The organism is Serratia ureilytica, from assembly GCF_017309605.1.
Classification (GTDB): domain Bacteria; phylum Pseudomonadota; class Gammaproteobacteria; order Enterobacterales; family Enterobacteriaceae; genus Serratia; species Serratia ureilytica.
Genome location: NZ_CP071320.1, coordinates 114,888 through 172,558 on the forward strand (window position 1 = coordinate 114,888; position 57,671 = coordinate 172,558).

Here is a 57,671-nt window from a genome sequence, read left to right on the forward strand (position 1 = left end):
CCCGGTAGCTAAGTGCGGAAAAGATAAGCGCTGAAAGCATCTAAGCGCGAAACTTGCCTCAAGATGAGTCTTCCCTGGGCCTTTAAGGCCCCTGAAGGAACGTTTAAGACTAAGACGTTGATAGGCTGGGTGTGTAAGTGCAGCGATGCATTGAGCTAACCAGTACTAATGATCCGTGAGGCTTAACCTTACAACACCGAAGGTGTTTTTAGAGAGATTTTCAGCGACGTTCCAAGATTGGTTCTGATGGCTTCACGGAAGTGAAGCGGTTGGAATGAAACAGAATTTGCCTGGCGGCAATAGCGCGGTGGTCCCACCTGACCCCATGCCGAACTCAGAAGTGAAACGCCGTAGCGCCGATGGTAGTGTGGGGTCTCCCCATGCGAGAGTAGGACACTGCCAGGCATCAAATAAACGTTATCAGTGTGACGACTGGTAATGCGCAAGTCGCAAAGCGCGATATTGCCGGTATCGAAAGATACAACGTAAAAGAATCGGTGGAGCGGTAGTTCAGTTGGTTAGAATACCTGCCTGTCACGCAGGGGGTCGCGGGTTCGAGCCCCGTCCGTTCCGCCACTTATTTAATTATGCCTGCTTTTTTAGCAGGCATAATGTTAAGCGAGATTTAGGGGCGTAGCTCAGTTGGTAGAGCACCGGTCTCCAAAACCGGGTGTCGCGAGTTCGAGTCTCTCCGCCCCTGCCATATTAAGAACCCTTTGCGAAAGCAAAGGGTTTTTTTTTACCTATTATCCCTTCCCTTGGAGCATTCCCGCTTTGGAAAAGAGCGTATTGGCTGCTCTATGCTGATGTCTATCTGATCCGAGTTGCCTTATGATCTTTCGATCTTTACCCCCGCAGACCTCCTGATTCTCCTACCGTTTTGCATTTTCTTCTCTCAGAAGGCGATGGGCGGTTTTTGGTATGATAGACAGCCATGACCACGGCGGCGGCTTTTAAGGCCGCCATAGCGCTTTAGGCTGCGGTATTTAAAGGTATTTTAAGTAATTGCCGAATCAAAGGCTGTTGATCGCTGTTTTGCAACCAGACGGCATACAGTGGGCGGACAATCGGCGGGATCTCGGCGGCGGCAAGCAACTGCGGATACTCTTTTTCCCACTGGCTGGGCAGGAAAGCGCATCCGCCTGTGGTTTCCAGCAACTGACGCGTCAGGTGTGCCGAGGTGGTCGTGAGTACCGGCACGTTATCACCTTCCAACATGCGGTTTTCCTGTTGGTGGAAGTCGGCCCCCCATTCCAGCTTGATGTAAGGCATGGGGGATTGTTTGTCACGACGCGCGGATGAGAACAGGCGTAATGAGAAATTGCCCAGCTGCTGGCTGGCCAGTTCGTCCATCTTTGGCGGCTCAGTGGTGATCAGTAAATCGAGCTGCCTTTCATGCAGTTGCTTTACCAAAGAGTGCCTTAAGGCCACCCTGGCTTCGAGCTGCAGCGCCTCTCTTTGTTGATAGAGAGATTGCAACCAGGGGGTCAAATAAGCCTCCCACAACGAGGCAGTCGCGCCGATCGACAGCTCGGTATGTTGCAGTGAACGCACGACCTCTTTCTTCGCCAACTGCCAGGTGTTCATCAGGCTTTCGGCATAGGGCAGAAGCCGCTCGCCGGCAGGCGTCAGGCGGATGTTATTGCGATGACGGGTAAATAAATTTGCGCCCAACTGGTTTTCTAACTGACGGATGCGGAAACTGACCGCGGACTGCGTTAAGTACAAAGATTCTGCGGCTCTGCCAAAGTGACGCGTTCTACTGACCTCCAAAAAGGTTTTCAGTAATTCGGTATCCACACCTATCTCCAAAAAAATTTGTCGTTAAGATTTAAATGTTTTGTTTTACACGCTGTCAAGCCTATCTAATACTCCGCGCCATAAACAGCACGGCCATAAGAGAATTAGGAGCGTGTCAGATGGCGGATAGCTTCACCACGACCAATCGTTTTTTTGATAATAAACATTACCCTCGCGGGTTCTCCCGTCACGGCGATTTCACCATTAAAGAGGCGCAATTGCTAGAGCGCTTCGGCTACGCGTTTAACGAGCTGGACTCGGGCAAACGCCAGCCGGCCACTGAAGAAGAACAGCTGTTCGTCGCAGTGTGCCGCGGTGAGCGCGAAGCGGCTACCGAGCAGGAAAAAGTATGGGCTAAATATCTGGCGCGCACACGTCGCCCGAAGAAATTCCATACGCTGTCCGGCGGTAAGCCGCAGGCTGACGCAGTAGAAGATTACAGCGACAGCGAAGACTAAAGACGATGGGGCCTTCGGGCCCCATTTTCTATTCCAGACTACGATGCAGTTGTAACAGCAGACGGTCCATACTGCGATAGCTCAGCGCTTCGCTGAGGTGGCGCCTGCCGATCTCGGCATCCCCCGCCAAATCCGCCAGCGTGCGCGCCACTTTCAAGATGCGCTGCCAGGCGCGGACCGATAACCCCAACGCGTTTAATGTCACTTCCAAAAACTCGGCGTCTGCCGCCTGCAACACGCAATCCCGTTCCACTTCACGGTTGTTTAACAGCGCGTTGATTTTACCGGCGCGTTCGAGCTGCCGGGTGCGTGCCTGTCGCACTCTTTCCCGCACCTGCTCGCTGCTTTCTCCCTGAGTTTGCCGCTTACTGAGCGTACCTGGAGGTAACAGCGGCACTTCGATAGACAGATCGAAACGATCGAGAAAAGGCCCTGACAGCCGGGCCAGGTAGCGCAGCACCTGCTGCGGCGAGGCGCGATTATGCATGCCCTGGTAATGCCCGGTTGGGCTGGGATTCATCGCCGCGATCAATTGCACCTTGGCCGGGAAGCAGACCTTGGCGTTGGCGCGTGAAATCACGATCTCGCCGGATTCCAGCGGTTCACGCAGCGCATCCAGTACCTTACGCTCGAATTCCGGCAGCGCATCCAGTACCTTACGCTCGAATTCCGGCAGCTCATCCAGAAACAGCACGCCGTTATGCGCCATAGATATCTCACCCGGGCGCGGCAGTGAGCCGCCGCCGACCAACGCCGCCATCGATGCGCTGTGATGCGGTGCGCGAAATGGCCTCTGGCGCCATGGCAAAGCGGTGAGAACAGGATGCTGCAAGCTGGCGACCGCCAGGCTTTCCAGCGCCTCAGGTTCCGTCAGCGGCGGCAGTAAGCCCGTCAGTCGGCTGGCCAGCATGGTTTTACCGGTGCCCGGCGGCCCAATCAGCAGCAGGTTATGCCCGCCGGCGGCGGCGATCTCTAATGCCCGCTTGGCCTGCTCTTGGCCGATGATGTCGCGCAGATCGGCGTTTTCATGCGGGTTGTCTGCCGCGGGAGGCGTGATGGCTACCGGCAGCTCGCCCTGACCGAGCAAAAAGGCACAGACCTCCAACAGGTGTTGGGCTGTATGGGATTGTGACTGCGCAATCAGGCCGACCTCGGCGGCGTTGTCCGTCGAGAGGACCAATTGTCGCCCGGCGTCAGCCGCCGCCAGCGCCGCCGGGATGGCGCCTCTGACCGCGCGCAGCGCGCCGGACAGCGCCAGTTCGCCAAGAAACTCGTAGCGTGCCAACGGGGCGAGGGGCAGTTGCTCGGAGGCGGCGAGGATCGCCAGCGCAATCGGCAGATCGTAGCGCCCGCCTTCTTTCGGCAGATCGGCCGGTGCCAAATTGACGGTGATGCGGCGGGCGGGAAAGGTGAAACCGTTGTTGATCAGGGCGCTGCGCACCCGATCGCGCGCCTCTTTTACCGTGGTTTCCGGCAGGCCAACCAGCGTCAGGCCGGGCAGGCCATTGCTGATATGCACCTCTACCGTTACGGAAGGGGCCTGAACGCCGATGATGGCGCGGCTATAGATTACCGCCAGTGACATATCGCTCTCCTTGCTGAGGGCGGCATGATGCGCGATTTATCCAGGTGCCGCGCGGCGTTCTTGGCATTTTTTCCATGAAACTCGCAGCATAATCACTGATTTTCATCGAATTGAAAAAGATTGTGCGAACCGCCTCGCAGCCTGTGGCAATACCCATTAACAATTCGCTGAAGCCTGCAACACATTAGCGGCCTGTACGCATTGCAGCCATAGGCTTGATGGGTGTATTTAACAATTGATTAAAAGAAAAATCACTTCTTTAACACACTCCGACCGCCGCGGCAGTCTGCCCGGCAGCCGCTAAATCTCCTGACTTCGTACTCTACGGTAGGGATAACACTATGTTTGGTTGGACCCCGCTGCAACGCAATGCGGCAATCGCCAGTTTTTCAAGCTGGACGCTCGACGCTTTCGATTTTTTCGTACTGGTATTCTTACTCAGCGACATCGCACAATCCTTTCACGTCGGCCTGGAACAGGTCACGTTGGCGATTCTGCTCACGCTGGCGGTGCGGCCGATCGGCGCGCTGATCTTCGGGCGCGCTGCGGAAAAATATGGCCGCAAACCGATCCTGATGCTGAATATCGTCTTCTTCTCGGTGTTTGAGCTGCTCTCCGCCGCCGCGCCCTCGCTGACGGTCTTCTTGCTGTTACGAGTGTTGTACGGCGTTGCGATGGGCGGTATCTGGGGCGTGGCGTCATCATTGGCGATGGAAACCATACCGGACCGCTCGCGCGGCTTGATGTCGGGCATTTTCCAGGCCGGCTATCCGTTCGGTTATCTGCTGGCGGCGGTGGTGTACGGCCTGCTGTTCGAAACGGTCGGCTGGCGCGGCATGTTCGTCATCGGCGCGGCGCCGATCCTGCTGCTGCCGTTTATTTATTATTGCGTGCAGGAGTCGCCGGTGTGGCTGGCGGCGCGTGCACGTAAAGAAAGCAGCGCCTTGCTGCCGGTGTTGAAGAGCCACTGGAAGCTGTGCTGCTATCTGGTGCTGCTGATGGCGGCGTTCAATTTCTTCTCTCACGGCACGCAGGATCTGTATCCGGTATTTCTGAAAGTTCAGCACGGTTTCGATCCGAAAACCGTCAGTATCATCGCCATTAGCTACAATATCGCGTCAATTATCGGCGGCGTTTTCTTCGGTTCGTTATCGGAAAAAATCGGCCGCAAAAAAGCGATTATCATCGCCGCATTGTTGGCGTTACCGGTGATCCCGCTGTGGGCGTTTTCCAGCGGTTCGCTGATGCTCGGGATCGGCGCTTTCCTGATGCAATTCATGGTGCAGGGCGCCTGGGGCGTGGTGCCGACCTACCTGACCGAGCTGGTACCGGCCAACACCCGCGCGGTGCTGCCGGGGTTCGTGTATCAGCTGGGCAACCTGATCGCTTCGGTCAACGCCACGCTGCAAGCCACCCTCGCCGAGCATCATGGGCATAATTACGGCCTGGCGATGGCCATGGTTGCCGGGACGGTGGCGGTGGCGATCGCTCTGTTGGTGTTCTTCGGCAAGGATACACGCGGCAAGGCCATCACCGGCGCGGTGAAAAATCCAGGTATGCGCGCCAACGTGTGAAATCCGGGCGATTCGCGTGAGGTATGACCAGATTGCGCCGAATAATAACGCAAAAAAAGTGTTGTCATGTCGCGCGCGGCTGTGGTACCTCTGTAAGCATTAGTTCTGAATGAGCACAGTGAACAAACCCATTATGAAAGCCTTTGCCCAAGTGATTAGCCTAGTCGTGATTAGCGTGGTGGTGATTATTATCCCACCGTGCGGGGCTGCACTTGGACGAAGAAAGGCTTAGCAAACAAGCCGGAATCGCAAGAGAACCCCCGCACCGTCAGGTCCGGGGGTTTTTTATTGGCAAGAGAAAAGTGGAGCAAGGGGCAGAGCATGAAAAACAGAACAAAATCCTGCGGTTGTCGAAGTAAGGCGGGGAAATAACTATGAATGGCGCTCAGTGGGTAGTTCAAGCGTTGCGTGCGCAGGGTGTGGATACCGTATTCGGCTATCCGGGCGGGGCAATCATGCCGGTGTACGATGCGCTGTACGACGGCGGCGTGGAACACCTGCTGTGCCGCCATGAACAGGGCGCCGCCATGGCCGCCATCGGTTACGCCCGCGCCACCGGCAAAGTCGGTGTCTGTATCGCCACTTCCGGTCCCGGCGCCACCAACCTGATCACCGGGCTGGCGGATGCGCTGCTCGATTCCGTTCCCGTTGTCGCCATCACCGGTCAGGTGGGATCCGCGCTGATCGGCACCGATGCCTTTCAGGAGATCGATGTTCTCGGCCTGTCTCTGGCCTGCACCAAGCACAGCTTCCTGGTGGAATCGCTGGATGCCTTGCCGGGCATCATGGCGGAAGCTTTCGCCATCGCCGCCGGCGGCCGTCCTGGCCCGGTGCTGATCGATATCCCGAAAGACATCCAGCTGGCGCAAGGCGACCTGCATCCGCATTTGATGCCGGTCGATGAAGCGCCGGCATTACCGACGGCGGCGTTGGCCGAGGCGGCTGAGCTGCTGGCGCAGGCGCATAAACCGATGCTGTACGTCGGCGGCGGCGTGGGCATGGCGCAGGCGGTGCCGGCGCTGCGCGAGTTCATCGCCGTGACCCGCATGCCGAACGTCGCCACCCTAAAGGGGCTGGGCGCGCCGGATGCGCAAGATCCGCTGTACCTTGGCATGTTGGGCATGCACGGCACCAAGGCCGCTAACCTGGCAGTACAGGAGTGCGATCTGCTGATCGCCGTCGGCGCGCGTTTCGATGACCGCGTGACCGGCAAGCTGAATGCCTTCGCGCCGCACGCCAAAGTGATCCACATGGATATCGACCCGGCGGAGATGAGCAAGCTGCGCCAGGCGCATGTGGCCCTGCAGGGCGATCTGAAAGCGTTGCTGCCGGCGTTGCAGCGCCCGCTGAACATCGCCGCCTGGCGGCAACGGGTGACGGCGCTGAAAGCCGATCACGCCTGCCGCTACGATCATCCCGGCCAGCCGATTTACGCGCCGCTGTTCTTGCGCCAGCTGTCCGCCCGCAAGCCGGCCAACAGCGTGGTGACCACCGACGTCGGCCAGCACCAGATGTGGAGCGCGCAGCACATGACGTTCGAGCGCCCGGAGAATTTCATCACCTCCAGTGGCCTCGGCACCATGGGGTTCGGCGTGCCGGCGGCGGTCGGGGCCCAGATCGCGCGTCCGCAAGATACGGTGATCTGCGTCTCGGGCGATGGTTCCTTCATGATGAACGTGCAGGAACTGGGCACCATTAAGCGCAAACAGCTGCCGCTGAAGATCGTGCTGCTGGACAACCAGCGCCTCGGAATGGTGCGCCAATGGCAGCAGCTGTTCTTCGACGGCCGCTACAGCGAAACCAACCTGTCCGATAACCCCGACTTCCTGATGCTGGCCGCCGCCTTCGGCATTCCCGGCCAGCGCATCAGCCGCAAGGATCAGGTGGAGGGCGCGCTCGAGGCGCTGTTCAACACCGAAGGCCCTTATCTGCTGCAGGTCTCTATCGACGAACTCGAAAACGTCTGGCCGCTGGTGCCGCCGGGCGCCGGCAACGAAACCATGTTGGAGGAAATATCATGATGCAGCATCAACTCTCGATCCAGGCGCGTTTTCGCCCCGAAATGTTAGAGCGCGTATTGCGGGTCGTGCGTCATCGCGGCTTTCAGGTTTGTGCTATGAATATGGTTTCCCCGGCCAACGCCGACAGCATCAATATCGAATTGACCGTTGCCAGCCCGCGTCCGGTCGCCCTGTTGTCATCTCAATTAAGCAAACTGATGGACGTCTCCTGCGTCGAGATCCAGCAGCCAACATCACAACAAATACGCGCCTGAGGCGCCGAGAAGGATAAATAACAATGACAAAGAAAGCCGATTACATTTGGTTCAATGGTGAGATGGTTCCTTGGGCCGAGGCCAAAGTGCACGTGATGTCGCACGCGTTGCATTACGGCACGTCGGTGTTTGAAGGCGTACGCTGCTATGACTCGCACTTGGGGCCGGTGGTATTCCGTCATCGCGAGCATATGCAGCGCCTGCACGATTCGGCGAAAATCTACCGCATGCCGGTGTCGCAAAGCGTCGACGAGCTGATGGAAGCCTGCCGCGCTACGCTGCGCAAGAACAACCTGGTCAGCGCGTACATTCGTCCGCTGGTGTTCGTCGGCGATGTCGGCATGGGCGTCAACCCGCCGGCCGGTTATAAAACGGACGTGATTATCGCGGCGTTTCCTTGGGGCGCTTATTTGGGTGAAGAAGCGCTGGATCAAGGCATCGATGCGATGGTCTCCTCCTGGCACCGCGTCGCACCAAACACGATCCCCACTGCGGCCAAGGCCGGCGGCAACTATCTTTCCTCCCTGCTGGTGGGCAGCGAAGCGCGCCGCCACGGCTATCAGGAAGGCATCGCGCTCGACGTGCACGGCTACATTTCCGAAGGGGCGGGCGAGAACCTGTTTGAAGTGAAAGACGGCGTGCTCTATACCCCGCCGTTCACCTCGTCGGCGCTGCCGGGCATCACCCGCGACGCGATCATTAAGCTGGCGAAAGACATGGGCTTCGACGTGCGCGAGCAGGTGCTGTCGCGCGAATCGCTGTACCTGGCCGACGAAGTGTTCATGTCCGGCACCGCGGCGGAAATCACGCCGGTGCGCAGCGTGGACGGCATTCAGGTCGGCATCGGCAAATGCGGCCCGGTGACCAAACAGATCCAACAGGCGTTCTTCGGCCTGTTCAGCGGCAAGACCGAAGACAAATACGGGTGGCTGGATCCGGTAAACCCGTAACGACAAGGCTCGCCGCGCAGCGTGGCGGACGACAAGACAGACAAGATAAGAAATATCCAGGCGGTTCGTTCGCCGCCTGCCATAAATACATTTGGAGTGAAAAGAGCATGCCTAAGTACCGTTCCGCCACCACCACCCACGGCCGCAATATGGCGGGTGCCCGCGCATTGTGGCGCGCGACCGGGATGACCGACGCCGATTTCGGCAAGCCGATCATCGCCGTGGTCAACTCCTTTACCCAGTTCGTGCCGGGCCACGTGCATCTGCGCGATCTGGGCAAACTGGTCGCCGAACAGATCGAAGCTTCAGGCGGCGTGGCCAAAGAGTTCAACACCATCGCGGTGGATGACGGCATCGCCATGGGCCACGGCGGCATGCTCTATTCCCTGCCGTCGCGCGAGCTGATCGCCGACTCGGTCGAATACATGGTGAACGCCCACTGCGCCGACGCGATGGTGTGCATCTCCAACTGCGACAAAATCACCCCGGGCATGCTGATGGCGGCGTTGCGCCTGAACATTCCGGTGATCTTCGTTTCCGGCGGCCCGATGGAAGCCGGCAAAACCAAACTCTCCAACCAGATCATCAAGCTGGATCTGGTGGACGCGATGATCCAGGGCGCGAACCCGAACGTCAGCGACGCCGACAGCGAGCAGATCGAGCGTTCCGCCTGCCCGACCTGCGGCTCTTGCTCCGGCATGTTCACCGCCAACTCGATGAACTGCCTGACCGAAGCGCTGGGCCTGTCGCAGCCGGGCAACGGTTCGCTGCTGGCCACCCACGCCGATCGCAAGGAACTGTTCCTCAACGCCGGCAAGCGCATCGTCGAGCTGACCAAACGCTATTACGAGCAGGACGACGAGAGCGCGCTGCCGCGCAATATCGCCAACAAGGCGGCATTTGAAAACGCCATGACGCTGGACATCGCCATGGGCGGCTCGACCAACACCGTGCTGCACCTGCTGGCTTCGGCGCAGGAAGGCGAGGTGGACTTCACCATGGAAGACATCGATCGCCTGTCGCGCAAAGTGCCGCACCTGTGCAAGGTGGCGCCGAGCACGCAGAAATATCACATGGAAGACGTGCACCGCGCCGGTGGCGTGATCGGTATCCTCGGCGAGCTGGATCGCGCCGGCTTGCTGAACCGCGAGGTGAACAACGTATTGGGGCTGACCCTGCCGCAGACGCTGGAAGCCTACGACGTGATGCTGACCCGCGACGAAAGCGTCAAGAAAATGTACTCCGCCGGGCCGGCCGGTATCCGCACCACGCAGGCATTCTCCCAGGATTGCCGCTGGGATTCGCTGGACACCGACCGCAAGGAAGGTTGCATCCGCACCCGTGAGCACGCTTACAGTCAGGACGGCGGGTTGGCGGTGCTGTACGGCAACCTGGCGGAAAACGGTTGCATCGTCAAAACCGCCGGCGTCGACAAGGAAATCCTCACCTTCCGCGGCCCGGCCAAAGTGTATGAAAGCCAGGACGACGCGGTAGAAGCGATCCTCGGCGGCAAAGTCGTGGCGGGCGACGTAGTGGTGATTCGCTACGAAGGGCCGAAAGGCGGGCCGGGCATGCAGGAAATGCTTTACCCAACCACCTACCTGAAATCGATGGGGCTGGGCAAGGCGTGCGCGCTGATCACCGACGGGCGTTTCTCCGGCGGCACCTCCGGGTTGTCCATCGGCCACGCTTCGCCGGAAGCGGCTAACGGCGGCCTGATCGCCCTGGTGCAGGACGGCGACATGATCGCGATCGACATTCCTCATCGCGGCATCCAGCTGGATGTCAGCGAGCAGGAGTTGGCGGCGCGGCATGAGGCGGAACTGGCGCGCGGCGACGCGGCCTGGACGCCGAAAAATCGTGAACGTCAGGTGTCCTTCGCGCTGCGCGCCTACGCCTCGTTGGCCACCAGCGCCGACAAAGGCGCGGTGCGCGACAAGAGCAAACTGGGGGGATAAGCAGCATGGCGGTCTCTCAACCCCTACCCAGCGCCCCCTGCGGCGCGGAATATCTGCGAGCGGTACTGCGCTCGCCGGTTTACGAGGTGGCGCAAGTCACCCCGTTGCAGGCCATGAGCAAAATCTCTTCGCGCCTCGGCAACACCATTTTGGTGAAGCGCGAAGATCGCCAGCCGGTGCACAGCTTCAAGCTGCGCGGGGCCTATGCGATGATCGCCGGGCTGGACGAAGAGCAGAAGGCGCGCGGCGTCGTGACGGCTTCGGCCGGCAACCACGCGCAGGGCGTCGCCTTCTCCGGTAAACGGCTGGGCATCAAAACGCTGATCGTGATGCCGGTGTCCACCGCGGACATCAAGGTGGATGCGGTGCGCGGCTTCGGCGGCGAAGTGTTGCTGCACGGCGCCAATTTCGACGAGGCAAAAGCAAAGGCGATCGAGCTTTCCCAACAGCAGGGCATGACCTTTGTGCCGCCGTTCGATCACCCGACGGTGATCGCCGGGCAGGGCACGCTGGCGATGGAGCTGCTGCAGCAAGACGCGCATCTGGATCGGGTTTTCGTGCCGGTCGGCGGCGGCGGCCTGGCCGCCGGGGTGGCGGTGCTGATCAAACAGCTGATGCCGCAGATCAAAGTGATCGGCGTCGAAGCGGAAGACTCCGCCTGCCTGCGCGCGGCGCTGGATGCCGGCCATCCGGTGGATCTGGCGCGCGTCGGGCTGTTCGCCGAAGGCGTGGCGGTGAAGCGCATCGGCGACGAAACCTTCCGCCTGTGCCGTGAGTATCTGGACGACGTGATCACCGTGGACAGCGACGCCATCTGCGCGGCGGTCAAAGATCTGTTCGAGGACGTGCGCGCCATTGCCGAACCTTCCGGCGCGCTGGCTTTGGCGGGGCTGAAAAAGTACGTCCAGCAGCACAACATTCAGGGTGAGCGTCTCGCGCACGTGCTGTCCGGCGCCAATCTCAACTTCCACGGGCTGCGCTATGTTTCCGAGCGTTGCGAACTGGGCGAACAGCGCGAAGCGCTGCTGGCGGTGACCATTCCGGAACAGCAGGGCAGCTTCCTCAAGTTCTGCCAACTGCTGGGCGGGCGCTCGGTGACCGAATTCAACTACCGCTACGCCGATGCCGACAACGCCTGCATTTTCGTCGGCGTGCGGCTGACGCGCGGCCACGCCGAACGGCGGGAGATCATCGACGAACTCAACGCCGACGGTTATCAGGTGGTGGATCTGTCGGACGACGAGATGGCTAAACTGCACGTGCGCTACATGGTGGGCGGGCGTCCGTCGAAGCCGCTGCGCGAACGGCTGTACAGCTTTGAGTTTCCGGAGTCGCCGGGCGCGCTGCTGAAGTTCCTGCAGACGCTGGGCACGCACTGGAACATCTCGCTGTTCCACTATCGCAGCCACGGCACCGACTTCGGCCGGGTGCTGGCGGCCTTCGAACTGGCGCAAAGCGAGCCGGAATTCGAGCGGCACCTGCAGGCGCTGGGCTACGATTGCCACGACGAAACCGACAACCCGGCGTTCCGCTTCTTTTTGCAGGGGTGAGTCGGATTGATAAGTAACCGTGACGCATTAGTCAGTTTATGGGTTGCGCGGTTGTGATTTTGTCGTGCATTTTTATACTGCCAAGACTTCTGACGTATAGGGATGCACGACAATGAAAACTGCTTTTTCTACGCCGTTCGGTTCTCCCGAAGACGATTTGACCAACGCCGAGTTTGCCCGCCTGTTGGGCAATACCGGCGTACAAGAATTCTATCGCGATATTAATCTGCAAGCCCTGCAGGACTCTCTGGACTGCAGCCTCGCCTTTCATGGCGTGGGGATTATTTTTTCCGACGGGCAAAACTCATTTTTAGTTCGTCCGACGCAGCACACCGGTTATTCGAACGCTTCGCAGGTCACTCATGTGGTCATCAGCAAAACGGTGGCTCATACTTCGCGCGTTGCCGCAACCAATACGCTGTCGGAAGCGCTGAGCAAACCCAGCGTCAGCAAAGAGTTGGCCTCGGCCGCGCTGTCGTGCGGAACGCTGCTGGTATCGGTATTTTTACTGGCGTCGGGCAGCGTCGCCGTGCCGTTTACCGGCGGCACCAGCTCAGCGGTGGCTTATCTGGGCTATGCCGGCATGGCCGCCAGCGCGCTGCAGTGCGGCAATGGGCTGTACCGCGTCAACAAGCTTTATGACGGGAAAGGGGATGAATTGGCTCAGCTCGATTCAGAGCAGTGGTATATCGCCACCAGTACCGTGCTCGATGTGATCTCGCTGGCCAGCGCCGGGGCCGCCCTGAAGGAAGCGACGATGACCTATCGCGCCATGCGCCGCATTTCGGCGCGCAAGGCGACGGAATGGCTGAAAAGCATGCCCCGCAGCGAAAGGAAGCGGCTGACCGAAAACATCATTCGGGCGGAAAACCCGGGGATTTCCAATAACGTCTTGAAAGAGATGGTGAAGAACGGTTTATACCCGAAGCGCTATCCGACGGAAGCGATCCAAAACGGGTTGCGTCAGCAATTGCATTCGGCGCTCAATAACTCATTGACGTTCGTGGGCAGCGGCATCAGCGGCACCCTGTCTGCACCGGTGAATGTGAAAACCACCGGGCAGTATTTTGTGGGCATTATGCAGAAATTGCCGCAGATGGTGAGGTAATGGCGGACTGGATGATTAAACGCCTGATCGTGCAGGGCCGGGAGATGGAAAGCCAAATCGCGGCGCGCGATCGTGCGCTTTTCGCCGGCGTGGATGCGCAGCTCGAGCAGCATTTCATGACGCCGGGCCAGCGGCTGTCACCGCCGGGCGTCGGCAACGTCATGCTGCTGATGGTGTGCCTGATGCTGGGCCTGGCGGGCGTGATGGGTCTGGTCACGGATGTGGCGGCCGCCTGGAGCGGCAAGACCTCCGCCGCCGTGTTGATGGGCAGCGGCGCGATCGTGGCGGTGTGGATGACGCTGATCCTGTTCCAACTGGTGCAGGGTAAAAACAGCGGGGTGGTATTGCTGCAATATTACCTTGGCATGCTCGGTCTGTGTTGCCTCGGCGCCGCGGCGGCGTGGGCGGCGGGCATGACCGGCATCGCCACCGGCGCCCTGCTGCTGGGGGGCGCGGTTGGCGGGGCGCTGTTCAGCAACCGGGCGGCGTTCTACCTGTATGTCGCCTATTTCCGCACGCGTCGGCGCGTGTTTATCAAACGCCGTTGGCAGAGGGAAGATCTGCGCAATACCCGATAAACCGTCAGAACGGAAAAACTTATGACGCAACCTTTCTCCGGCTTTAGCCAGCAGGGCCTGAATTTCCTGCAGCAGGTGCGGATCGAGAACGATAAGGCGTGGTTCGACGGCAACCGCGACATCTACGATCGCGAGCTGCTGGCGCCGTTTCGCGCGCTGGTGGAGCAGCTTGCTCCCGGCATGCTGGCGATCGATCCGCAGTTCGAGACCCGCCCGGCGATCGGCAAAACGCTGTCGCGCATTCATCGCGATACGCGGTTTTCTCACGACAAGTCGCGCTACCGCAGCCGCATGTGGCTCACGTTCAAGCGCCCGAGCAAAGACTGGAAAGATGCGCCGGTCTACTTTTTCGAACTGGGGCCGGACATGCTGCGCTATGGGCTCGGTTACTACAGCGCCAACAAGCCGACCATGGATCTGTTCCGCCATACGCTGAAACAGCGGCCGCAGCTTTTCCTGGAGGTGGCCGCCTGTTGCCGGCCGCCGTTCGAGCTGGTGGGCGAGAGCTACAAGCGTCCGCTGGTCAAGGAGCAGGCGGCGGAGATCGCCACCTGGTACAACCGCAAATCGTTCGCGGTGATGGTGACGGACAGCGAAGTGGAAAAGCTGTTCAACGCCGATCTGGCGCCGCTGCTGGCCGGGGCATTTTTGCAGCTTGAGCCGCTCTATCACTGGCTGATGCAGGTGGAGGCGATGAAGCAGGTCGATCCGGCCGACCTGTAAAAACCCCGCGTCAGCGGGGATGCAGCAATCGCCAAAAGGCGTCGATCAGCGGATCGCTGAGGCGTTTTTTCTGGACGCAGACCCCCAACTCGAACGGTTCGACCATCGAGATGTTATCCAACTGCGAGATGCGGTTGCGCACCGGTTCCGGGCTGTTGTCCACCACTACGCTCGGGATCAGCGCGATGCCGCAGCCCAGGGCCACCATCGACACGATGGCTTCGTGGCCGCCGACGGTGGCGTAAATCAGCGGATTGCTGATGCGGTGACGGCGGAACCACAGTTCGATGCGTTTTCGCGAAGGGCCGTGCTCCGGCAAGATGAAGGGGATCTCGGCCCAGTCGGGCTTGTCGGCGAACGCCTGGCTGCGCACCGCGCAGGGCAGCGCCGGCGCGATCAGCACCAGCGGAATTTCGCCGATTTTGGTGAACGCCACGCTGGCGGGCAGCGTTTCCGGCCGGCCGGCGATGCCGAGATCGGCCTCGTTGGACTGCACCTTGTCGACCGCGTCGGCGGCGTCGCCGGTGGTCAGCTTGATCTCTACCAGCGGGTGCTGTGCGCGGAAGCGATCGAGGATCGGCGGCAGGTGGCTGTACGCGGCAGTCACCGAGCAGAACAGCCGCAGTTCGCCGCTCAGCGAAGGGCCGTGCTGGCCGAGCGAGTGCTTGAGCTGCTGATATTGCAGCAGCGTTTGCTGGGCGAATTCTTTCAGCTGTTCGCCGGCGTCGGTGAGCTGCACGGTGCGGTTATCGCGCAGGAACAGCGGCTGCCCGAGGATCTCTTCCAGCCGCTGGATCTGGCGGGAGAGCGTCGACGGGCTGACGTGCATCGCCTTGGCGGTGCGCCCGAAGTGATGGCTTTCGGCCAGATGCAGGAACAGCTTTAAATCACGTAAATCCATATCGATACGCTCGCAGTGAGAGTGTTGCAAAAATTGCAATATCACGTTCTCAATATATCAATTTAAGCAACGCATTTCCTGTTATACATTGAGTTTAACGAATCTCCGCACAGACAGGGCGGGGAATGAAAATAACAATGCAAGACAACATCAAACCGGAGTACCACCATGGCTAACTATTTCAACACATTGAACCTGCGTCAGCAGTTGGCGCAATTGGGTAAATGCCGCTTTATGGCGCGCGACGAATTTGCTGACGAAGCCGGCTACCTGAAAGGTAAAAAAGTGGTGATTGTCGGCTGTGGCGCCCAGGGGCTGAACCAGGGTCTGAACATGCGCGATTCCGGTCTGGATGTCGCCTATGCCCTGCGCAAAGAAGCGATCGACGAGAAGCGCGCTTCCTGGCGCAAGGCGACCGAAAATGGCTTCAAGGTCGGCACCTACGAAGACCTGATCCCGCAGGCAGATCTGGTGGTCAACCTGACGCCGGACAAGCAGCACTCTTCCGTAGTGCGCGCGGTGCAGCCGCTGATGAAAGACGGCGCGGCGCTGGGTTACTCCCACGGCTTCAACATCGTTGAAGTGGGTGAGCAGGTGCGTAAAGACATCACCGTGGTGATGGTCGCGCCGAAATGCCCGGGCACCGAAGTGCGTGAAGAGTACAAGCGCGGCTTCGGCGTGCCGACCCTGATTGCGGTTCACCCGGAAAACGATCCGAAAGGCGAAGGCATGGCGATCGCCAAGGCCTGGGCGGCGGCGACCGGCGGCCACCGCGCCGGCGTGCTGGAGTCTTCCTTCGTTGCCGAAGTGAAATCCGATTTGATGGGCGAGCAGACCATTCTGTGCGGCATGCTGCAGGCGGGTTCGCTGCTGTGCTTCGACAAGCTGGTTGCTGAGGGCACCGATCCGGCTTACGCCGAGAAACTGATTCAGTTCGGCTGGGAAACCATCACCGAAGCGCTGAAGCAGGGCGGCATCACCCTGATGATGGATCGCCTGTCCAACCCGGCCAAGCTGCGTGCCTATGCGCTGTCCGAACAGCTGAAAACCATCATGGCGCCGCTGTTCCAGAAGCACATGGACGACATCATTTCCGGCGCGTTCTCCAGCGGCATGATGGCCGACTGGGCGGAAGACGACGTGAAACTGCTGACCTGGCGCGAAGAGACCGGCAAAACCGCATTCGAGAATGCGCCGCAGTTTGAAGGCAAGATCAGCGAGCAAGAGTACTTCGATCACGGCGTGCTGATGGTGGCGATGGTGAAAGCGGGCGTTGAGCTGGCGTTCGAAACCATGGTCGATGCCGGCATCATCGAAGAGTCGGCTTACTATGAGTCGCTGCACGAGCTGCCGCTGATCGCCAACACCATTGCGCGTAAGCGTCTGTATGAAATGAACGTGGTTATCTCCGATACCGCAGAGTACGGCAACTACCTGTTCGCCAACGCGGCGGTGCCGCTGCTGAAGGACTTCATGACCACCCTGCAGGCGGGCGATTTGGGCAAAGCCGTGGCGGGTACGGCGGTGGACAATGCGCAGCTGCGCGACGTGAACGAAGCGGTGCGCAGCCACCCTATCGAAACCGTCGGCCGTAAACTGCGCGGCTACATGACCGATATGAAACGCATCGCCGTCGCGGGCTGATTTTCCGCAAGGCAAAGCACAAAGAGAAAGAGCCGGCAGCGATGCCGGCTTTTTTTATGCCTCCGGCATCATTGCGGCGGGAATGATGGCGCCGCGATGCTGGATCACCGTAGCGGCCAGCAGATGGCCGCGCTGCGCCGCCCGTTGGGCGCTGCCGCCGTTCAGGCGGGCCGCCAGGTAACCGGCGCTGAAAGAATCGCCCGCTGCGGTGGTGTCGACGACACGCTCTGGCGGCAGCGCGATCGCCGGCACCTCAAGTTTCTCCCCTGCCATACTGAACACCAGGCAGGCGTGCGCGCCGCGTTTGATGACGATCTCGCCGACGCCGAGCGCCTGCGTGCGAGCTACCGCCTGTTCGATAGGCTGCGCTCCCCACAGCAACTCTTCGTCATCCAGCGTCAGAAAAGCGATGTCGGTACAGGCCAGCACCTCGCGGTAGGCCTGCTGCGTTTCCTCACGGCTTTGCCACAGGCGCGGACGGTAATTGTTGTCGAAGATCACCTTGCCGCCGTTGGCGCGACAGCGGCGCAGCAGCGCCAGCAGTTTCATGCGATCGGCAGGCGCGAGGATCGCCAGGCTAATGCCGCTGAGGTACAAGTAATCGAACTGCGCCAGCCGTTCGCACAGTGCGTCGGCCTGCGGTCCCGCAAGCCAATACCGGGCGGCGGCGTCATTGCGCCAGTAGTAGAAAGTACGTTCGCCGGCGGCGTCGGTTTCGATGAGGTACAGGCCCGGCAGCTTGTTGTCGAATTGCTGAATCAACCCGGTCTCGATCTTCTCCTGCCGCCAGGCCTGCAGCATGTCGCCGCTGAAACTGTCGGTGCCGAGTGCGGTGACATAATGCACCCGTAGCGTCTGTTCCGGCATTTGGCGGGCGAGGTAGACGGCGGTGTTGAGGGTATCGCCGCCAAAGCCGCGCGTCAGCTGTGCGCCCTGCTGCGACAGCTCGATCATGCATTCGCCGATCACGGCGAGATTTCGGATAGTCATCGTCAATAAGCCCTGGCTAAAGAAGAAGCAATAGCTGTCAGTCTCCACGCAAGGCGGTCAGGGAGTCAATAAATTAAAACGGCGTTTTAATTTTTTATGATCGCGATCGGCGAACGCGGGCAGGACGGAGGCGAAACGGGCGGCAATTCGGCTTAAAGTTTTACGCTGCGTTGCCGATAAGCTGGGTAAAGAAACAGCGGCAGCGCTCTCATTTCCCCGCCACGGCGATAGTACCGATGATAACCAATCTGATCTCTGGTCTGCTGGCGCCTTGTTTTGCCCTCTATGCCTGCGCCAAATCGCGGCGCTACTGGCGGCAATGCCGGCGCTTGTATACCTTCCAGCCGATTTATCGCACCAGCGGCGCGCTGCTGGCGGTGGAACTGCTGACGGCGGTGTATCACCCGAATGAGCCGGACAAGCGGCAATCCCCGGAGCATTATTTTTCCGCGCTCGGCGTCGCCCAGCGCTTGCGGGTGATCCAGGAACAGCTGGCGCTGTTGCAGCGCTGGCAGGCGTTGTTCATTCGTCACGCGGTGATGGTGTCGGTCAATATCGACGGCATCGCGCTGCAAGCGTTGCAGCGCCATAGCGCGTTGCAACGGCAGATCGCCGAGATGCCTTATCTGCGCTTCGAGCTGGTGGAGCACGCCGAAACGGCGTCAAACCGCCCGCTGCAGCAGATCGTCGGCGGCGAGCGGCTGTGGCTGGACGATTTCGGCAGCGGGCTGGCCAACTTCTCCGCCGTCGGCGCCTGGCGTTATCAATACATCAAGGTGGCGCGCGAATTGTTTACCTTGCTCAAACAGTCGGAAGAGGGTGTCCAGCTGCTCGGCACCCTGATCAAGATGATGAACCAGCACAGCGACGGGGTGATCGTCGAGGGCGTGGAAACCGAACAAGAGTGGCGGCTGGTGCAGCGTTCCGGCGCGTTGGCCGCTCAGGGCTACTACCTTTCCCGCCCGGCGTGCTTTGAAACTCTGCACAGCGTGCCGACGCTGTTCGCCGCGCCCGGCACGCCGGCGTGAACTCCGGCCTATCCTCAGCTAGGCTTAAACGGGGCTGCTAACTCCTTTTCCTTTCATTCGGCAGCCCGATTTATGCGCTGAGGGAGCCGCTATGACAAGAACAGGAAAGGTTTTCAGCTGGCTGGGCGGCATTGTGCTGCTACTGATCGTCGCGCTGGCGATCTTCATTGCTACCTTCGACTGGAATCGACTCAAGCCTACCATCAACGACAAAGTGTCGGCCGAACTGCGGCGACCGTTCGCCATTCGCGGCGATCTGGGCGTCGACTGGTCGCGCAATCCGGATGAGGGCGGCTGGCGCGCCTGGGTGCCCTGGCCGCATATTCACGCCGAAGACGTGTGGCTGGGTAACCCGAAAAACATGCCCGGCGACAGCATGGTGACGCTGCAGCGCGTCGACGCCAGCATTGCGCCGCTGGCGCTGCTGGGTAAAGAGCTGCTGATCCCGCGCATCTGGCTGAAGCAGCCGAATGCTTCGTTGCAACGTCTGGCCAACGGCGACAACAACTGGACGTTTGACCTGGCCGCCGGCCAAGATCCCAAGCAGCCGCCTTCCGACTGGTCGTTCACCGTTCACGACATCGTATTCGACAAGGGGCAGATCGCCTTTAAAGACGCCACGCTGAAGGCGGATTTCCGCGCCGTCATCGATCCGCTCGGCAAGCCGTTGCCGTTCAGTGAAGTGACCGGCAAACAGGGCGGCGACAAGACCGCGACCCCCGATTACGTTTTCGGCTGGCAGGTGAAGGGCAAATATAACGGCGAACCGTTGAGCGGCAGCGGCAAGATTGGCGGCATGCTGTCGCTGCAGAGCGCCGATTTGCCGTTCCCGCTGCAGGCCGATGTGCGCTCCGGCAGCACCCGGGTGGTGGTCGCGGGCACCTTGTCCGATCCGCTGAACCTCGGCGGCCTGGATGTACAGCTGAAATTTTCCGGTGAAAGCCTGAGCAACCTCTATGGCCTGACCGGCGTGTTGTTGCCGAATACCCCGCCGTATGCGACCGATGGTCATCTGACCGCCCGTCTGCATCAGCCGGGCGGCGCGGTGTTTGAGTACCAGAAATTCGACGGAAAAATCGGCGACAGCGACATTCACGGCAGCTTGAAGTACGTTGCCGGTAAACCGCGGCCCACGCTGAGCGGCGCGGTGAACTCCCGGCAGCTGAGGTTGGCGGATCTGGCGCCGCTGATCGGCGCCGACTCCAACGCCGCCAAAGCCGGGCGCGGCGAGAAAAGCCGTCAGCCTGCGGATAAGGTGCTGCCGGTCGAACAGTTCGATACGCAAAGCTGGAGCAAGATGGATGCGGACGTGAAGTTTGCCGCCGCGCGCATTGAACGCGGCAGCGATTTGCCGCTGAGCGATCTGGCCACGCACCTGAAGCTGAACAATGGCGAACTGCGCCTGGATCCGCTGCGCTTCGGCATGGCGGGCGGCAGCCTGAACGCCGTCGTGCGCCTCGACGGCGGCAAAAAGCCGATGCGCGGGCAGGTGGATATGCATGCACGCAAACTTCAGCTTAAACAGCTGTTGCCGAATGTGGAGGCGATGAAGCGCAGCCTCGGGCAGATGAACGGCGACGCCAGGCTGACGGGCAGCGGCAATTCGGTGGCCGAGCTGCTGGCGACCAGCAACGGCGATCTGCGCCTGCTGATCAATAACGGGGTGATCAGCCGTAGCTTGATGGAGATCCTCGGTCTGAACGTCGGTAACTATCTGGTGGCGCAGCTGTTCGGTGACGACGTGGTGGGCATCAACTGCGCGGCGGCGGACGTCGGCATCCGCAGCGGCGTCGCCGCACCGCGACTGTTCGTGTTCGACACCGAAAACGCGGTGATCAACATCACCGGCAACACCAACCTCGCCACCGAACGGCTGGATTTATCCATCGATCCGGAAAGCAAGGGCATGCGCGTGCTGACCCTGCGATCGCCGCTGTACGTGAAAGGCACCTTCAAGCATCCGGACGCCGGGGTCAAAGCCGGGCCGCTGATCGCGCGCGGCGCGGCGGCGGTGGCGTTGGGGGCGGTGCTGACGCCGGCGGCGGCGCTGCTGGCGCTGGTCTCGCCCAGTGAAGGCGGCGAGGAGAACCAGTGCGGGCAGATCCTGCGGGAGATGAAAGGCAAAAAATAATCAGGTGCGCGGCGGCGGCGTGAGCAGCCGGCAGTCGTGATCCTGGATCTCTTCCGCCGAGGCCAGGGTGAACGGCAGCAGGCTGCGCTCGGTTGCCAGCAGCAGGAAATCCCCGTCCGGCAGCGCGGTCATCGCCAGGCCGAAGCTGCCCATGCGCCCGTCGGCGCGCGGCAGGCCGGAGGCCAGCAGGCGGAAGGCGCCCTGTTGTTCCAGTTCGGCGGGGGTCACCCGCCGCCCCAGATAGTCATGCCCCAACAGGCCGCCGGGCAGCGGTTGCCATTGCTCGATGAAATGGGGGCCGATCTGCGCCAGCCGCTGTTTTACCGCCGGCAGCAGGCAGGAGATATGAATGTGCAGCTGGTTTTGCGTGCGGCCATATTCCGAATTGATCGCCAGTGAAATATCGCCGTCGTCGATCGGTTTGCCATAGCGTTCCGCCATCACGTGGCGCGCGCGCCAGGCCTGGGCGAAGAAATTCGGCGTGGCGGCGTCCAGCACCGCCGGGCTTTCGATACCGGTGATTTTGGCGCTGGGCATCAGCAGGTATTGCAGCGGCCCGTTGCGATCTTTAAACACCACGAAACCGGCCTGCACATCCACCTGCGCGCAGGGCGCCGGGTTGTCATGCGCCTGCTGATTGGGCAGACATTGCTGGCTGACGATGCGCCACAGCGCATCGGGATGGTCGGGTTTCAACCCGTAATAGAGCGCGATGGCGAGAGCCGCCAGCAGCGCCACGCAGACAAATACCCCACGACGCAGAGACATCGGCCGATCCTGTTACCGAGAGAAACGTCCAGCATAGCCCGGTTTTATGACAGGAAACGAACAACGCGTGCGGCCCCCCGCAGTGAGGGGGCCGCAGAGGATCACAGCGACTGGTGGCGGGTTTCTTTCATCAGCAGGAGGGCCAGCAGCGTCAGCCCGGCCATCGCCGCCAGGTACATGCCGACGTAAAACAGCCCGTAGTGGGCCGCCAGCCAGGTGGCGATGTAAGGCGCCACGGACGCGCCGAGAATCGACGCGACGTTGTAGGAGAACGATGCGCCGGTATAGCGCACTTCGGTGGGGAACAGCTCCGGCAGCAGCGCGCCCATCGGGCCAAAGGTCAGCCCCATGATGCTCAGGCCGCACAGCAGGAAGCCCATCACCAGCGCCTGGTTGCCGGAACCCAGCAGGGTCGGGAACAGGAACGCGAAGCCGATCATCAGCAGGGTAATGGCGATCATGGTCTTGCGACGGCCGAACGCGTCCGCCAGCAGGCCGGCGATGGGCACCATCACGCCGAAACCGATCACCGCCACCATCAGCATCCACAGGAAGCTGTTGCGGGAGTAACCGAGCCCCAGCGGCTGCGGCGCAGTGCCGTAGGTCATCGAATAGACCGTCATCAGATAAAACAGCGTGTAGGTCGCCAGCATGATGAAGGTGCCGAGGATGGTGGCTTTCAGATGCTTGCTCAGCAGCGTGCCGAGCGGCACTTTCACCTGTTTGCCGGCCTTGGCCGCTTTGGCGAACACCGGCGTTTCATGCAATGACACCCGGACGTACAGGCCAATCAGCACCAATGCGGCGGAGAGGATGAACGGCACGCGCCAGCCCCATTCCATAAATTGCTGGTCGCTCAGCAGCCACGAGAGCAGCAGGAAGGTGCCGTTGGCGAAGAAGAAGCCGATCGGGGCGCCCAACTGGGGGAAGGAGCCGTACAGCGCACGTTTTTTGGCCGGCGCGTTCTCCGTCGCCAGCAAGGCGGCGCCGCCCCATTCGCCGCCCAGCCCCAGCCCCTGGCCAAAGCGCGCCAGCGCCAGCAGGATAGGGGCGAAGATGCCGATGGTTTCATAGCTCGGCAGCAGGCCGATCAGCACGGTGGAAATCCCCATGGTCAGCAGCGAGGCGACCAGCGTCACCTTGCGCCCCACGCGATCGCCGAAGTGGCCGAACAGCGCAGAGCCGATAGGGCGCGCGACAAAGGCGACGGCGAAGGTGGCCAGCGACTGCAGCGTCGCGGTGGTCGGGTCGCCCTGCGGGAAGAAGATGTGCGGGAACACGATCACCGCGGCGGTGGCGTAGATGTAAAAGTCGAAGAACTCGATGGCGGTGCCGACCAGCGAGGCGACGATGACTTTCCCGCGGGAATTCACCGGTGTAGACGCGTCGTCGGCGTCGAGTGGGGGTGCGATGGTGGCTTGCATATCTATTTCTTATTGTTGGAGGGGGTAAAAATCCATCTTAGTGACAGCATTCCGCCTTTTCAACGCTGGAACTCTGGGCAGCGCCGCCGCTAACCGGTTAAAAAGACTAATGTTTTACCTGACTTCTTTTCTGTAGCGTTAAACGTTGAGAAATGGGGTTCATACAGTGTGAATGGCTGTAAAAACGGGAAAGAAAAGTGACTGGGTAGTTTGTTATGCTGGTTTTTCGAATGCCATGCCGCATGATTTAGAGAGATTGACTGGTTTTTTGCTTGTTAACCAGAGGAAAGTGCCGGCGCGTGCGATAACACCGGCACGATTGCATGGCTTCAGCGTGCCGGCGGCTCGCGTTCCGGCAAGGCTTTGTCGCCTTTGTAGTCGGCCGTTGCGATCCAGGCGGCGCAAAACAGCGTCAGGCGGGCGAAGAAGTAGAAGAACGCCATCAGCCCGATCACCGAGCCGAAGGCCGCGCCGGAGGGCGATTTCGCCACCTGCGGCAGCGTCATCGTCATCACGAACTTGATCACCTCAAAGCCGATAGCCGCAAGCAAGGTGCCGCGCAGCAGCGCTTTTTTCTTCGGTTTGTGGCGCGGCAGCATCCAGAAAATCCACAGGAACAGCAGATAGTTGGCGAAAATCGAGATCGACAGCGCGATCGTCGTCAGCGCCGGCCGCAGCCATTCGATGCCGTCCAGCCCCAGTGCGTTGACGATCGCCGCCTGCGCCGAGCCGGCGACCGAGGTCAGCGACAGCGTGATAATCAGTGCGACCACCAGGCCGGTCAGCGAGATGAAGTCGCGGGTGTACTTGAAATAGATTTTCTCCTGATCCTGCGGATTGCGCTCCCAGACGTCACGCGATTGCGCGCGGATCGCTTCGCGCAGGTTGCCCATCCAACTGATGCCGGAATAGAGCGCCAGCGCCAGGCCGGTCAATCCCACGGTGGTGCGCTGCTGAATGGCGGTGTTGACGGTGTTCTTCAGCGTGCTGGCCAGCGTCGGATCGCTGATGCTGCCGACGATCCGGTTGATCAAACGGGCCAGCAGATCCGGATTGGAAGCCAGCACGAAACCGGCGGCGGCGAACGACACCATCAGGATCGGGATCAGCGAGAGGAATGAAAAATAGGTGATGGCGGCGCCGAACTGGCTGCCCAGCCGATCGTTAAAGCGTTCGGCGGCGCGCAGCAGGTGCGCAACGCTCGGCCAGGCTTTGATGCGTTCAATCAGACGTGAAAAACCGCTGATGCGGCGGTCGAGCGTTTCATGGCCGGTCTTGATGGCGATAAGCGGCTTCGGCGGCGTGTCTTGTGCGGGCTGGCGGCGTTCCTGGTCTGGTCCTGTAGGCATTACTTCACGATTTCCTTAACGTTAAACGGCATGTATCCGCGTTGATTATAGCCAAAGCCCCGCGGCGTTTTGAGCGCCGGGGCGGCAAACGGTCATTTTCCGAGCTTAACGCGTTAGCGCCCGGCATGAAATGCCAGGAGGCGGCCGATAGGTAAAATTCCTATGAAAACCCCGCCGCGCCTCGGTTTTTTTCACTTCCCTACCTCCAATTTTTATCTGTTTCGTCGGCGAGAAAGCGTTTACTCATGATGTGGCGCCACGCGTTGCCGAGCGCCGCTCCGCTGCAGCCGTAGGGGCTGGAACGGTCTCACCCGTCATCAACAGAAAAACTGGAAGGTCTTATGAAATTGCTTAATCACCCCACCTGCCGTCCGTTTACCGAAGCGGGCAATCTGTCGCAGCTTTCCGCCTACTATGAAGAGGAGAGGCATATCATGTGGATGCTGCTGCGCGCTGCGCCGCGTCCTTGCTTTAATCAGGCGCTGATCGAAGACATCATGACGCTGGCGCAGGCGGCGAAAGAGTCTTCGCTGCGGTTCGATTTCTGGGTCACCGGCTCGCTGGTGCCGAACATGTTTAACGTCGGCGGCGATCTGCAGTTCTTCGCCGAAGCCATCAAGAACCGCAAACGCGAGGCGATGATGGCCTACGCGCGTGCCTGCATCGACTGCGTGCATGCGGCGGCGCGCGGTTTCGATACCGGCGCGGTCAGCATTGCGATGATCGAAGGCAGCGCGCTGGGCGGCGGCTTTGAAGCGGCGCTGGCGCACCATTTCGTGTTGGCGCAGAACAATGCGCGCATGGGGTTCCCGGAGATTGCGTTCAACCTGTTTCCCGGCATGGGCGGTTACTCGCTGGTGGCGCGCAAGGCGGGCATGCGCTTGGCCGAAGAACTGATTTGGGGCGGCGAGTCGCACACCGCAGAGTGGTTCGAGAGCCGTGGGCTGGTGGATCAGCTGTTCCAGCCCGGCGACGCCTACATGGCGACGCGCACTTTCATCGATACCATCCGGCCGAAGCTCAACGGCATGCGCGCCATGTTACGGGCGCGTCAGCGCGTGCTGCAGCTGACGCGTTCCGAGCTGATGGACATTACCGAGGATTGGGTGCACTCGGCCTTCACCATTGAGGAAAAAGATCGCGCCTACATCGAGCGGCTGGTGATGTTGCAGGATCGCCACACCCTGAACCTGCGTCGTGCCGGCTAACGTTAACGCGCCCGCCTCACGCGGAAGGTGAGCGCGGGCGATAGGACTGCAGCCAATGCTCCAGCTGTTCCGGGAGCATTGGCCGTGCAAACAGAAAGCCCTGCTTTTCGTCCACGCCGACCTCGTCGAGGAACTGATTTTCGCTCTCGGTCTCCACCCCTTCGGCGATCACGCGGAAGGCCAGCGCCTCCGCCGCCGCGACGATCGCGCGCACCAGCGATTGCGAAACCGGGTTGAAATTCACCCCGCGCACGAAGCTTTTATCCAGCTTGATGGCGTCCAGCGGAATACGCGCCAGCTGCGCCAGCGACGAATAGCCGGTGCCGAAGTCGTCGAGATGCACCTGCGCGCCCAGCTCGCGTAGCCGGGTGATCAGCACGCGCGCGCGGTTTTCGTCTTCAATCAGGCTGCTTTCAGTCAACTCGAAGTCCAGCAGACAAGGGGCCATGCGGTGACGGCGCAGCACCCCGAGCAGATCGTTGACGATGCCGTCGTCTGCCAGCTGCCGGGCGGAGAGGTTGACCGCCACCCGCAGATTCAATCCCCGCTCTCGCCACTGCGCCGCCTGGCAGGCGGCGGTCTGCAACACCCATTGGCCCAGCGGGCCGATCAGGCCGGACTCCTCGGCATAGGAGATGAACTGCAGCGGCGGGATCAGGCCGCGCTCCGGCGAATCCCAGCGCACCAGCGCTTCCACGCTGTGCACTTCACCGCTGCGCGCGTCGATTTTAGGCTGGTAATACAATACCAGCTGATTTTGCTCCAGCCCTTTACGCAGGTTGGTGTCCAGCCACATGTATTCGGCGACGCGCTTGTTCATCTCCGGCGAGAAGACGGTATAGGTGCGCTTGCCGTGCTCCTTGGCGACGTACATGGCGGTATCGGCGCTGCGGATCAGGCTGTCGAGATCGTTGCCGTGCTCCGGGCACAGCGCGATGCCGATCGAACAGCCGGTATACACTTCGATCAGGCCGATGCGGAAAGGGGTCTTCAGCCGATCGATGATGCGCTGCGCCAGCGTTTGCAAACGTTCGCGATCGGTCTGAGGCGCCAGCACCAAAAATTCGTCGCCGCCGAGGCGGGCGAGCACCTGATCCGGGCTCAGGCAGCCGAGGATCGCCAGCGAGACCTCAACCAGCAGCCGATCGCCGAACATATGGCCGTAGGCGTCGTTGACCTTTTTGAAGTTGTCGAGATCGAGGTACACCAGGCCGAAACTCTCTTCGCCGCGCGTGGCGATGGCGTGGTTGATCTTGTCCTGGATGGCGTTACGGTTCGGCAGGCCGGTGATGATATCGGTGTTGGCCAGCACCCGCAGCCGTTCCTGCGCGCGACGCTCTTCGGTGATGTCGGTTCCTGAGCAGATCAGAAACACCTCGTTCTTACCGCTGCCGCTGTGCACGAACTTATTGCGAAACAGGAACAGTCGCTCGCCCTTGACCGTCTTTACCCAGCGTTCCACCTCATACGAAGAACCGTTGCGGAAGAAGCCGGCGATGTTGCGCCGCGAGGCGGCGGCTTCTTCCGGGCTCATAAACAGCTGGAAAACGTTCTTGCCGATCACCTCGTGTTCGTGCAGCCCGGTGTACTCCTCGCTCAGCCGATTGAAGCGCTGGATGCGGCCGTGCTGGTCGACGATCACGATCACCGAGTTGGCTTCGGACACCACCTGCTCGGCGAAGGAGAGCCCATGCACCAGATCGCGCGCCACGGATTGGGTATCGCTGAACGCGGACGCGGTGCCCGCCCATTCGAGGTTATTGACGCGGCGCCCGACCAGATGCAGATGCAGCGGTTCGCCGGCCAGCGTAATGGTGAGTTCAAGGCTGGCGGTCACGCCGGTCAAACGGCGAATTTTCGCCGCGTCCATGGCGCTCAGCGCCACCGCGACGTGGGCTTTGCCCTTAACGGCGGACAGCTCCAGGGCATTGCTGTCAAACGCCAGCCGCCAGTGGGGGCTCTGGGTGCCGAAGTGGGCGTTAAGAAGCTCAGGGCCTTGGTCTGCGGACATGATGATTCCTCAAAAGAGCACGGGCGGCCGGTCAGCACGAAGAACCGCTGGCGGCCTGTGGGCCCGAAAGTGGTCGCCGTGCGCGTCTGTGCATCATATAACAGGTTTTTACAGGCGGGGCGGGTAATGGAAACTATTCTATAAGCAATGATTAGTTTTGCGGTGTACGCGCCACCCGGCGACCGGTTGCCTTAAAGTGTAGGAGGAGAACATCGGGTCGTGCGAAGTTTGTACCGGCTTCCCCGCTAACGAAAAACGGTTGATGCAAGGTTGCCTTGTGGGCGAGTAAATTATAGCGGTGAGAGGGCGGCTGAAAAATAACCCTGTCGGGGAGATTTTTGCCGGGAAATTAAAATTTCCATCAAATAAACGCCTTCTTCATAGTTTTCTCATAATTGGTGAATAAACCCGTGACGGGTTTTAAAAAGTTTACACACCCTCGCATTACTTGAATTTTATCAGCCTATTATTATCTTCGACGAACGAATGAGCCTGTTAACGTACAGCGCTCCTGATGAAGAAAAATTTTTAAGGAAATGATTATGCGTAAATTGACGGCTTTATTTATTGCTTCCACGCTGGCTCTGGGTTCTGCTTCTGCGGCGTTCGCCGCTGATACGACGGCGGCCCCGGCTGCGGATGCCGCGCCGATGAAAATGATGCATCACAAGGGTGAAGGTAAAGGCGGCCCGTTCGCCGGGCTGAACCTGACCGAGCAGCAGCGCCAGCAAATGCGCGATATCATGAAAGAGTCGCACTCGAAACGCGGTCCGGGCATGAAAGAGGAACGCCAGGCGCTGCATAATCTGGTGGCTTCCGACAGCTTCGATGAAGCGAAGGCGAAGGCGCAAATTGACGCGATCGGCAAAGCGCAATCCGAACGCATGCTGGAACGTGCCAAGGCGGAAAATAAAATGTATAACCTGCTGACCCCTGAGCAGAAAAAACAATACAATGAGAATTATCAGAAACGTGAGCAAAAGATGATGGACCATATGAATAAAATGAAGGAGCAGATGTCCTCCGGTCAGTAATATACGCTCGCGGTAAATAAAAAAGGGCCAGACTATTTGTCTGGCTTTTTTTTCGGCGTTATCTCCGGCAGGCCCGGCAGCGAGTGATTATCATTCCCCACCGGCAATATGTCGGAACTGTTCGGCAACGGCCTGCGCAAAGCGCGGATCGTTAATATGGTAAGGCGTTTTTATTAACCGGCGCTTATGGGTGGCGTGCACCGTCTCCTCCAGCGTTTGCGTAAAGGCGGCCAGCGCTGCTGGATCCCAGAACGGTTGCCCAGGGGCATCCAGCGCCGACACGCCGCCCGCCGGGATCACGAAGCGCACTTCGCCCGCGCAGGCGTTGATTTTCTCGCCAATCCAATGTCCGATTAGCGCATTTTCCCGCGGGCTGGTGCGCACCAGCGTCACTTGCGGATTGTGATGATGGCGCAGGCGGTTCGCGTAGCGAGCCGGCACCGTATTCAGCGCGCCGAAGTTGATCATGTCGATCGCGCCGCAGGAGAGTACGCACGGGATGCCGGTACGCGCGATAGCACCGAAACGATCTGCATTGCAGGGCAGCACACCGCCAAACAGGTAATCGGTCACTTCGGTGGTGGTCAAATCGATGGCGCCGTGCAGTTGCCGGCTATCGATCAGTTTTTCCAGCGCTCTGCCACCGCTGCCGGTCGCGTGAAACGTCAGGCAGTCCCATTGCGGCTCAAGATCGGCAACCAGCGCCTGAATGCAGGGGGTGGTGACGCCAAACATCGTCAGGCCGATTGCGGGCTTGTCGTCGTGATGATCGACAGCGGCGAAGCGGACTGCGCCGGCTATCTGGCGCGCCGCATTGCCCAGCACCCGGCGCGAGATACGGTTCAGGCCGGCGAGATCGGTGACCGAATACAACATGCTGATATCACTGGCGCCGACATAGGCGGAAACGTCTCCCGCCGCCATGCTCGAGACCATCAATTTCGGCAGGCCAATCGGCAACTGCTGCATTGCCGGCGTGATGATGGCGGTGCCGCCGGAGCCGCCCAGGCCAAGCAGGCCGGCGATATCGCGGCGCGTCAGGATAAAACGTTCGAAAGCGGTCGCCATGGCGGCGATTGCCTGGCCGCGGCTGGCTAGAAAGACCGCGCCTGCGCCCGCCGGATGGTGGCGAGCGACCTCTTCTGGGCCGATATCGGCCGGGGAGTCAAACGGCAAGCTTCGGGTGGAGAGATCGACGGTTCGCGTGGGTAAATTCAGGCTGGCAATCAGCCGCCGCACATACTCCAACTCTTGTCCTTTCGTATCTGCTGTGGTAGCAATATAGACAAAATTTGAAGTATCTTTCATGGATTTTTCCGGGGTGTTTCTAATTTTTATTTAAAAATTAATGTATTATGTTTTTTTAGGTGCCCTGGTGTTGGCATTTAAATTAAATTGGTTAATGTATTTATATAATGAGACGGCAGTATCATTTTTGCAAGGGCAGCTCAGTGCAAAATGGGACTCCTGTCTCATTTTTGAGCTTTTTGCGCGGCCAACCCTTTGTCGTCAACCTGTCGGCAGTGGCGTCTCGCCTGTCGCGCAAGCGTGTACAGATGTATGAGGTTTAAGTGCCGATAAATGCTTTTCCCACCCCGTCCGACCTTTCTCTGACCTCCGCCCGGGCGAAAACACATCGTTTGTTGCTGGCCAGCGCAATGACGCTGTATGGCGAGGGCGCGTTTCCATCGATCACCGATCTGGCGGCGCATGCGCAGGTATCGCGCGCGACCGCCTACCGCTATTTCCCGACCCAAAGCGCATTAATTACTGCGGTGGTGGCGGAAAGTCTGGGGCCTATTCTGGCGTGGCGCCCGCAGGACGACGATGCCCTGAAGCGCATCCAGCAGTTGCTGACGTTGGCCTATCCTCAGATGGAGCGACACGAAGGGGCGCTGCGCGCCGCATTGCAGCTCTCTTTGCAGCAGTGGGCGCACGCCACGCCGGGCGAAAAGTTCGTGCGCGGCAACCGCAAGCGGCTGCTGGCGCTGGCGGTAGAGCCGTTGCAGGGTAAACTGCCGCCAGATTCTTTACAGAGAGTGATTCATGCTTTCTCGCTGATTTACGGTTCTGAGGTGTTCCTGGTGCTGAAAGATATCTGGGGGCTGGAGCTTGAGGGTATCCAGGATGTCACGCAATGGATGGCCAAAGCCATCCTGCGTCAGGCGGAAGAGGATGCGATGAACAGCAAAAAAACATCAGCAGGATAATCCAATTTTTGCCGCTGCCTGAGTGAAAAATCAGCATAATTCACTGAGTAAATATTGGCAAAAGTTATAATTAAAAGTGATAAAAAGCGCCTGTTAAGCACTTTTCAGGCGACGCTTTCTTTGGTTGTCTTTTAATTAAATATCATTATTTATCATTGTATTAATTTAATTATCCCCCGCGAATAAATGCCGCCTCAGCGCTGAGCGAGATCATTCTCTTTCCTTATCGTCCCCCGTCTGATTCATCCCTGAAACGTTCTCTCCGCCCACCGAACTGCCGAGTGACACATTAAGCGCACTTGAGATTGTTGTGCTTTATTTATTTGGTGTTACCAAACTGTTACACAAAAAATCTTATAAAACATTTGCAAACAACAACGGACGGTATCTGGGATGGAGAAGAAACTTAGAGGAGTTAAATCCGCTCGGGCGGCCTTCGGCTGGCCTGAAATCGGAGTTCATCGCGCACAATGGAGCGCGATGCTGATCTGCCTGACGGCGATCGGCGGCGCGCAGGCCTCCAGCTATATAGAGAACGGCAAATCGGGCGATCCGGCCAGCTGGCGCAGCAGTGAGTTCAACGCGGAATGGGGGCTGGGGGCGATCCACGCCGACCAGGCCTACGCCGCCGGTTATACCGGAAAAGGCATCAAACTTGGCATTTTCGATCAGCCGGTCTACGCCAAGCACCCGGAGTTTGCCGGTGAGAATAAGGTGATCAATCTGGTTACCGAAGGCATCCGCGAATACACCGATCCCTATATTCCGGTGAAAAAAGGCGACACTTTCCGCTATGACGGTACGCCGAGCGTGGACTCCGATGGCACGCTCGGTTCGCACGGTACCCACGTGGGCGGCATCGCCGCCGGCAGCCGCGACGGCGGCGCCATGCACGGCGTGGCGTTCAATGCGCAGATCATCAGTGCCGAAAACGGCGATCCCGGCCCGGAGGACGGCATCATCCTCGGCAACGACGGCGCGGTGTACCAGGCCGGTTGGGATGCGCTGGTGGCCAGCGGCGCGCGCATCATCAACAACAGCTGGGGCATCGGCATTACCGAAAAGTTTGATGAGGGGGGTTATGACCCGGCTTATCCGCATTTCACAGTAAACGATGCGCAAAAGCAGTTCGATCAGATCAAAACGATCCTGGGCACCAAGCCCGGCGGCGCCTATCAGGGCGCGATCGACGCGGCGCGCAGCGGCGTGGTCACCATCTTCGCCGCGGGTAACGACGGCAATCTGAATAACCCCGATGCCATGGCCGGCCTGGCCTATTTCGTGCCGGAGATTGCACCGAACTGGCTGTCGGTCGCCAGCTTGCAGGATCCCACCAATACCGGCGACTACAGCATCAGCACCTTCTCTTCCCGCTGCGGCTACACCGCCAGCTTCTGCGTTTCGGCGCCGGGCACCCGGGTATACAGCTCGGTGATTGAAGGCACCAGCGTGGAGAATCTGACGACCGGCTACGCCAAATACAGCGGCACCTCGATGGCGGCGCCGCACGTGGCCGGCAGCGTTGCGGTGCTGATGGAGCGTTTCCCGTATCTGAGCGGCGCACAGGTGGCGGAAGTGCTGAAAACCACCGCCACCGACATGGGCGCGCCGGGCATCGACGCGCTCTACGGCTGGGGGATGATCAACCTGGGCAAGGCTATCAACGGGCCAGGCATGTTGGTGACCGCCGAGGATATTCCGGCGGAGTTCCGTATTCCGGATCCGACGGGCGTGGCTTACGGCCCGACCCAATTCGTGGTGGATCTGCCGGGCGTCGGCGCGGTGCTGGACAAGGGCAAACCGACCGAGCGCGTCTGCAGCGATGTGCTGTGCGGGCTGGACGTCTGGAGCAACGATATCTCCGGCCACGGCGGCCTGACCAAGCAGGGTATCGGCACCCTGGTGCTGACCGGTAACAACACTTATTCCGGCCCGACGCTGGTCAATCAGGGGCGGCTGGCGATCAACGGCTCGGTCACCTCGGACGTCAGCGTGCAGAGCGGCGGCATCGTCGGCGGCAGCGGCACGGTCGGTTCGCTGACCGCCCGCCGCGGCGGCACCGTGGCGCCGGGCAACTCGATCGGCACCTTGAACGTGGCGGGCAACGTCAGCTTCGAGCCGGGTTCGCGCTACGCGGTGGAAGTGGGGCCGAACGGCCAGAGCGATCGGATCCAGAGCAGCGGATCGGCGACGATCGGCGGCGGCGAGGTGGCGGTGACGCTGGAGAACAGCGCCAACCTGCTGACGCAAAGCGAGGTGCGCAGCCTGCTGGGCCAGCAGTACACCATCCTGAGCGCGCAGCAGGGGGTGAGCGGGCAGTTTGACGCGGTGGCGCCGAACTACCTGTTCCTCGGCACCGGGCTGAGCTACCAGCCGGCCGGGGTGACGCTGAGCGTCGGGCGCAACGGCACGAGCTTCGCCAGCGTGGCGCAGACGCCGAACGAGCGGGCGGTGGCGGCGGCGGCGGATGCGCTGGCGGCGGGCAACCCGGTGTACGAAAGCGTTCTTAACAGCGGTACGGCGGGCGAGGCGCGGCAGGCGTTCCGTCAGCTGTCGGGGCAAATCCATGCGGATATCGCGTCGGCGCTGGTGAACGACAGCCGCTACCTGCGTGAGGCGCTGAACGGGCGGCTGCGTCAGGCGGAAGGGCTGGCGAGCTCGTCGGCCATCAAGGCGGACGAGGACGGCGCCTGGGCGCAGCTGCTGGGGGCGTGGGACCACGCGTCGGGCGACGCCAACGCCACCGGCTATCAGGCCTCGACCTACGGGGTACTGGTGGGGCTGGACTCGGCGGCGGCGGCCGACTGGCGGCTGGGGGTGGCGACCGGCTACACCCGCACCTCGCTGCACGGCGGCTACGGGTCGAAGGCGGACAGCGACAACTACCACCTGGCGGCGTACGGCGACAAGCAGTTCGGGGCGCTGGCGCTGCGTGGCGGGGCGGGCTACACCTGGCACCGCATCGACACCAAACGGTCGGTGAACTACGGGATGCAGTCGGACCGTGACACGGCGAAGTACAGCGCGCGTACCGAACAGCTGTTCGCGGAAGCGGGCTACAGCGTGCGGGGCGAGTGGCTGAACCTGGAGCCGTTCGTCAACCTGGCGTACGTGAACTTCGAAAACAACGGCATCGCGGAAAGCGGCGGCGCGGCGGCACTGCGCGGCGACAAGCAGCACACGGACGCGACGGTGTCGACGCTGGGACTGCGTGCGGACACCGCGTGGCAGGTGACCCCGGGCACGACGGTGGCGCTGCGTAGCGAGCTGGGATGGCAACACCAGTACGGCGGGCTGGCGCGTGGCACCGGGCTGCGGTTCAACGGCGGCAACGCGCCGTTCGTGGTGGACAGCGTGCCGGTGTCGCGTGACGGCATGGTGCTGAAGGCGGGGGCGGAAGTGGCGGTGAACGAAAACGCCTCGCTGTCGCTGGGCTACGGCGGGCTGCTGTCGCAGCACCATCAGGACAACAGCGTCAACGCCGGCTTCACCTGGCGTTTCTAAGCAACATCGACTCAATCCTTGTACGGGAACCGCCTGCGGGTGGTTCCTTTTTCACATCCTGCTAATGAGAACCCGGCGCACCTGGGGCGTCGGCCAATAACAAGCAAAAGGTAAGGAAATGACAACAACAATGGGTTTTGATAGCAAAGGAAACGTTCGTCGCTCGCCGTGGCGGCTGAATGCGCTGGTCTGCTGCATGGCGCTGGCAGGGTATGCGCAGGCGGCGCCGCACGAGGTGAATGGCCAACCCGGCGATCCGGCCAGCTGGCGCAGCGCTGAATTCAACGCCAACTGGGGGTTGGGGGCGATCCACGCCGATGAGGCCTACGCCGCCGGCTACACCGGCAAAGGGCAAAAGGTGGGCATTTTCGACACTCCGGTTAACCGCCATCCCGAATTCGCCGGCGACGGCAAACTGATCAACGTCGTCACCGAAGGCTACCGCGCCTATACCGATCCGCACCGGCCGGGAATTAACGCCGGCGATCGCTTTTACTTCGACGGCACCTTCCACTTCTACAGCGGTTCGCAGGGCATGCTGAGCAATCACGGGGTGCACGTCGCGGGGATCAGCGCGGCGAATCGCGACGGCGTCGGCATGCACGGCGTGGCCTTCGATTCGCAGGTGATCAGCGTCGATAATGACAACGACGGCCCGGCGTACGGCGAATTCCTCGGCCTGGACGGCGCCGTCACCAATGCCGGCTGGCAGGCGATGATCAAGAGCGGCGTGCGGGTGATTAACAACAGCTGGGGCGTCAGCATTCCCGATTTCCTGTCCGACGGCGGCCGCGATCCTAACGCGCTGCACTTCGAGCTGAAGGATGCGCAGGAGCAATTCGATCAGGTCAAGCCGCTGCTCGGTAGCCTGGCCGGCGCAGGCTATCAGGGCGCCATCGACGCGGCGCGCAAAAATATTCTGGTGCTGTTCGCCGCCGGTAACGACGGCAATTACAACCAACCGGATGTGATCAGCGGGCTGGCCTACTTCGTACCGGACATCGCGCCGAACTGGCTGTCGGTCGCCAGCGTGGCGCAGGATGCGGCATCGGCCAACAGCGTGCCTTATACCATCAGCAGCTTCTCGTCCCGCTGCGGCTATACCGCCAGCTTCTGCGTCTCGTCGCCGGGCAGCAAAATCTACAGCACCGTGGCCAACGGTTCCGATCCGGCCAATCTGGTGTCGGACTACGGCAATAAAAACGGCACCTCGATGGCGACCCCGCACGTCACCGGCGCAGTGGCGGTGTTGCTGCAGCGCTTCCCGTACATGAACTCGGCGCAGATTGCCGACGTGCTGAAAACCACCGCCACCGACATGGGCGCGCCGGGCATCGACGCGCTCTACGGCTGGGGGATGATCAACCTGGGCAAGGCCATCAACGGCCCGGGCATGTTCTATACCGTCGAGGATATTCCCGCAGAGTTCCGCATCCCGGATCCGACGGGCGTGGCCTACGGCCCGACCCAGTTTGTCGTCAATATTCCGGGACTGGGCGCCGAGGTGGATGCCGGTACGTTGCATGCCAGGAAGTGTGACGATATCAGCTGTGAGTTGGACGTTTACTCCAATAACATCTCCGGCCACGGCGGCCTGACCAAGGAAGGGATGGGCACGCTGGTCATGACCGGTAACAACACCTATTCCGGCCCGACGCTGGTCAATCAGGGGCGGCTGGCGATCAACGGCTCGGTCACCTCGGACGTCAGCGTGCAGAGTGGCGGCATCGTCGGCGGCAGCGGCACGGTCGGTTCGCTGACCGCCCGCCGCGGCGGCACCGTGGCGCCGGGCAACTCGATCGGCACCTTGAACGTGGCGGGCAACGTCAGCTTCGAGCCGGGTTCGCGCTACGCGGTGGAAGTGGGGCCGAACGGCCAGAGCGATCGGATCCAGAGCAGCGGCTCGGCGACGATTGGCGGCGGTGAGGTGGCGGTGACGCTGGAGAACAGCGCCAACCTGCTGACGCAAAGCGAGGTGCGCAGCCTGCTGGGCCAGCAGTACACCATCCTGAGCGCGCAGCAGGGGGTGAGCGGGCAGTTTGACGCGGTGGCGCCGAACTACCTGTTCCTCGGCACCGGGCTGAGCTACCAGCCGGCCGGGGTGACGCTGAGCGTCGGGCGCAACGGCACGAGCTTCGCCAGCGTGGCGCAGACGCCGAACGAGCGGGCGGTGGCGGCGGCGGCGGATGCGCTGGCGGCGGGCAACCCGGTGTACGAAAGCGTTCTTAACAGCGGCACGGCGGGCGAGGCGCGGCAGGCGTTCCGTCAGCTGTCGGGGCAAATCCATGCGGATATCGCGTCGGCGCTGGTGAACGACAGCCGCTACCTGCGTGAGGCGCTGAACGGGCGTCTGCGTCAGGCGGAAGGGCTGGCGAGCTCGTCGGCCATCAAGGCGGACGAGGACGGCGCCTGGGCGCAGCTGCTGGGGGCGTGGGACCACGCGTCGGGCGACGCCAACGCCACCGGCTATCAGGCCTCGACCTACGGGGTACTGGTGGGGCTGGACTCGGCGGCGGCGGCCGACTGGCGGCTGGGGGTGGCGACCGGCTACACCCGCACCTCGCTGCACGGCGGCTACGGGTCGAAGGCGGACAGCGACAACTACCACCTGGCGGCGTACGGCGACAAGCAGTTCGGGGCGCTGGCGCTGCGTGGCGGGGCGGGCTACACCTGGCACCGCATCGACACCAAACGGTCGGTGAACTACGGGATGCAGTCGGACCGTGACACGGCGAAGTACAGCGCGCGCACCGAACAGCTGTTCGCGGAAGCGGGCTACAGCGTGCAGGGCGAGTGGCTGAACCTGGAGCCGTTCGTCAACCTGGCGTACGTGAACTTCGAAAACAACGGCATCGCGGAAAGCGGCGGCGCGGCGGCGCTGCGCGGCGACAAGCAGCACACGGATGCGACGGTGTCGACGCTGGGGCTGCGTGCGGACACCGCGTGGCAGGTGACCCCGGGCACGACGGTGGCGCTGCGTAGCGAGCTGGGATGGCAACACCAGTACGGCGGGCTGGCGCGTGGCACCGGGCTGCGGTTCAACGGCGGCAACGCGCCGTTCGTGGTGGACAGCGTTCCGGTATCGCGTGACGGTATGGTGCTGAAGGCGGGGGCGGAAGTGGCGGTGAACGAAAACGCCTCGCTGTCGCTGGGCTACGGCGGGCTGCTGTCGCAGCACCATCAGGATAACAGCGTCAACGCCGGCTTCACCTGGCGCTTCTGACGTTCAGCGGTCATTACAACGACAACGGAGCCGGCATGCCGGCTCCGTTTTTATTTGCGGCGGTGGGGGGAGAACGTATGATGGCGCGGCGTCAGGACAATAAAAAACCGGGACCCTGACGGATCCCGGCTCAAAAGTGGGTAAAACAGATTAGCGCTAAAGGCTCAAGCCCCGTTTTGCTTATGCAGTCCGAGCGATGTGAGCATCGTCTCAGTAGCGGCAACGGAACAAATTTTCCCTGGTGTTACTATGGTTATTATTAAAAAACGTGCTGGTGTTGTTTTTTTATAGTGTATTGCTGTATGTCTCTTTTGATACCATGTTTGACGATGCAACATGGTATGTCAAGCAACGTTTTTAACGCATAATTGCATGGGATGCTAGTTTTAGATGTGGCTTTTTCAGCAGAAATAATCAAAACGACTGATAAATCAGTAAAAAAAATCGAAGGAACAAATGGATAACAATCACCAAAAATTCGATTCACAGTCGATTGCCAATCGGGTCAGAGAGCTGTTTTTACATTACGGGATTGGAAAACGTCAGCATGCCCGAGAGCTCAGCCGCATCTTGGATCTGAGTTTTTCACATGCGCACCGCAAATTGAAAGGGCAAAGCCCCTGGACGCTGGAACAGATCAACAGCGTCGCGGCCGCGCTCGGAGAAACGCCGGCGGCGATCGCCGATTTGAGTGCCGAACACGAGGCGGCCGAACCGAACATGGCGCGCGATGCCATCTTTTTTGTGGCAGGGGTCGCGATGCCTTGCGTCGGGCACATCGGCGACGAGCTTCCCGCCGGGCGGCCGGCGGAATTTGTGGCGCTGCGCATCGAGGGGCAATGGCATATCTATCGCGCCGATGAGGCGCCGGCAGGGCCGCGTTATGGCGTCGAGCTGATCGAAATCCGGCCCGGCTATGGCGACGACGAGCGTCTGAGCATTGCGGTATTGGACGATTCGCATCAGGCGGCCGATGAGTTGGCCAAGTATCTTGGCGGCTGCGGTTTCAACGCGGTGGCGTTTTACGACGTCGACAGCTTCTGTCAGGCGTTGCAGCAAAGCCTGTTCGACGGTTACGTGGTGGACTGGCTGATCGGTGAAGAAACGGCGGATCGCTGTATCGCCACCATCCGCGCCTCCGACAACCCGGACGCGCCGGTACTGGTGCTGACCGGTGAGTTGGGCACCGATCGACGCGAATCGGAAATCGCTCAGGCGATGCGCGAGTACGATGTGCTCGGCCCTTATGAAAAACCGGTGCGGCTCCATGTGATCGAAGCCGCACTGCAACGCTGTTTTAATCTTTAGCGGGGAACACCTCGGCCAGCGCGTTCGACAGCGCATCCAGCCGAACCGGCTTCATCAGGTAGTTGTCGAACAGCGCGCGCTGATCCGCCGTGAGCTGCTCCGGCGTGTAGGCGCTGATGCCGATGATCGGCACATGGCGGTTGGGGCCGCGACGATTGCGCAGCTGCCTGGCCAGGGCGGCGCCGTCGATGCCCGGCATCTGCAGATCCAGCAACAGCGCGTCGTAAGGGCGTCTGAGCAGTTTCTGCAGCGCGCGCTCCGGCGAGTCGCACAGTTCGTGCTGGTAACCCAGCTTATCCAGCAACGCCGCAAAGGCGTCACCCACCGACTTGTTGTCATCCACCACCAGCACCTGCTGCGGTTTCTGCTGCAGAGAGGCATTGGCGGCGGCGGGCTCGTCGGCGCGTTCTTCTTCACTGATCTGCACCGGAATGCTGACGATAAAGGTGCTGCCCTTCTTGATTTCGCTGTACACCGTGATGGTGCCGTCGAGCAGCGTCACCAGGCCGTGCACGATCGCCAACCCCATCCCCACGCCGGCATATTGCTTGGTATGCGACTGATCCAACTGGGTAAAGGGTTTGAAGATCTGATCGAGCTGGTCTTTTTCGATACCGATGCCGGTGTCGGTCACTTCGATAATCAACGAACTGCCGCCGGGTTGACGGCGCAGACAGCTGTGCAGCGTAATGCTGCCGCTTTCGGTGTATTTGTAGGCGTTGGTCAGCAGGTTGACGATAATCTGCCGGATGCGCAGCGGGTCGGAATGCACCAACAGGTGGCTGCACTCCACCTCGCAGCTCAGTTTGACCTGCTCTTTGCGGGTCAAAGTAGCGATTTCGTTGGCGGTCTCCGCGATCAGCTTCTGCGCGTCGAACGGCACGATGCGCAGCTCCATCATGCCGCTGTCGAGGTGCGCGTAGTCGGTCAGATCTTTCATTTGGCTTTCGATCTGCTGCGCGGCGGTCTCCAGCCGCTGGAAGGTGTCCGCATGCTCCGCCGATACCCGGGTATTCACCAGCACGTCGATGGCCGACATCACGCTCTGCAATGAGGTGCGCAGTTCGTGGCCGATGGCGCCGAGGAAGGCGTTTTTGGTGCGGGTCGCTTTCTCCGCCTCGATCGCCTTGGCCTGCTGGCGAATGGTCAGCCGCTGCTGACGGAACACGATCAGGGTGATGGCGATCAGCGCGATCACCGAGAACATGACAATCACCAGCCCATAGAAAATGATGTGCCGTTTCTCGATGTAGTCCTCATAGGCGGCGGTACGCTGCTTCACCTCGGCGTGGTCGGTCAGGTTGGCCATTTCGATGGCGTAAGGCTTAATGGCCTTCATGGCCGCGAAAACCTGATTGAAGTCGATTTTCGGGTTATCCAGCAGTTTATCGATGCGATCCATCTGCAGGCGCATCTGCTTGACCACTTCCGGGTAGCCCGGCTCGGCGTACAGCGGTTGCGTGGATTCGGAGACGGTTTCCAGCACGTAAAAGCGCGAATAGAGGATTTCGAACCGCAGCCGCAGGTTGTCGTTGTCCACCTGCGGCGCGTGGCTCTGCTGCTCGACGAACGTGTCGAATTCCGCCAGCTTGATGGAGAACTTGGCGATCGACCAGGAGTAGTTCTCCTGCGTGCCGGCGATGGCATACAGCCCTTTCTTCGACAGGGTGGCGCTGTAGTAATAGAGCGTGACGGTCGAAGCCACCAGAAACAGCGCGGCGAAGATGGCCGGTATCGCCAGCCTGCTGCCGTTCTTAAAGGTCGTCAGCTTCATTTGATCACGATCCTGTCGACTTGCCAGATAAAGCGCGAGTTGTACAACGGCGAGTTCAGCTCAGGCCCGGCGGCGTCACGCGGGTAAACCAGGAACAGCGGGCCGAAGTTTCTGAGCTTCAGCATCTCCCCGTCCATCTTGTAGGCCAGGATCATGTTGTACTTCTTGACGTCGGACAACGGCACGTCGATGTAATAATCGTTCAGCGCGTAGAAGGTCAGCGTCTCGCCCTTGGCGCCGACGCGCTCCAGGATGTCGGCCACCGAAATCCCTTCAAACTTCCTCTGCGGCGTCCAGGAGGTGGAGGTCGTGATGCTGTGCACCGGCATCGCCAACAGCTGTTTATCGGTGAACAGATAGCTTTTTTTGACCGGATCGGTCACGTTGTCGATCTTGCCCGCCACTTCCAGGGTAAAGCTGAGCGCGCTGCTCTGGGCGATAATCAGGGCCACGCAGGCCATCGCAAGGGTTTTGCATAGTTTGAACAGCATCGGCGTTCTCCAGAGGCGCGGGGAGGTTTGTATCAGTCCCGCTAATTTATCAGGCAGAATAATGGCAGAAAAAGCAGGCGGGTGCGAAGGGAATAGTAAACCGCACAAAAAGAACAGGCCGGTATTTACCCCGGCCTGAGAGAGGGATAAACGTAGCGCCTCAGCGCATGGTGACGAACTCTTCCGCCGCGGTCGGGTGGATCGCCACGGTGTTGTCGAAGTCCTTCTTGGTAGCGCCCATCTTCACCGCCACCGCGAAGCCCTGCAGGATTTCATCCATGCCAAAGCCGATGCCGTGCAGGCCGACGATCTTCTCTTCTTTACCCGCGCACACCAGCTTCATGCGGCACGGCTGACGGTGCTGCGTGACGGCGCTGTACATGGCGGTGAAGGAGGATTTGTACACCTTCACGTTGTCCGCGCCGAATTTCTCGATGGCTTCCGGCTCGGTCAGACCGACGGTGCCGATCGGCGGGTGGCTGAACACCACGGTGGCGATGTTGCTGTAGTCCAGGTGCTCGTCCGGCTTGTTGTTGAACAGGCGCTCGGACAGGCGGCGGCCAGCGGCCACGGCGACCGGGGTCAGTTCTACCGCGCCGGTGTTGTCGCCCACCGCGTAGATGCCTTTGACGTTGGTGTTCTGGAACTTATCGACGTCGATGTAGCCTTTCTCATTGGTTTTCACCCCGGTCACGCCGAGGTTCAGGTTGTCGGTCGCCGGTTCGCGGCCGATGGCCCAAATCAGGCAGTCGACGGTGAATGCCTTGCCGTTTTCCAGCTGCAGCGTCAGGCTGCCGTCGGCGTTCTTGACGATTGCTTTCGGCACCGATTCGGTATGCAGGCTCGGCCCCTCGGTGTTCATCACTTCCACCAGGGTGTCGACGATCATCGGATCGAAGGTGCGCAGCGGCGCGTGCTTGCGCACGAACAGGTGCGTTTCCGCGCCCAGCGCGTTCAGCACGCCGGCGATCTCTACGGCGATATAGCCGGCGCCCACCACGGCGACGCGTTTCGGCATGGCGTCCAACTCAAAGAAGCCGTCGGAGTCGATACCGTATTCCGCGCCCGGAATAGCCGGATGGCTTGGGCGGCCGCCGGTGGCGATCAGGATGTGATCGGCGGTGATGGTTTCGCCGTTCACTTCCACGGTGTGCGCATCCACGAAGCGCGCGAACCCTTTGATCACGTCAACCTTGTTCTTGCCCAGCACGTTATCGTAGGAGTTGTGAATGCGGTCGATATAGGCGGTGCGGTTGGCGACCAGCTTTTTCCAGTCGAAGGCGTTGACGGTGGTGTCGAAGCCGTAGTCCGGGCCGTACTGATGGATGGCCTCGGCGATCTGCGCCGCGTGCCACATGACTTTTTTCGGTACACAACCCACGTTTACACAGGTGCCGCCCAGCTCTTTGGCTTCAATCAGCGCACACTTTTGGCCGTACATGGCTGCCCGGTTGATCGATGCGATACCGCCGCTGCCGCCGCCTATTGCTAGATAATCGTAATGTTTCGTCATCTGGGATTTCCATGAGTTGTGAATTTGAAGAGGGTAAGAGTTTAACGCCTGACCGGGGTTTGTCGCAAAGATTGCGTCGATGGCTGCGATAGGTGGACGCAGGGCGCGGCAAACCGCGCCCTGCTGGGGATTATTCCGGTACCACCCAGTTCACCAGATGGTGACCGATGCCCGACGGCACCAGCACCTTGTGCAGCCACGGCAGCACGTTTTTCATCTGCTGTTCCAGCTTCCACGGCGGGTTGATGACGATCATGCCGGAAGCGGTCATGCCACGCTGATCGCTGTCGGGTTTCACCGCCAGTTCGATCTGCAGAATGCGGCGAATGCCGGTGGCTTCCAGATCGCGCAGCATGCGTTTGATCTGCTGGCGCATCACCACCGGGTACCACAGCGCATAGGTGCCGGTGGCGAAACGTTTGTAGCCTTCCTGAATGCCTTTGACCACGTCCTGGTAATCGGTCTTCATTTCATACGGCGGGTCCATCAGGATCAGGCCGCGGCGCGACGGTGGTGGCAGCTGGGATTTCAGCTGCTGATAGCCGTCGGCGCGCTGCACTTTGGCGCGCTCGTCTTTCTGGAACTCGCTGCGCAGCAGCGGGTAATCGCTCGGGTGCAGCTCGGTCAGGTGAATTTTATCCTGCGGGCGCAGCAGCTGGCGGGCGATCAGCGGCGAGCCGGGATAGTAGCGCAGCGTGCCGGAACGGTTGAAGTTGTGCACCACGCTCATGTAGGCCGCCAGCTCCTCGGGCAGATCGTCGCGTTGCCACAGCAAGCCGATGCCTTCCAGGTATTCGCCGGTGCGCTCGGCGTGTTCGCCGCTGAGCTGATAACGGCCCGCGCCCGAGTGGGTATCCAGATACAGGAACGGCTTCTCTTTTTCCTTCAGCGACTCGATGATCAGGCTCTGAACGGTGTGTTTGAGCACGTCGGCGTGGTTGCCGGCGTGGAAACTGTGGCGATAACTTAACATGACGGGTGGCGGTTCCTTGTGCTCCGCAGACGGAGCATTCAATGCAATAAGGCTTATAATCTGCACAGTATAAACTGTCTGGCCGGGAAAAACCGGACTCCGTTGCCGCAGACGTTAACAGAAAGGGACAGGACGATGAGCAAACAGGCGATTTTGGCGAATTACCCCGACGCGGCGCGCTGGGCGTTCGGCGACGGCCCCGCGTTAGCCGACGAACTGCTGGGGTTGGTGCTGAGCGGGGATAAAACCGCCACCTGCAGTTCCTATGCGAGCTATCGTCGGGAACAAACCCCGAGGATCGGCGATTACAGCATCGTTCTCGATGGCCGCGGCGAACCGGCCTGCGTGATCAGGACCCTGGCGCTGCGCCTGGTGCGCTACGACCAGGTGACCGCCGAGATGGCGGCCAAAGAGGGCGAAGGCGACAAAAGCCTGGCATTTTGGCGCGAGGGGCATCAGGCATTCTTTACCCGCGAGGGGAGCTTTGCGCCGGACATGTGGCTGGTATTCGAAGAATTCGAACGGGTTGAAACGCTGTGAATCACAAGGAGAAAGGATGAGCTGCATTTTTTGCGACATCGTGGCGGGCAAGGCGCCGTGCCATAAAATCTGGGAAGACGACGACCATCTGGCGTTCCTGTCCATCTTTCCCAACACCGACGGCTTCAGCGTGGTGATCCCCAAGGCGCACCACCCGAGCTACGCGTTTGACCTGCCGGACGAGGTGCTGAGCGCGTTGATGCTGGCGACCAAGCGGGTGGCAAAGCAGCTGGATCGCGCGTTCGACGACGTCGGCCGCTGCGGCATGGTGTTTGAGGGCTACGGCGTTGACCATGTGCACGCCAAACTGATCCCGCTGCACGGCACCGCGTCGCTGGAGCAGTGGCGGCCGATCGAATCGACCTCGCCGAAGTTTTTCACGCGTTACGAAGGTTATATCTCCTCCCACGATGCGGCGCGCGCCGACGACGAACAGCTGGCGGCGCTGGCCGCCCGCATTCGCCAATGCGCCGTTTAAGGCACGAACGATCAACGCCGGGCATTGATTTTCCTGTTGCCTGGCTCCATGTTAGAGATTCATACGCATTTTAAGGCTCGCCCCCGTGGCGGGCCCCAACGCTAATCAGGACTGCCCTATGACAAATCCGTTGCTGACCCCGTTTTCCCTGCCGCCGTTTTCGGCGATCCGCCCTGAAGATATCGTGCCTGCGGTGCAATCCGCGCTGGCGGACTGCCGCGCCGCGGTAGAGCGCGTGGTCGCGCAGCCGGGGCCGTTCACCTGGGACAATCTGTGTCAGCCGTTGGCGGAGTCGGACGATCGCCTGTCTCGCATCTGGTCGCCGGTCGGGCACCTGAACTCGGTGAAAAACAGCCCGGAGCTGCGCGCCGCCTATGAGCAGGCGCTGCCGCTGCTGTCCGAGTACGGCACCTGGGTCGGCCAGCACGAAGGGCTGTACCAGGCCTACCGCAGCCTGAAAGAGGGCGCGGCGTTCGAGACGCTGAGCGTGCCGCAGCGCAAGGCGGTGGACAACGCGCTGCGCGACTTCGAGCTGTCGGGCATCGGCCTGTCGGCGGACAAACAGCAGCGCTACGGCGAGATCGTCGCGCGCCTGTCCGAGCTGGGTTCCACCTACAGCAACAACGTGCTCGACGCCACCATGGGCTGGAGCAAACTGATTACCGACGAAGCCGAGCTGAGCGGCCTGCCGGAAAGCGCCCTGGCGCAGGCCCAGGCGATGGCGCAGGCCAAAGAGCAGGACGGCTGGCTGCTGACGCTGGACATGCCGAGCTACCTGCCGGTGCTGACCTACGCCGACAACCGCGCGCTGCGTGAAGAGATGTACCGCGCCTTCGCCACCCGAGCCTCTGACCAGGGGCCGAACGCCGGCAAATGGGACAACAGCGAAGTGATGGCGGAAACGCTGGCGCTGCGCCACGAGCTGGCTCAGCTGCTGGGCTTTGACACCTACGCCGACAAGTCGCTGGCGACCAAGATGGCGGAAAGCCCGGAGCAGGTGATCGGCTTCCTGAGCGATCTGGCCAAGCGCGCCCGCCCGCAGGCCGAGCAGGAGCTGGCGCAGCTGCGCGCCTTCGCCAAACAGCACTATGGCGTGGACGAGCTCGACGCCTGGGACATCACCTATTACGGCGAAAAACAAAAGCAGCACCTGTTCTCCATCAGCGACGAGCAGCTGCGCCCGTACTTCCCGGAACAGCGGGTGGTGGAAGGGCTGTTCGAAGTGGTGAAACGCATCTACGGCATCACCGCCAAAGAGCGTAAAGACGTGGATACCTGGCATCCGGACGTGCGCTTCTTCGATCTGTTCGACGCCGACGGCGAACTGCGCGGCAGCTTCTACCTCGATCTGTACGCCCGCGAAAACAAACGCGGCGGCGCCTGGATGGACGACTGCGTCGGCAGCCTGCGCAAGGCTGACGGCACGCTGCAAAAACCGGTCGCTTACCTGACCTGCAACTTCAACCGCCCGCTGGGCGACCAGCCGGCGCTGTTCACCCATAACGAAGTGACTACGCTGTTCCACGAGTTCGGCCACGGTCTGCACCACATGCTGACGCAGATCGATACCGCCGGCGTCTCCGGCATCAACGGGGTGCCGTGGGATGCGGTCGAGCTGCCGAGCCAGTTTATGGAAAACTGGTGCTGGGAGCCGGAAGCGCTGGCGTTTATCTCCGGCCACTACCAGAGCGGCGAGCCGCTGCCGAAGGCCATGCTCGACAAGCTGCTGGCGGCCAAGAATTACCAGGCGGCGCTGTTCATTCTGCGCCAGCTGGAGTTCGGTCTGTTCGATTTCCGCATGCACTTCGAATACAGCCCGGAGAAAGGGGCGCAGATCCTGCCGACGCTGGCGGAAGTGAAGAAAATGGTGGCGGTGGTGCCTTCGCCGAGCTGGGGCCGCTTCCCGCACGCCTTCAGCCACATCTTCGCCGGCGGCTACGCGGCGGGTTACTACAGCTACCTGTGGGCGGAAGTGCTGTCGGCCGACGCCTACTCGCGCTTCGAAGAAGAGGGGATTTTCAACGCCGAGACCGGCAAATCCTTCCTCGACAACATCCTGTCGCGCGGCGGTTCGGAAGAGCCGATGGCGCTGTTCAAACGCTTCCGTGGCCGCGAGCCGCAGCTGGATGCTATGCTGCGCCATTACGGCATTAAAGGATAACCCGACACGTGAGCGTGTGTTTATTGTGTGAAGCAGGCGCCGATCCCGGCGCCTTGTCTGTTTTGGCGCAGCGCTGGCGGCTGACGTCCGACGACGACGCGCCGATGGCGCTGGTACTGACCCCGCAGCGGCTGGAGCTGCGCAAGCGCGACGAGCCGAAGCTTGGCGGGATCTACGTCGATTTCGTCTCCGGCGCCATGGCGCACCGGCGCCGCTTCGGCGGCGGCCGCGGCGAGGCGGTGGCCAAGGCGGTCGGCATCAAGGGCAGTTACCTGCCGGACGTGGTGGACGCCACCGCCGGGCTGGGGCGCGACGCCTTCGTGCTGGCGGCGCTGGGCTGCCGGGTGCGGATGCTGGAGCGCAATCCGGTGGTGGCGGCGTTGCTGGACGACGGCCTGCAGCGCGGCTATCAGGATGCGGAAATCGGCCCGTGGCTGCGCGATCGTCTGACGCTGCTGCACGCCTCCAGCCTGACGGCGCTGGCGGATCTCAGCCCGCGCCCGGAGGTGGTGTATCTCGATCCGATGTTCCCGCACAAGCAGAAAAGCGCGCTGGTGAAGAAAGAGATGCGGGTGTTCCAATCGCTGGTGGGCAGCGACGATGACGCCGACGGCCTGCTGGAACCGGCGCGCCGTTTGGCGACCAAGCGCGTGGTGGTGAAACGCCCGGACTACGCGCCGCCGCTGGCCGATGTGCCGGCGCACGCCGCCACGCTGACCAAAAGCCACCGTTTCGATATCTACATGCCGCTGTAATGTCTGCCGGGCCCGCGGTGTCGGGCCCTCAGTTTTCCTCCCGCAAACTTTTCCCCACGCCGCCGCCCGGATGCACCGCCAGCAAGGTGTCCTTATCGTAACCGCTGCGCGTCATCAGGCAGGTGCAGGCGGCGTCGAAGATCGCCAACACCAGCACAATTGAGGTGGTGGCCAGCATGTTCAGCGGATCTATCTCCTTTTGCACCCCGGTGGCGATCGTCAGCTGCGCCGCCTGCGCGATGGCGGAATGCGGGTTTTCCGTCACCGCGATCAGCGTCACCCCCTTGGCCTGCAGCGTCGGCAGCAGGCGGGTCAGCTCGTCGGAATTGCCGCCGCGCGAGATCAGGATCAGCAGATCGTCGGCGCGCAGAAAACCCAGATCGCCGTGCGCAGCGCCGGTGGCGTCGAGGTAGACCGCCGGCCGCTCCACGCAGGCCAGCATATGGGCTATCTTGCGCGCCGCAATCCCCGAGGTGCCGACGCCGGTGACGGCGATTTTACCGCGGCAGTCGGCCAGCAGCGCCAGCAGCCGTTGCCAGGTGCGCGCATCGAGGCGTTCGCCCAGCTGCGCCAGCTCCTGGCTGTAGGTTTGCCAGCCCTGCACGGCCTGCCGCCACTCTTGCTGCATCACGCCTCCTCCTGCATCAACCGGCGGTATTTCATGTGGTCGTTGTACAGCTCGTGGAACACCCGGTATTTGCGATCGTAGTAGCTTTTTATCTGGTTGGTCTGCGGCGTCACCGTCTTGCCGATGCGGCTCATGGCGCTCATCGCCTCCGGCAAGGTGTCGAACACGCCGGCCGCCACGGTGCCCATCATCGCGCCGCCCAGCAGCATCGCTTCGCTCTCCTCCGGCAGCAGCATGGCGCAACCGGTAGCGTTGGCGTGCTCTTGCACGAAGATCGGGTTCTTGGTGCCGCCGCCGCTGGCCATGATGGTGTCGATGCTGTAGCCGCTGTGGTTCATGGTTTCGATGATGTGGCGGGTGCCGAGCGCGATGGCCTGAATGGTGGCCAGGTAGTGCAGCGCCATGTCCTCCGGCGTGCGCGACAGCTTCAGCCCGGTCAGGATGCCGGTCAGCGTCGGGTTGGCGCGCGGCGAGCGGTTGCCGTGGAAGTACGGCAGCATGTGAATGTCCTGCGTCAGGAAGGCGATGTTCTCCGGCTCGCCGGCCATGCGGCGCAGAATGGCGTTCAGCACCTCATAGATGGTCTGGCCCTGAGTTTTCGCCTGCGCCAGCAGCTCCTGATAGCACGGGTGCGACTGGATGACGTGGTCGATCAGCGCGCCGGTGGCGGACTGGCCGCCTTCGTTCAACCAGTATTCCGGCAGGATCGCCGAGTAATACGGCCCCCAAACGCCGCCGATAAAGCGCGCGGTGCGCGACATCGCCATATGACCGGTGGAGGTGCCGCCGATCAGCGCGACGCGGCGGTTGAAGTCGGCCACCTCGCCGGAGACGCCGGTGGCGCCCAGCGTGCCGAGGGTGCCGGCGTGGGCGTCGATGATTGACACGCTCACCGCCGTGCCGGCGATCAGCCCCATCTCGCTGGCGGCGCGCTGAGTCAGGCCATGGCCCAGCGGCTCGCCCATCATTTTGACGTCGCTGCCGATCTTGGCCGCGTCGTGTTCCAGCACGTCTTCCAGCCCGATCTGCTGGAAGTAGCTCTTGTCCCAACGCTGCTCGTGGCCGAGATAGGTCCACTTGCACACCGTCGAGCACAGCGAACGGGTGGCGTCCTGGGTAGCGCGCCAGGTGAGGAAGTCCGGCAGATCGAACAGGTAGCCGGCGTTGGCCCAGGTGGTGGGCATGTGCTGTTTCAGCCACAGCAGTTTCGGCGTCTGCATCTCCGGCGAGATAATGCCGCCGACGAAGTCCAGCACCCGGTGTTTGGTGGCGTTGATGCGTTCGGCCTGGGCGATCGCCCGGTGATCCATCCACACGATGATGTTCTGTTCGGTGCGGCCGGAGGGGCTGACGGTCAGCGGCTTGCCCTCTTTATCCAGCACCACCAGCGAACAGGTGGCGTCGAAGCCCAACCCCTTGACCTGGATCGGGTTGATGTCGGCCTGGTTGACCGCGTCGCGCACCGCATTGCACACCGCCTGCCAGATGTTATCCGACGACTGCTCGACGAAATCCGCCTTCGGCCGGTACAGATCGATGGCCCGGCTGGCCTGGCCGACCATGCGGCCATTGAGATCGAATACGCCTGCGCGCGCGCTTCCGGTGCCCACATCTACGCCAATAAAATAGCTCGCCATTATTTTCTCCTCAGGCTTTTCGATTCTGTAACGCGATAAACAGGATCAGCACGCCGCCCCACAGGGCCATGGTCAGGTAGCTGCTGACCCCCAGCAGATTGAGGCCGCTTTCCAACATTTGCAGTACGATCAGCGCCAGTACCAGCCCCAGAATACGGCCGAAACCGCCGTCCGGGTTAATGCCGCCCAGCACCGAGGCCAGAATGGTCACCAGCAGATAAGATTCGCCGTAGCCGGCCTTGGCCGAGTTGAACTTGGCCATCATCAACAGGGCGGCGCCCCAGCCGAGCAGCGCCGACAGGATATACACCGCGATCTGCACCCGCGCGGTGTTCACGCCGCTGAAGCGGGTGGCCTGCTCGTTGGAGCCGATCAGGTACAGGCTGCGCCCCAGCGTGGTGTGCTCCAGCAGCAGCCACAGCACGACCGCCACCAACAGGAACAGGATCAGCGCCACCGGCACGCCGAGCACGGCGCCGTTGCCGAGAAATTGAATCGCCGCCGGGAAGCCGGAGATCACCGCGCCGTTGGACAGCAGGATATTCAGGCCGGTGATCAGGGTCATGGTGCCGAGCGAGGCGAGGATGGGCGAGACGCCTATCCAGGCTACCAGCGCGCCGTTGAGCGCGCCGATCGCCACCGCCACCAGCAGGCCGGCCAACAGCGCCAGCGCCAGGAACAGCGGCTGGTCGGGATGGCTGACGATGATCGCCGCCATCACCAGCGAACAGGCGTTGGCGCCGGCGATGATCGACAGGTTGATGCCGCCGGTCAGCATGGTGATGCCCATGCCGAGCGCCAGCAGGCCGAGGATCGGCAGCTGCGAGGCGATCGACTGGAAGTTGCCGAGGCTGAAGAAGCGCGATCCGAGCAGCCCGGCGAACAGCAGCGCCACCGCGATGATGATCGCGCCCTGCAGGCGAATGATCCGATCGTTTGGGATCAACCGAGTTAACTGCGTCATGTCAGATCTCCTTGAGCAGCTTGCGTTTTTCGTTCCAGGCGGTGGTGCTGATGCTGATCAAAATGATCGCGCCGCTGAATACCTGGTGCCAATAGGCCGAGACGCTGAGCAGCGTCAGCCCGTTTTGCAGGAAGGCCAGCAGCACCACGCCGAGCAGGGTGCCGGTCAACGATCCGCGGCCGCCGCTCATGCTGGTGCCGCCCAGCACCACCGCCGCCAATACCGTCAGCTCGAAGCCGAGCAGCGAGTTGGGCGCCACCGACTGGGTGATCTGCGCCTGCACCACCGCCGCGACGCCGGCCAGAATGCCCATATAGCCGTAGACGCAGAAGTGCAGCCGCAGCAGGTTCAACCCCAGGCGCGACGCCGCGTCGCGGTTGCCGCCCATGGCGTAGATCTGGCGCCCCAGCCGGGTGCGGTTCATCAGCACGCCGGTGACGACGATGGTTGCCAGCAGGCACAGCAGCGGCAGCGTCAGGCCGTAGTCGTAACCGTCGGCGCCCTGGAACGAGAACCAGTTGATGCCGTTCATGAACCAGTCCGGGAAACCGTACAGCCAGGTGCCGTTGGTGGCGTATACCAGCAGGCCGTAGAACAGGTTAAGGGTGGCGATGGTGATGATGATCGCCGGCACCTTCAGCCAGTACACCAGGAAACCGTTCACCAGCCCGAGCAGCAGGCCGACGCCAATCGCCAGGGCGAACGCCAGCGGGAAGCTGCCGCCGTGCTGGATCACCCAACTGGCCATCACATACTGCGCGATGGCGGTGACCGCCGGGAACGAAATGTCGATGCCGCCGGCGATCAGCACCACGAACAGCCCGCAGGCCAGGATGCCGAGAATGGCGTAGCTGGTGGCGACGTCGGTCAGGTTGCCGAGCGTCAGAAACTCATCGGTGCCGGCGCTTAGGCCGATCGCCAGCAGCAGCACCAGCAGGCCGAGATAAAACTCGTGCCGCCCGGCCAGGCGGGCCAATAATGACTTATCCATTCACCACCTCGGCGATCTGTTGTTCGGTACTCTGGTGCGGCGCGAATTCGGCGATCAGCTCGCCTTTGCGCATCACCATCACCCGATGGCTGTTGTAATAGGCTTCCGGGATCTCGTCGCAGATCATCAGCACCGCCATGCCCAGCTGCGCCAGATCGCGGGCGATCTGATAGATCCCCTCTTTGTTGGCGATGTCGACGCCGACGGTGGGCGAGTCGAGGATCAGGATCTTCGGCTGGGTCGCGACCCATTTGGCGATGGCGATGCGCTGGGCGTTGCCGCCGGACAGGGTTTTCACCGGCAATGCGCTGTCGGACACCTTGATGTTCAAATCGCGGATCAGCCGGTTGACCAGCTCGGTCGCCTTGGCGTGATCCAGCAGCCCGAGCGAGGTATGCAGCCGATCGAAGACGGTGACGATGGTGTTGTCGTAGATCGATTGCTCCATGATCAATCCCTGCGTCAGACGATCTTCCGACACGTAGCCGATGCCGTGGCGCACCGCTTCGCGGTTGTTGTGCAGCTGCACCGACCGGCCCTCGATGCGGATCTCGCCGCTGTCCGGCCGCGTCATGCCGAACAGGCTGAGGCACAGTTCGGTGCGGCCGGCGCCGAGCAGGCCGACGATCGAGACGATCTCGCCGCCGCGCAGCGCCAGATTGACGTTGCGGTATTTCTCGCCGCGGCTGAGGTTGCGCACCTCGAGCAGCGGCGCCTGTTCGGCCGGCGGCAGCGGGGGCAGCGGGCTGTAATGAAAGCGTTGGCCGGTCATCAGGAACGCCAGTTCATGGCTGTCCAGTTCGCTGGCCGGCCAGGTGCCCACCAGCTTGCCGTCGCGCATCACGCTGATGCGATCGGCGACTTCCATCACTTCATCCAATCGGTGGCTGACGAACACCACGCAGATGCCGGCCGCCTTCAGTTCGTTGACCACCCGCAGCAGGCCGTCGACCTCCTGGCGGGTCAGCGAGGCGGTCGGTTCGTCCATGATAACCAAGCGCGCTTCGGCGGCGATGGCGCGGCAAATCGCCACCAGCTGCCGATCGGCGATCGACAGTTTTTCTACTTTTTTATCGGGATCGATGTGTACGCCGACCCGCGCCATGGCGTCCAGCGCCGTCTGGCGCATCACCCGCTTGTGCACCCAGAAGTGGCCGCCGGGCAGGTAACGGTGGATGGCGATGTTTTCCGCCACCGTCAGGTTAGGGAACAGCGACAGGTCCTGGTAGATCACCTGTATGCCGTAATAACCGGACAGCTGCGGCGTCAGGGCGTGGAAGAGTTTGCCTTCCAGCGAAATATTGGCGCCTTTTTCCGGCTGATAGACGCCGGAGATGATTTTAATGATGGTGCTTTTGCCGCAGCCGTTTTGCCCGGCCAGGCAGTGCACTTCGCCTTTATTCAGCGTCAGGTTGATCTGGTCTAATGCCAGCACGCCTGGGAATCGCTTGCTGATATTCTCCAGGGTGATAAATGCGGGGGAGGCTGTCATAACGTTAACCTGTGCTTGCGTAGCGGCCGAAGCCCTGGGCGCAGCGTTGCTGCGCCCCTACGAGGGTTTAACTACTTTCCCGGTGTGGCGAAATTACGCGAAAAATCAGAATCCGAGCGATTGGGCGTTGTCTTTGGTCACTTCCAAAATCTTATTAAACCGAATCACTTTGTGTTCCATATCGACGTCGGCTTTGCCGAGGCCCTCGATCGACAGGTCCTTATTCACTTCTTTGCCCTGCAGCAGCTGGTCGGCCACCGTCACCAGCGCATAACCGGCGTCTTTCGGATCCCACAGCAGCGCTTTCTTGATGTCGCCGCGCATCAGGTAAGGAGCGGCCTGCGCCGGCATGGCGATGCCCACCACCGCGATTTTGTCCTTGGCGCGTTTCTTGGCCACCGCCTGGCCGGCGCCGATTGGGCCGAGCGAACCGAAGCCGATGATGCCCTTCATCTGCGGATAGGTTTTCATCAGATCCAGCGTGGTGGCGTAGGATTTGTCGATGCTTTCCGCCACCGGCAAGCGCGAGGTGACTTCAAACATGTCCGGGTATTTTTCTTTCTGGTATTTGATGGCGGAATCGGCCCAGGCGTTGTGCAACGGCACAGTCAGCGAGCCGACGTAGATCGCGTAGCCGCCTTTGCCGCCCATGTCTTTCGCCAGCTCATCGACGTTGGCCTGCGCGTATTTCTCGCTGTCGATGGTCTCGATGTCCCACTGGCCGATCTGCTGGTCCGGGGATTCATGGGTCAGCACCACGATGCCTTTGTCGCGCGCTTTTTTCAGCACCGGCTCCAGCACCTTGGCGTCGTTCGGCACCACGATGATGGCGTTGACGTTCTTGGCGATCAGATCCTCAATCACCTTGACCTGCGCAGCCGGATCCGGCGTAGACGGGCCGGTCTGGTAAGCGTTGACGTCGAGTTTTTTCGCCGCTTCGTTGACGCCCACTTCCATGCGGTTGAACCACGGAATGCCGGTCACTTTGGCGACCACGGCAATCTCATATTTATCAGCGGCGAACACAGGTGTTGTCGATAACATGCACGCAGAAACCACACATGCATTTAATAATGCGAGGTTAAATTTCATTAGCTGTACCTTTTTTTATCTGTAGGGGTGGCGGTTTTTCCACCGCTGCAGATTACAAAGGAATGGAAGAGGGGGCGTAGCTGAAGTTAATAAAATGTGATCTGCGCACATTTAAGTAAAATACTGGCGTATTTAGTGTTAAATAAATGTTTAATTATTTGGTGGTGGTAAACTTACTACCAATTAAACGGCCATAAATAACTTTTTATTAACCTTTAATTAACTTTCATGCATCATTTTGATGGCTTGGACGCGGAAAAAAATGCCGGCGCAGAGGCCGGCATTGAAGCATTTAATCGATGTGTGAACAAGATCACCTTTGCGCCCGATTACAGCACGCCCTGGGCCAGCATCGCCTCCGCAACCTTAACGAAACCGGCGATATTCGCGCCGTGTACATAGTGGGTTTGCTTGCCCTCGCCGCCGTATTCCACGCAGGCATGGTGAATATCCGCCATGATATGTTGTAAACGTACATCCACTTTTTCCGCCCGCCAGCCGATGCGCGCGGCGTTTTGCGCCATCTCCAGCCCCGAGGTGGCTACGCCGCCGGCGTTGGCCGCCTTGCCGGGCGCGAACAGCACCCCGGCGTCGAGGAAGGCGTCGGTGGCCTGGATGGTGGTCGGCATGTTGGCGCCTTCCGCCACCGCTTTCACCCCATTGCGGATCAGCGTCTGCGCCGCCTCGAGGTCCAGTTCGTTCTGGGTGGCGCACGGCAGGGCGATATCCACCGGCACGTTCCACGGCTGCTGGCCCGCCAGGTAGGTCAGGCCGCGTTCGCGGGCATAGTCCGCCACCCGGCCGTAGCGCTGGTTTTTGATCTCCGCCAGGTGCGCCAGCTTCTCGGTGGTGAAGCCGTCTTCGTCCACCAGAGTGCCGCCGGAATCCGACACGGTGATCACGCGCGCGTCCAGCTCCAACGCTTTCTCGATGGTGTACTGCGCCACGTTGCCGGAGCCGGACACCGCCACCCGCATGCCCTCAAAGCCCAAGCCGTGGCGCTGCAGCATGGCGTCGGTAAAGTACACCAGGCCGTAGCCGGTCGCCTCGGGGCGGATCAGGCTGCCGCCGAAGGAGAGCCCTTTGCCGGTAAACACGCAGGCGGTGTTGTTGGACAGTTTCTTCATCATGCCGGCCATAAAGCCGACTTCACGGCCGCCGACGCCGATGTCGCCGGCCGGCACGTCGGTGTCCGGGCCCAAGTGGCGATACAGTTCGGTCATCAGCGCCTGGCAGAAACGCATGATCTCGCCTTGGCTTTTGCCCTTCGGATCGAAATCGGAGCCGCCTTTGCCGCCGCCCATCGGCAGGGTGGTCAGCGCATTCTTGAAGGTCTGCTCAAAGCCGAGGAACTTCAGGATCGACAGGTTCACCGACGGGTGGAAGCGCATGCCGCCCTTGTAGGGGCCGATGGCCGAGTTGAACTGGACGCGAAAGGCGCGATTGACCTGCACCTGGCCGCGATCGTCCACCCAGCTGACGCGGAACTGAATGATGCGCTCGGGCTCCACCAGGCGCTCCAGCAGCGCCTGTTCGCGATAGCGCGGGTTGCGCTCGATAAATGGCCACAGCGAGGTGAACACTTCGCGCACGGCCTGCAGATATTCCGGCTGGTGGGGGTTATGGCGTTGTAATGAGGACAGGAAAGACTCTACCGATACGGCATATTCCATGGATAACTCCTTTTAGCATTAAATTTTCCCCCGCTATTTCTTATAGATTTGGGTATAGGTGATGCTCGGGGGAGGATGTTGTGTCTTTAGCGACTATATCATCGGAGGGCGGTTGATTATCAAGCGATTAATCGGCGTAGCGGCATGAAAAACGCCCGCAGGGCGCGGGCGTTGGGCAGTTAAGTTAGCAAGCGCTTACTTTATTCGTCTTCTTCGTCGCGCAGCGGCACGATCAGCATATCGATGTGCACGGTATTGATCAGCTGGCGAGCGGAAGACATCAGTTTGCTCCAGAAGTCCTGGTGGTGGCCGCACAGCACCAGGTCCATGTCGTATTTCTTGATGGCGTCCACCAGCACCTGCGCCAGATCGCCGCTGCCGCTCAGGGTCTCGGTGATCGGGTAGCCGGCGTTTTGCGACAGCTCGGTCAGCGCCTGGTGGGTTTCTTCAGAGATGCGCTTTTGCATGTCGCCGAGATTGACGTCGATAAGGCCAGTATAGAGATCGGAATAGTTGACATCGACGTGGATCAGAGAAACTTTGGCGTTATACGGCCGCGCCATAGAGACGGCTTTTTCTACCAGGATCTTGCTTTCCGGGGATAGGTCTACCGCGATCAATATGTGTTTGTAAGCCATAAGAATACTCCTTCCATAAACATGCCGATTAAAAAGGGTTAGCAGGCGTTCCGTGTACCCGCCTGGCGCTTTTGGTTCCATAGTATCATTCGGATAACGCAATGATATGTTGGGGCGATCACACTGCGCCGCATCGAAAATCTCTGCGCACGATACCTTTCGTTGTACACCCGCGCGGCGTAAAAGCCTAAGGGTTATGCGGGTTTTAACGGTCTGACCGCTTGAATTATAAGCGTTATTAAACAAAGTATAGCGCTAAATGTGCAATCAGCGCTCCAGATGCGGTTGCAGCAGGCTTTCAAACCACTCATGAAACACCGCCAAACGGCGGGAACGCTGGCGGCGATGGGGGTAGATCAGGGCGATCGGCATGGAGGCGGCGCGGTAATCAGGCAGAACTTCCACCAGTTCGCCGGCGTCGAGCAGGTGTTGTACGTCGTAGCGCGGGATTTGCATCAGCCCCAGCCCCGCGCGGCAGCAGGCGATATAGCTTTCGGCGTTGTTGACCACCACCCGGCTGGGCAGTTCGAGCCGGTGGCTATGGCCGTCGTCGGTCAGGTATTCCCAGGGGGATTCGCG

At 61.0% G+C, this 57,671-nt stretch carries 46 protein-coding genes, 2 tRNA genes and 2 rRNA genes (2 of these 50 cut by a window edge); 28 read left to right on the forward strand and 22 right to left on the reverse strand.

Features of this window, described 5'->3' with window-relative positions:
• The 4 genes from J0X03_RS00545 to J0X03_RS00560 all read left to right on the forward strand — a co-directional run.
• Window positions 1-190 (forward strand): 23S ribosomal RNA (locus J0X03_RS00545) (it extends 2,717 nt beyond the left edge of the window).
• A gap of 99 nt (window positions 191-289) precedes the next feature.
• Window positions 290-405: ribosomal RNA gene (rrf, locus tag J0X03_RS00550) — 5S ribosomal RNA — on the forward strand.
• Window positions 406-499: 94 nt separating this feature from the next.
• Window positions 500-576 (forward strand) — tRNA-Asp (locus J0X03_RS00555).
• Between the two features lie 51 nt (window positions 577-627).
• Window positions 628-703 (forward strand) — tRNA-Trp (locus tag J0X03_RS00560).
• 269 nt (window positions 704-972) lie between these two features.
• Here the strand turns inward: J0X03_RS00560 and hdfR are convergent.
• Window positions 973-1,800 carry an HTH-type transcriptional regulator HdfR gene (gene hdfR, locus J0X03_RS00565; protein WP_033645382.1) on the reverse strand — a complete coding sequence of 276 codons (828 nt, stop codon included), beginning with the start codon at window positions 1,798-1,800 and terminating at the stop codon, window positions 973-975.
• Window positions 1,801-1,919: 119 nt separating this feature from the next.
• Between hdfR and J0X03_RS00570 the strand changes: the two genes are divergently transcribed.
• Entirely contained in the window at window positions 1,920-2,258 is a 339-nt protein-coding gene (locus J0X03_RS00570) for a MaoP family protein (protein ID WP_004929946.1), read from the forward strand.
• A gap of 28 nt (window positions 2,259-2,286) precedes the next feature.
• Here the strand turns inward: J0X03_RS00570 and J0X03_RS00575 are convergent, their stop codons facing one another.
• Window positions 2,287-3,843, reverse strand: a complete 1,557-nt coding sequence (locus J0X03_RS00575) for a YifB family Mg chelatase-like AAA ATPase (protein ID WP_160204682.1) — start codon at window positions 3,841-3,843, stop codon at window positions 2,287-2,289.
• Between the two features lie 341 nt (window positions 3,844-4,184).
• Between J0X03_RS00575 and J0X03_RS00580 the strand changes: the two genes are divergently transcribed.
• From J0X03_RS00580 to J0X03_RS00625, 10 genes are all read left to right on the forward strand, one after another.
• On the forward strand, window positions 4,185-5,417 hold the full coding sequence (locus J0X03_RS00580; RefSeq protein WP_160204681.1) for an MFS transporter: 1,233 nt from the start codon (window positions 4,185-4,187) through the stop codon (window positions 5,415-5,417).
• Window positions 5,418-5,550: 133 nt separating this feature from the next.
• Window positions 5,551-5,649: an ilv operon leader peptide gene (ilvL, locus tag J0X03_RS00585; RefSeq protein WP_013814970.1), complete on the forward strand. Its 99-nt coding sequence runs from the start codon at window positions 5,551-5,553 to the stop codon at window positions 5,647-5,649.
• Between the two features lie 142 nt (window positions 5,650-5,791).
• Entirely contained in the window at window positions 5,792-7,438 is a 1,647-nt protein-coding gene (gene ilvG, locus J0X03_RS00590) for an acetolactate synthase 2 catalytic subunit (RefSeq protein WP_033645379.1), read from the forward strand.
• Entirely contained in the window at window positions 7,435-7,692 is a 258-nt protein-coding gene (ilvM, locus tag J0X03_RS00595) for an acetolactate synthase 2 small subunit (protein ID WP_004929955.1), read from the forward strand. Before ilvG ends, ilvM begins: the two co-directional genes overlap by 4 nt.
• Before the next feature lie 23 nt (window positions 7,693-7,715).
• Window positions 7,716-8,642 carry a branched-chain amino acid transaminase gene (locus tag J0X03_RS00600; protein WP_033645378.1) on the forward strand — a complete coding sequence of 309 codons (927 nt, stop codon included), beginning with the start codon at window positions 7,716-7,718 and terminating at the stop codon, window positions 8,640-8,642.
• Between the two features lie 107 nt (window positions 8,643-8,749).
• A complete protein-coding gene (gene ilvD / locus J0X03_RS00605; protein ID WP_015379395.1) occupies window positions 8,750-10,600 on the forward strand; it encodes a dihydroxy-acid dehydratase in 1,851 nt (616 codons plus the stop codon).
• A gap of 5 nt (window positions 10,601-10,605) precedes the next feature.
• Window positions 10,606-12,150 carry a threonine ammonia-lyase, biosynthetic gene (ilvA, locus tag J0X03_RS00610; protein WP_015379394.1) on the forward strand — a complete coding sequence of 515 codons (1,545 nt, stop codon included), beginning with the start codon at window positions 10,606-10,608 and terminating at the stop codon, window positions 12,148-12,150.
• 112 nt (window positions 12,151-12,262) lie between these two features.
• Window positions 12,263-13,258 (forward strand): Ssp4 family T6SS effector, encoded by a 996-nt coding sequence (locus tag J0X03_RS00615; protein WP_033654501.1) that lies wholly within the window; start codon window positions 12,263-12,265, stop codon window positions 13,256-13,258.
• Window positions 13,258-13,836 (forward strand): immunity protein Sip4, encoded by a 579-nt coding sequence (locus J0X03_RS00620; RefSeq protein WP_099784568.1) that lies wholly within the window; start codon window positions 13,258-13,260, stop codon window positions 13,834-13,836. The genes J0X03_RS00615 and J0X03_RS00620 overlap by 1 nt, the downstream gene beginning before the upstream one ends.
• Before the next feature lie 21 nt (window positions 13,837-13,857).
• Window positions 13,858-14,559 (forward strand): DUF2461 domain-containing protein, encoded by a 702-nt coding sequence (locus J0X03_RS00625; RefSeq protein WP_033645375.1) that lies wholly within the window; start codon window positions 13,858-13,860, stop codon window positions 14,557-14,559.
• 10 nt (window positions 14,560-14,569) lie between these two features.
• Here the strand turns inward: J0X03_RS00625 and ilvY are convergent, their stop codons facing one another.
• Window positions 14,570-15,460, reverse strand: a complete 891-nt coding sequence (gene ilvY / locus J0X03_RS00630; RefSeq protein ID WP_004929971.1) for an HTH-type transcriptional activator IlvY — start codon at window positions 15,458-15,460, stop codon at window positions 14,570-14,572.
• A 168-nt stretch (window positions 15,461-15,628) separates the two neighbouring features.
• Between ilvY and ilvC the strand changes: the two genes are divergently transcribed.
• Complete coding sequence (gene ilvC, locus J0X03_RS00635; RefSeq protein ID WP_033636408.1) at window positions 15,629-17,104, forward strand: ketol-acid reductoisomerase; 1,476 nt, start codon at window positions 15,629-15,631, stop codon at window positions 17,102-17,104.
• Between the two features lie 54 nt (window positions 17,105-17,158).
• On the opposite strand, the gene kdgK is transcribed toward ilvC, so the two are convergent.
• Complete coding sequence (gene kdgK / locus J0X03_RS00640; protein ID WP_033645373.1) at window positions 17,159-18,094, reverse strand: 2-dehydro-3-deoxygluconokinase; 936 nt, start codon at window positions 18,092-18,094, stop codon at window positions 17,159-17,161.
• Window positions 18,095-18,330: 236 nt separating this feature from the next.
• Between kdgK and pdeH the strand changes: the two genes are divergently transcribed.
• Both pdeH and J0X03_RS00650 read left to right on the forward strand, forming a co-directional pair.
• Window positions 18,331-19,122, forward strand: coding sequence for a cyclic-guanylate-specific phosphodiesterase (pdeH, locus tag J0X03_RS00645; RefSeq protein WP_047573347.1), 792 nt, complete (start codon window positions 18,331-18,333; stop codon window positions 19,120-19,122).
• A 91-nt stretch (window positions 19,123-19,213) separates the two neighbouring features.
• Window positions 19,214-21,253 (forward strand): AsmA family protein, encoded by a 2,040-nt coding sequence (locus tag J0X03_RS00650; RefSeq protein ID WP_033645371.1) that lies wholly within the window; start codon window positions 19,214-19,216, stop codon window positions 21,251-21,253.
• Here the strand turns inward: J0X03_RS00650 and J0X03_RS00655 are convergent, their stop codons facing one another.
• The 3 genes from J0X03_RS00655 to yhjD all read right to left on the reverse strand — a co-directional run bounded on the left by J0X03_RS00655 (window position 21,254) and on the right by yhjD (window position 24,794).
• Window positions 21,254-22,021, reverse strand: coding sequence for a CDP-diacylglycerol diphosphatase (locus J0X03_RS00655; protein WP_072626779.1), 768 nt, complete (start codon window positions 22,019-22,021; stop codon window positions 21,254-21,256).
• Between the two features lie 101 nt (window positions 22,022-22,122).
• The gene (locus J0X03_RS00660; RefSeq protein WP_016930463.1) at window positions 22,123-23,445 is read right to left on the reverse strand and encodes an MFS transporter; all 1,323 of its coding nucleotides are present in this window, start codon (window positions 23,443-23,445) and stop codon (window positions 22,123-22,125) included.
• A gap of 329 nt (window positions 23,446-23,774) precedes the next feature.
• Window positions 23,775-24,794, reverse strand: a complete 1,020-nt coding sequence (gene yhjD, locus J0X03_RS00665) for an inner membrane protein YhjD (RefSeq protein ID WP_021505224.1) — start codon at window positions 24,792-24,794, stop codon at window positions 23,775-23,777.
• Between the two features lie 341 nt (window positions 24,795-25,135).
• Here yhjD and J0X03_RS00670 point away from each other — a divergent pair, with 341 nt between their 5' ends.
• A complete protein-coding gene (locus J0X03_RS00670) occupies window positions 25,136-26,002 on the forward strand; it encodes a crotonase/enoyl-CoA hydratase family protein (protein WP_033645369.1) in 867 nt (288 codons plus the stop codon).
• Window positions 26,003-26,018: 16 nt separating this feature from the next.
• Here J0X03_RS00670 and pdeR read toward each other — a convergent pair whose 3' ends face one another.
• Window positions 26,019-28,013 carry a cyclic di-GMP phosphodiesterase gene (gene pdeR, locus J0X03_RS00675; RefSeq protein ID WP_033645368.1) on the reverse strand — a complete coding sequence of 665 codons (1,995 nt, stop codon included), beginning with the start codon at window positions 28,011-28,013 and terminating at the stop codon, window positions 26,019-26,021.
• Between the two features lie 542 nt (window positions 28,014-28,555).
• Here pdeR and spy point away from each other — a divergent pair.
• Complete coding sequence (gene spy, locus J0X03_RS00680) at window positions 28,556-29,047, forward strand: ATP-independent periplasmic protein-refolding chaperone Spy (protein WP_033645367.1); 492 nt, start codon at window positions 28,556-28,558, stop codon at window positions 29,045-29,047.
• 90 nt (window positions 29,048-29,137) lie between these two features.
• Here the strand turns inward: spy and J0X03_RS00685 are convergent, their stop codons facing one another.
• Entirely contained in the window at window positions 29,138-30,355 is a 1,218-nt protein-coding gene (locus J0X03_RS00685; protein ID WP_033645366.1) for a Tm-1-like ATP-binding domain-containing protein, read from the reverse strand.
• Window positions 30,356-30,705: 350 nt separating this feature from the next.
• Between J0X03_RS00685 and J0X03_RS00690 the strand changes: the two genes are divergently transcribed.
• The 4 genes from J0X03_RS00690 (at window position 30,706) to J0X03_RS00705 (ending at window position 39,292) form a co-directional block, all read left to right on the forward strand.
• Window positions 30,706-31,257, forward strand: coding sequence for a TetR/AcrR family transcriptional regulator (locus J0X03_RS00690; RefSeq protein WP_223524953.1), 552 nt, complete (start codon window positions 30,706-30,708; stop codon window positions 31,255-31,257).
• Between the two features lie 480 nt (window positions 31,258-31,737).
• Window positions 31,738-34,761 carry an autotransporter serine protease gene (locus J0X03_RS00695; RefSeq protein WP_160204680.1) on the forward strand — a complete coding sequence of 1,008 codons (3,024 nt, stop codon included), beginning with the start codon at window positions 31,738-31,740 and terminating at the stop codon, window positions 34,759-34,761.
• A gap of 118 nt (window positions 34,762-34,879) precedes the next feature.
• Window positions 34,880-37,984 carry an autotransporter serine protease gene (locus tag J0X03_RS00700; protein ID WP_408987886.1) on the forward strand — a complete coding sequence of 1,035 codons (3,105 nt, stop codon included), beginning with the start codon at window positions 34,880-34,882 and terminating at the stop codon, window positions 37,982-37,984.
• 456 nt (window positions 37,985-38,440) lie between these two features.
• A complete protein-coding gene (locus tag J0X03_RS00705) occupies window positions 38,441-39,292 on the forward strand; it encodes a helix-turn-helix domain-containing protein (protein ID WP_033645361.1) in 852 nt (283 codons plus the stop codon).
• Here J0X03_RS00705 and J0X03_RS00710 read toward each other — a convergent pair.
• The 4 genes from J0X03_RS00710 to J0X03_RS00725 all read right to left on the reverse strand — a co-directional run bounded on the left by J0X03_RS00710 (window position 39,282) and on the right by J0X03_RS00725 (window position 44,043).
• Window positions 39,282-41,066 (reverse strand): ATP-binding response regulator, encoded by a 1,785-nt coding sequence (locus tag J0X03_RS00710; protein WP_033651793.1) that lies wholly within the window; start codon window positions 41,064-41,066, stop codon window positions 39,282-39,284. The two genes, J0X03_RS00705 and J0X03_RS00710, sit on opposite strands and share 11 nt — an antisense overlap.
• Window positions 41,063-41,557, reverse strand: a complete 495-nt coding sequence (locus J0X03_RS00715) for a putative pterin-binding protein (protein ID WP_033645359.1) — start codon at window positions 41,555-41,557, stop codon at window positions 41,063-41,065. Before J0X03_RS00715 ends, J0X03_RS00710 begins: the two co-directional genes overlap by 4 nt.
• A gap of 160 nt (window positions 41,558-41,717) precedes the next feature.
• Window positions 41,718-43,070 carry a glutathione-disulfide reductase gene (gene gorA, locus J0X03_RS00720; RefSeq protein ID WP_033645358.1) on the reverse strand — a complete coding sequence of 451 codons (1,353 nt, stop codon included), beginning with the start codon at window positions 43,068-43,070 and terminating at the stop codon, window positions 41,718-41,720.
• A 130-nt stretch (window positions 43,071-43,200) separates the two neighbouring features.
• On the reverse strand, window positions 43,201-44,043 hold the full coding sequence (locus tag J0X03_RS00725; RefSeq protein WP_033636386.1) for a 23S rRNA (adenine(2030)-N(6))-methyltransferase RlmJ: 843 nt from the start codon (window positions 44,041-44,043) through the stop codon (window positions 43,201-43,203).
• Between the two features lie 135 nt (window positions 44,044-44,178).
• On the opposite strand from J0X03_RS00725, the gene J0X03_RS00730 reads away from it, so the two are divergent.
• The 4 genes from J0X03_RS00730 (at window position 44,179) to rsmJ (ending at window position 47,977) form a co-directional block, all read left to right on the forward strand.
• Window positions 44,179-44,583 (forward strand): ASCH domain-containing protein, encoded by a 405-nt coding sequence (locus J0X03_RS00730; protein ID WP_025304616.1) that lies wholly within the window; start codon window positions 44,179-44,181, stop codon window positions 44,581-44,583.
• 16 nt (window positions 44,584-44,599) lie between these two features.
• Complete coding sequence (locus J0X03_RS00735; RefSeq protein ID WP_033651785.1) at window positions 44,600-45,061, forward strand: HIT family protein; 462 nt, start codon at window positions 44,600-44,602, stop codon at window positions 45,059-45,061.
• Between the two features lie 118 nt (window positions 45,062-45,179).
• On the forward strand, window positions 45,180-47,222 hold the full coding sequence (gene prlC, locus J0X03_RS00740) for an oligopeptidase A (protein ID WP_060660147.1): 2,043 nt from the start codon (window positions 45,180-45,182) through the stop codon (window positions 47,220-47,222).
• Window positions 47,223-47,230: 8 nt separating this feature from the next.
• A complete protein-coding gene (gene rsmJ / locus J0X03_RS00745; protein ID WP_033645355.1) occupies window positions 47,231-47,977 on the forward strand; it encodes a 16S rRNA (guanine(1516)-N(2))-methyltransferase RsmJ in 747 nt (248 codons plus the stop codon).
• A gap of 28 nt (window positions 47,978-48,005) precedes the next feature.
• On the opposite strand, the gene J0X03_RS00750 is transcribed toward rsmJ, so the two are convergent.
• The 9 genes from J0X03_RS00750 to J0X03_RS00790 form a co-directional block, all read right to left on the reverse strand.
• The gene (locus tag J0X03_RS00750; RefSeq protein WP_033645354.1) at window positions 48,006-48,605 is read right to left on the reverse strand and encodes a KpsF/GutQ family sugar-phosphate isomerase; all 600 of its coding nucleotides are present in this window, start codon (window positions 48,603-48,605) and stop codon (window positions 48,006-48,008) included.
• Window positions 48,605-50,242 carry an FGGY-family carbohydrate kinase gene (locus tag J0X03_RS00755; RefSeq protein ID WP_004931001.1) on the reverse strand — a complete coding sequence of 546 codons (1,638 nt, stop codon included), beginning with the start codon at window positions 50,240-50,242 and terminating at the stop codon, window positions 48,605-48,607. The genes J0X03_RS00750 and J0X03_RS00755 overlap by 1 nt, the downstream gene beginning before the upstream one ends.
• A 10-nt stretch (window positions 50,243-50,252) precedes the next feature.
• Window positions 50,253-51,206, reverse strand: a complete 954-nt coding sequence (locus J0X03_RS00760; protein WP_160204679.1) for an ABC transporter permease — start codon at window positions 51,204-51,206, stop codon at window positions 50,253-50,255.
• A gap of 1 nt (window position 51,207) precedes the next feature.
• Window positions 51,208-52,197 carry an ABC transporter permease gene (locus tag J0X03_RS00765; RefSeq protein ID WP_015379367.1) on the reverse strand — a complete coding sequence of 330 codons (990 nt, stop codon included), beginning with the start codon at window positions 52,195-52,197 and terminating at the stop codon, window positions 51,208-51,210.
• A complete protein-coding gene (locus tag J0X03_RS00770; RefSeq protein ID WP_033645351.1) occupies window positions 52,190-53,689 on the reverse strand; it encodes a sugar ABC transporter ATP-binding protein in 1,500 nt (499 codons plus the stop codon). Before J0X03_RS00770 ends, J0X03_RS00765 begins: the two co-directional genes overlap by 8 nt.
• Before the next feature lie 105 nt (window positions 53,690-53,794).
• Entirely contained in the window at window positions 53,795-54,781 is a 987-nt protein-coding gene (locus tag J0X03_RS00775; RefSeq protein WP_033636379.1) for an autoinducer 2 ABC transporter substrate-binding protein, read from the reverse strand.
• A gap of 329 nt (window positions 54,782-55,110) precedes the next feature.
• Window positions 55,111-56,454 (reverse strand): NADP-specific glutamate dehydrogenase, encoded by a 1,344-nt coding sequence (gene gdhA, locus J0X03_RS00780; protein ID WP_021505207.1) that lies wholly within the window; start codon window positions 56,452-56,454, stop codon window positions 55,111-55,113.
• A 200-nt stretch (window positions 56,455-56,654) separates the two neighbouring features.
• Window positions 56,655-57,092 (reverse strand): universal stress protein UspA, encoded by a 438-nt coding sequence (uspA, locus tag J0X03_RS00785; RefSeq protein WP_004930988.1) that lies wholly within the window; start codon window positions 57,090-57,092, stop codon window positions 56,655-56,657.
• 267 nt (window positions 57,093-57,359) lie between these two features.
• Window positions 57,360-57,671: the 3' portion of a LysR family transcriptional regulator gene (locus J0X03_RS00790; protein ID WP_069100175.1), read on the reverse strand. 597 nt of this gene lie beyond the right edge of the window; 312 of the gene's 909 nt are visible here — the last part of the coding sequence; its start codon lies beyond the right edge, outside the window; it ends in the stop codon at window positions 57,360-57,362.

Excerpts from the sequence above, each read along its gene's own strand:
- J0X03_RS00570 (WP_004929946.1), top strand. The coding sequence starts at position 1,920 with ATGGCGGATAGCTTCACCACGACCAATCGTTTTTTTGATAATAAACAT.
- J0X03_RS00575 (WP_160204682.1), bottom strand. The coding sequence starts at position 3,843 with ATGTCACTGGCGGTAATCTATAGCCGCGCCATCATCGGCGTTCAGGCC.
- J0X03_RS00580 (WP_160204681.1), top strand. The coding sequence starts at position 4,185 with ATGTTTGGTTGGACCCCGCTGCAACGCAATGCGGCAATCGCCAGTTTT.
- ilvL (WP_013814970.1), top strand. The coding sequence starts at position 5,551 with ATGAAAGCCTTTGCCCAAGTGATTAGCCTAGTCGTGATTAGCGTGGTG.
- ilvG (WP_033645379.1), top strand. The coding sequence starts at position 5,792 with ATGAATGGCGCTCAGTGGGTAGTTCAAGCGTTGCGTGCGCAGGGTGTG.
- ilvM (WP_004929955.1), top strand. The coding sequence starts at position 7,435 with ATGATGCAGCATCAACTCTCGATCCAGGCGCGTTTTCGCCCCGAAATG.
- J0X03_RS00600 (WP_033645378.1), top strand. The coding sequence starts at position 7,716 with ATGACAAAGAAAGCCGATTACATTTGGTTCAATGGTGAGATGGTTCCT.
- ilvD (WP_015379395.1), top strand. The coding sequence starts at position 8,750 with ATGCCTAAGTACCGTTCCGCCACCACCACCCACGGCCGCAATATGGCG.
- ilvA (WP_015379394.1), top strand. The coding sequence starts at position 10,606 with ATGGCGGTCTCTCAACCCCTACCCAGCGCCCCCTGCGGCGCGGAATAT.
- J0X03_RS00615 (WP_033654501.1), top strand. The coding sequence starts at position 12,263 with ATGAAAACTGCTTTTTCTACGCCGTTCGGTTCTCCCGAAGACGATTTG.
- J0X03_RS00620 (WP_099784568.1), top strand. The coding sequence starts at position 13,258 with ATGGCGGACTGGATGATTAAACGCCTGATCGTGCAGGGCCGGGAGATG.
- J0X03_RS00625 (WP_033645375.1), top strand. The coding sequence starts at position 13,858 with ATGACGCAACCTTTCTCCGGCTTTAGCCAGCAGGGCCTGAATTTCCTG.
- ilvY (WP_004929971.1), bottom strand. The coding sequence starts at position 15,460 with ATGGATTTACGTGATTTAAAGCTGTTCCTGCATCTGGCCGAAAGCCAT.
- ilvC (WP_033636408.1), top strand. The coding sequence starts at position 15,629 with ATGGCTAACTATTTCAACACATTGAACCTGCGTCAGCAGTTGGCGCAA.
- kdgK (WP_033645373.1), bottom strand. The coding sequence starts at position 18,094 with ATGACTATCCGAAATCTCGCCGTGATCGGCGAATGCATGATCGAGCTG.
- pdeH (WP_047573347.1), top strand. The coding sequence starts at position 18,331 with ATGATAACCAATCTGATCTCTGGTCTGCTGGCGCCTTGTTTTGCCCTC.
- J0X03_RS00650 (WP_033645371.1), top strand. The coding sequence starts at position 19,214 with ATGACAAGAACAGGAAAGGTTTTCAGCTGGCTGGGCGGCATTGTGCTG.
- J0X03_RS00655 (WP_072626779.1), bottom strand. The coding sequence starts at position 22,021 with ATGTCTCTGCGTCGTGGGGTATTTGTCTGCGTGGCGCTGCTGGCGGCT.
- J0X03_RS00660 (WP_016930463.1), bottom strand. The coding sequence starts at position 23,445 with ATGCAAGCCACCATCGCACCCCCACTCGACGCCGACGACGCGTCTACA.
- yhjD (WP_021505224.1), bottom strand. The coding sequence starts at position 24,794 with ATGCCTACAGGACCAGACCAGGAACGCCGCCAGCCCGCACAAGACACG.
- J0X03_RS00670 (WP_033645369.1), top strand. The coding sequence starts at position 25,136 with ATGAAATTGCTTAATCACCCCACCTGCCGTCCGTTTACCGAAGCGGGC.
- pdeR (WP_033645368.1), bottom strand. The coding sequence starts at position 28,013 with ATGTCCGCAGACCAAGGCCCTGAGCTTCTTAACGCCCACTTCGGCACC.
- spy (WP_033645367.1), top strand. The coding sequence starts at position 28,556 with ATGCGTAAATTGACGGCTTTATTTATTGCTTCCACGCTGGCTCTGGGT.
- J0X03_RS00685 (WP_033645366.1), bottom strand. The coding sequence starts at position 30,355 with ATGAAAGATACTTCAAATTTTGTCTATATTGCTACCACAGCAGATACG.
- J0X03_RS00690 (WP_223524953.1), top strand. The coding sequence starts at position 30,706 with ATGACGCTGTATGGCGAGGGCGCGTTTCCATCGATCACCGATCTGGCG.
- J0X03_RS00695 (WP_160204680.1), top strand. The coding sequence starts at position 31,738 with ATGCTGATCTGCCTGACGGCGATCGGCGGCGCGCAGGCCTCCAGCTAT.
- J0X03_RS00700 (WP_408987886.1), top strand. The coding sequence starts at position 34,880 with ATGACAACAACAATGGGTTTTGATAGCAAAGGAAACGTTCGTCGCTCG.
- J0X03_RS00705 (WP_033645361.1), top strand. The coding sequence starts at position 38,441 with ATGGATAACAATCACCAAAAATTCGATTCACAGTCGATTGCCAATCGG.
- J0X03_RS00710 (WP_033651793.1), bottom strand. The coding sequence starts at position 41,066 with ATGAAGCTGACGACCTTTAAGAACGGCAGCAGGCTGGCGATACCGGCC.
- J0X03_RS00715 (WP_033645359.1), bottom strand. The coding sequence starts at position 41,557 with ATGCTGTTCAAACTATGCAAAACCCTTGCGATGGCCTGCGTGGCCCTG.
- gorA (WP_033645358.1), bottom strand. The coding sequence starts at position 43,070 with ATGACGAAACATTACGATTATCTAGCAATAGGCGGCGGCAGCGGCGGT.
- J0X03_RS00725 (WP_033636386.1), bottom strand. The coding sequence starts at position 44,043 with ATGTTAAGTTATCGCCACAGTTTCCACGCCGGCAACCACGCCGACGTG.
- J0X03_RS00730 (WP_025304616.1), top strand. The coding sequence starts at position 44,179 with ATGAGCAAACAGGCGATTTTGGCGAATTACCCCGACGCGGCGCGCTGG.
- J0X03_RS00735 (WP_033651785.1), top strand. The coding sequence starts at position 44,600 with ATGAGCTGCATTTTTTGCGACATCGTGGCGGGCAAGGCGCCGTGCCAT.
- prlC (WP_060660147.1), top strand. The coding sequence starts at position 45,180 with ATGACAAATCCGTTGCTGACCCCGTTTTCCCTGCCGCCGTTTTCGGCG.
- J0X03_RS00750 (WP_033645354.1), bottom strand. The coding sequence starts at position 48,605 with ATGCAGCAAGAGTGGCGGCAGGCCGTGCAGGGCTGGCAAACCTACAGC.
- J0X03_RS00755 (WP_004931001.1), bottom strand. The coding sequence starts at position 50,242 with ATGGCGAGCTATTTTATTGGCGTAGATGTGGGCACCGGAAGCGCGCGC.
- J0X03_RS00760 (WP_160204679.1), bottom strand. The coding sequence starts at position 51,206 with ATGACGCAGTTAACTCGGTTGATCCCAAACGATCGGATCATTCGCCTG.
- J0X03_RS00765 (WP_015379367.1), bottom strand. The coding sequence starts at position 52,197 with ATGGATAAGTCATTATTGGCCCGCCTGGCCGGGCGGCACGAGTTTTAT.
- J0X03_RS00770 (WP_033645351.1), bottom strand. The coding sequence starts at position 53,689 with ATGACAGCCTCCCCCGCATTTATCACCCTGGAGAATATCAGCAAGCGA.
- J0X03_RS00775 (WP_033636379.1), bottom strand. The coding sequence starts at position 54,781 with ATGAAATTTAACCTCGCATTATTAAATGCATGTGTGGTTTCTGCGTGC.
- gdhA (WP_021505207.1), bottom strand. The coding sequence starts at position 56,454 with ATGGAATATGCCGTATCGGTAGAGTCTTTCCTGTCCTCATTACAACGC.
- uspA (WP_004930988.1), bottom strand. The coding sequence starts at position 57,092 with ATGGCTTACAAACACATATTGATCGCGGTAGACCTATCCCCGGAAAGC.